This window comes from Nocardia sp. NPDC051911, from assembly GCF_040681035.1.
GTDB lineage: Bacteria > Actinomycetota > Actinomycetes > Mycobacteriales > Mycobacteriaceae > Nocardia > Nocardia sichangensis.
The window spans coordinates 1-54,420 of the sequence record NZ_JBFAXY010000006.1; the positions used below are offsets into that span (position 1 = coordinate 1).

Sequence of the window (54,420 nt, forward strand, 5' to 3'; positions counted from 1 at the left end):
CCCACGGCGCCTTGCGCACCACGACGTCGCGGTCCTTCTGCGCCAGGCAGCCGCCCACGGCGATCTGCATGCCCGGATGGCCCGCCTTGATCGGCGCGAGGTGGCCGAGCGTGCCGTAGAGCTTGTTGTCGGCGTTCTCGCGCACCGCGCAGGTGTTGAAGACGACGAGGTCGGCCGTCGCGCCGGGCGCGGCCTTCACGTAGCCCGCGTCCTCCAGCAAACCCGACAAGCGTTCGGAATCGTGCACGTTCATCTGGCAACCGAAGGTGCGGACCTCGTAACTGCGTGCTGTGCCCTCGGCGGGCGCGGGAGACAACACTGCCTGTCCGATCGAATCCACCCGTCCAGGGTACGGGGCGGCCTCCGGTGGCTTTCGCGGGCATCGACGCAGGCTCGGGGCGGTCCACCGCCGACGACGGAGGAACCGCGAAGTTACGCGCACATGTCGAATCGGCGTGGCGAGAGGGTGTGTCGCCGAAAGTCGGGCAAATTTCCGATTTTTGCCTAAGGTCATGACCATGACCGACGACGACGCCGCGCCCGCCACGACCGGGGACGCCTCTGCCGGGGCCGTCAACGCCGCCACCAGCGGCCCACCGATGATCTTGATGCGCAAAGTGGACAAACACTTCGGCGACCTGCACGTACTCAAGGACATCAACCTCGAGGTCCCCAAAGGGCAGGTCGTCATCGTGCTGGGCCCCTCGGGATCCGGCAAGTCGACGCTGTGTCGCACCATCAACCGGCTGGAGCCGATCGATTCCGGCGACATCGCCATCGACGGTGTCCCGCTGCCCGCCGAGGGCCGCGCGCTGGCCGCGCTCCGCGCCGACGTCGGCATGGTCTTCCAGTCCTTCAATCTCTTCGCGCACAAGACGATCCTCGAGAACGTCGTGCTCGCGCCGGTCAAGGTCCGCAAGATCAAGAAGGACGCCGCCCGGACCCGCGCCATGGAGCTGCTCGACCGGGTCGGCATCGCCGATCAGGCCGACAAGTACCCGGCGCAGCTGTCCGGCGGCCAGCAGCAGCGCGTCGCCATCGCCAGGGCGCTGGCGATGAACCCGAAGGTGATGCTGTTCGACGAGCCGACCTCCGCGCTGGACCCGGAGATGGTCAACGAGGTGCTCGAGGTCATGGTGTCGCTGGCCAAGGACGGGATGACGATGCTGGTCGTCACCCATGAGATGGGCTTCGCGCGCCGCGCGGGGAATCGGGTGCTGTTCATGGCCGACGGCCAGGTGGTGGAGGACGCGACGCCGGACACCTTCTTCACCGCCCCGAAGTCCGAGCGAGCGAAGGATTTCCTGGGCAAGATCTTGAGCCACTGACCTGCCGGACACAGCGGCCAGCACACCCACTGGATAGGGAGAAGGAACTCGATGAGGATCAATCGCGCTCTGCGCATCGGTGTCGGGGCGATCGCCCTGACACTCGCCGCCGCAACCGCCACCGCGTGTGGCGGCGGCGGCGACAAGTCCGCCCTGGATCACGCCAAGGACGGCAAGCTCACCATCGGCATCAAGTTCGACCAGCCGGGTCTGGGCCTGCGGAACAAGGACGGGTCCTACAGCGGCTTCGACGTCGAAGTGGCCAAGTACGTCGCCGGGAAACTGGGTGTGCAGCCGAACGACATCACGTTCAAGGAAGCGCCGTCGCCGCAGCGTGAGACCCTGATCGAGAACGGACAGGTCGACTACATCGTCGCCACCTACTCGATCAACGACAAGCGCAAGGAGAAGGTCGACTTCGCCGGTCCGTACTACGTCGCGGGACAGTCGCTGCTGGTGCGCGCCGACAACACCGACATCAACGGCCCGGACAACCTGAAGGGCAAGAAGGTCTGCTCGGTGAAGGGCTCCACCCCAGCCCAGAACATCGAGAAGAACTTCCCCGACACGCAGTTGCAGACCAACGACACCTACTCGCTCTGCCTCGAGGGCCTGCGCGCCGGATCCTGGGACGCGGTGACCACCGACGACATCATCCTGGCCGGTTACGCGGCGCAGAGCAGCGGCGCGTTCAAGGTGGTCGGCAAGCCGTTCACCACCGAGAACTACGGCATCGGGTCGAAGAAGGGCGACAAGGAACTGCGCGACAAGATCAACGACGCGATCGAGGCGATGATCGCCGACGGTTCCTGGAAGAAGGCGTTCGACTCGACCGTCGGCGCCTCGGGCTACCAGGCCCCGCAGCCGCCGACGGTGAATCGGTACTGAGCGTCCGCACCGTTCGCCTCAGCACGGGTGGCCCGTCCCCGACCGGGCCGGGCCACCCGCCGCACCTCCCCTGACCATCGCGACCCGATCGGAGGAACGCGTCCGCCGTGTTCGACCTGATCTCGAGGTACGACAGCCAAATCCTCGAAGCCTTCTGGGTGACCATCCAGCTGACCGTGCTGTCCGCGGTCGGCGCGCTGATCCTCGGCACCGTCGTCGCGGCGCTGCGCGTGTCCCCCGTGCCGGTCGCCCGCTGGGTCGGCACCGCCTACGTCACCATCTTCCGCAATACTCCGCTCACGCTGATCATCGTGTTCATGTCGCTGGGCCTCTACACGACAATGGGCTGGCGCCTCGCCGGCGAGGGCCCGAACTCGCTGGCCCAGAACAACTTCCGCTTCGCGGTCGTCGGCCTGAGCATCTACACCGCCTCCTTCGTCTGCGAGTCGTTGCGCGCGGGCATCAACACCGTGCCGATGGGCCAGTCCGAGGCGGGCCGCTCGCTCGGATTCGGCTTCCTGCAGAACCTGCGGCTGGTCGTGCTGCCGCAAGCCTTCCGCTCGGTGATCGCCCCGCTGGGCAGCGTGCTGATCGCGCTGACCAAGAACTCCACCATCGCCTCGGCGATCGGCGTCGCCGAAGCGGCGACCCTGATGGCGGAGATGACCGAAACCGAGGCCGCGGTGCTGGCGATCGGCGCGATCTTCGCGCTCGGCTTCGTGATCCTGACCCTGCCGACCGGCCTGTTCTTCGGCTGGCTGGCCAAGAAATACGAGGTGTCCCGATGAGCGCAGGCGCTTCGGTCCTGTTCGACGCGCCGGGCCCGAAGGCGAGGCTGCGCAACAACGTCTACTCGCTGCTGGTCGTGGTCGCCGTGGCCGCGACGAGCTGGGTGCTCTATCGCGGTTTCGCCGACAAGGGGCAATTCACCGCGGAGAAGTGGAAGCCGTTCCTGGAGGCGGAGGTCTGGTCGACCTACCTGCTGCCCGGTCTGCGCGGCACCGTCGTCGCCGCGCTGCTGTCCATCGTGTTCGCGCTGATCATCGGCATGATCTTCGGCGTCTTGCGGCTGTCGGACCATCGCGTGGTGCGCTGGGTCGCGGGCACCGTCGTCGAGGTGGCGCGCGCCATCCCAGTGCTGATCCTGATGATCTTCCTGTTCGCGGTGTACTCCCAGTACGACGTGTTCCAGTCCGAGGATCTCGCGCTCGCCGCGGTGGTCACGGCGCTGACCGTCTACAACGGCTCGGTCATCGCGGAGATCGTGCGCGCGGGCATCCGCTCGCTGCCGAAGGGGCAGACCGAGGCGGCCGTCGCGCTGGGCATGCGCAAGAACCAGCTGATGCGGTTGATCCTGCTGCCGCAGGCGATCACGGCCATGCTGCCCGCGCTGGTCTCACAGATGGTGGTCGCGCTCAAGGACTCGGCGCTGGGCTACCAGATCACCTACGTCGAAATCGTGCGCTCCGGCCAGCAACTCGGCGCGGCCGAACAGAACACGATTCCGGCGCTGATCGTCATCGCGATCGTCATGATCGCGCTCAACAGCGCGCTGACGCTGGTGGCGACCAGGCTGGAACGGCGGCTGCGGGCGCGCAAGCGCGGAAAGGGCGGCGGCGCGGTCCTCGCCGCGGACTCGGTCATCACCGATGCCGCGCCCGGCGTCGACCTCGGCCAGAAGCCCTGAGCCGGGCTGCGGAAACCTTGCCGCGCAAGCGAACTGGCTAGCGCGCGGCAATTCCGCACGGGTGCCGGAGTGTTGTGCTCGAGCTGAGCGCAACACTCGTGCCCTCGGCGGCGTCCCGTCAATCTCGTAGGCATACGCCGATCCCCGGTATTCGACCGGTGGGACGGTCATCAGCGCGTCATACCTGCGGGAGTTGATCGATGACCAGCCGTACCTCCGACCTTCTCTTCGACGAGTCCTTCTCCTTCCCCGGCGAACTGCGCCACCCCGGAAACGCGGGCCCCGCACGGGTCGCGGTGATCGGCGCGGGCGCGAGCGGTCTGGCCGCCGCCTACGAGCTGCAACGCCACGGTCTGGACGTGACCGTCTATGAGCGCACGGCACGTCCCGGTGGGCGGGTCCGCACCTGGCGGTTCTGGGACGGCACCCACGGTGAACTCGGTGCGATGCGGATCCCGGGCAACCATCACTGCACGCTGCACTACGTCGACGAGTTCGGCTTGGCCACCAGGCCTTTCGTCAACGCGAATCCGGATGCGTACTACCTGCTGCGGGGCCGTCGGGTGCGCAGGTCCCAGGTGGAACAGGTGCTGCCCGCCTACCAGCTGGAGGAGGCCGAGCGCACCGACCCGCTACTGGTGCTCGAGCGGCTGCTGCGCGCCGCCTGGCAGGGTCTCGGCGATCATCGGCGCAAGGCCCTGCTGGCCGGTGACGTGGCCGACCCGGAGCTGGACCGGCTCGCGGCGACCTCGCTGTGGCAGTTCACCCGGCAACGCCTCTCGCCGGACGCCTGGGATCTGATCGGGCATGCCAGCGGGCTGCTGCACTACGAGCACGCCTCGCTGCTGGAAGTGCTCGTGGATTACTTCGGGTTGTTCAATGTCGACCAACTGGAGCTGGTGGACGGCACCGATGCGCTCATCCGCGGTTTCACCGACGCGCTGCGCCCGGGCAGCCTGCGGCTGGCCACCCGCATCACCGAACTGCACGTCACCGGCGACGGCGTGCGGTTGCGCGGCGAGCGGCACGGCGCGGCGTTCACCGACGAAGTCGACTTCGTGATCTGCGCGGTACCCGCGCCCGGCCTGGATCAGATCGACATCTCCCCCGCGCTGCCCGCGCCCCAGCGGCAGGCGATCCGCGGCATCAGTTACGCCAGCAGCACGAAGACCCTCGTCCACGTCCGTGCGCGGCACTGGGAGCACGTCGACGGGATCTTCGGCGGCGGCAGCTTCACCGATCTGCCGATCCAGCAGGTGTGGTACCCGTCCGACAACGCCCGGCTCGCCCCCGAGTCGGCCCGCTGGAGTGCGGCGGATCCCGAGCGCTCGCACGCACCGGCCGTGCTCACCGCGGCCTACCTGTGGGAGAACAACGCCCGGCGGTTCGCGGCGCTGCCCGAGACCGACCGCACCAGAATCGTGCTCGCCTCGCTCGAACAGCTGCATCCCGGCCTGACCGCCGTCGTCGACGACGTCGTGCACTGGGCCTGGGACGAGCAGGTCGGCATCGGCGGCGGGGCGTTCGCCTACCTGGCGCCGGGACAGCACGCGCGCTACCTCGCGGAAATCGGCGCACCGCATCCGCATCCGGCGCCGCGGGTGTTCTTCGCAGGCGAGCATCTCTCGGTCGCGCACGCCTGGATCCAAGGCGCGCTGCAATCGGCGCTGGAGTCGGTGCGCCACGTGCTGGATCAGGTGAGCGTGCCGCGTGCGGCTTGATCGCGCGACCTGGGTGCTCGCCTCGGTGAGCACCGTATGGGGCGCCAGCTACACGGTCACCGGCTGGGGTCTGCGCGAACTGGACGTGGTGACCTTCAACGCGATCCGCTTCGCCGCGGCCGCGCCACTGCTGCTGGTCCTCGCGTGCGCCGTGGAGGGCAGGCCCGCCATCGCGAGCCGGTGGTGGCCGCGGCTGGCGCTGTCGGCCGCGATCGGCATCGTGGCGTATCAGCTGGCCTTCAGCGCCGCGGTGGCGCTCACCACGGTCACCGAGTCCGCCATCCTGATCGCTTTGTCGCCGTTCTGGACCGCGCTGCTCGCGCGGCTGAGCGGTGAGCCCGTCCGCGCCGCCGTGCTGATCGGCGCGTGCGTGGCGATGGCAGGCGTGGTCCTGGTCGTCCTCGGCCGCGAGGCGGGCCACGCGGCGCCGAACCGCGCGCTCGGGGATCTGGCCGCTTTGGTCGCGTCCGCGCTGTGGGGCGCCTACCCGGTCGTCACCCGCCCCCTGCTGGTCGATCACAGCCCCCTGCGGGTGACGGCGTGGGCCTCGGTGATCGGCGCCGCGGTACTGCTGCCCGCGGCATCCGCACTGGCACCGCCGCGCGATGCGCCGAGACTTTCCGGAACAACCCTGGTATCACTGGCCTTTTCCGTGCTGGCCGTGACCATTTACGGCCTCGTGGCGTGGTACTGGGGCGTGCGGCGGGTGGGGTCGGTGCAAACGATGGTCTTCATGTTCGCGGTGCCGGTGGCGGCGGTGGTGTTCGCCGTCGCGGCCGGCACAGAACGCGTCACCTGGCCGCAGGTCGCCGGTGCGGGGCTCGTGCTCGCGGCATTGACCTGTAGCCGACGCAATCCGAAAGTCCTCGACACAGGAGTAGGAAATGACGGTTACCACGACCTCGATCACGCTGGAACGCGCGACGCTCATCGTTAGCGAGGCGCTGGCCTACGGCGCCGCGCACGGGTTCGACCCGCTCACGGTGGCGGTTCTGGATCCCGGCGGCCATCTCGTCGCGTTACAACGCCAGGACGGCTCCGGCATCCTGCGACCACAGATCGCGATCGCCAAGGCCTGGGGCGTGCTCGGCCTCGGCGTCTCCAACCGCGAGATCGCCCGCCGCGCGGCGGCCGCGCCGACCTTCTTCACGTCGGTGGCCGTGCTCGCCGAAGGGCGCATCCTCGATGTCCCCGGCGGTGTCTTCATCCGGGACTCGGCGGGCGGGATTCTCGGCGCGGTCGGTTCGACTGGGGCCGCGACTTCCTTGGAGGACGAACGCGCCGCCGTGGCGGGTATCGAGGCCGCCGGTCTATCCGCCGATACAGGAGAGGTGTAGACCGACGATGCCGCACCCGAAACCCGCGCAGCGTTGCACCTCCGCCGCGGCGGTACGAAGGGTACAGACCTCGACCGCCGCGGGCCGGGCCCCGATCGGCTGTCCGAGCAGCGACAATCAGCAAACCGATCGAAAACGCCGTAGTCGCCCGCGTTTTCGCTAGCACGGCGGCTGCGCCGGGCCGTACCCCGAGCAGTAGCCGCACACCGACCATCCGTATCCCGCACAGCCGACCGGCGTGGAGCGCAGTTGTGAGCGGGATAGGGCTTCCACCCACCGGGCCGGATCCGGTCGGCGCCCACCGTGCGCGCTCCCCCGCACGACCACACATCGCTTCGGCAGCGGTGACCGTGCCGATTCCGGTGAGGTCGGTACCGCCGACGAACTTCCACCAACTCGCTTGGTTCGACTGCCTCAGGTATACGACAACGCCTCGACCTGGTGAAGCACGGCTCCGATCGCCGGGAGCCGCATGGGCGAGTTCAGTCGATGGTCTCGTCGAGATCGCCCTCGAACCCCTGATCGGCCAGTTCGGCCTTGACCACCCGATACGCCGTGGACTGACCGTAGCCACGGCGGGCGAGCATGCCGACGAGGCGGCGAATCATCTTGTCCCGGTCCAGATCTCGCGGCAGAGAGCGCAATTTGCGGCGGACCAGCTCGGCGGCGCGGGTTTCCTCGTCGTCGGTGGTGATGGCGTCGAGGGCGGCCACGGCATCCGATTGCGCGACGCCCTTGCGCCGAAGTTCTTGCGCGAGCGCCTGCTTGCCTTTACCGGAGAAGGTGTGCCGGGAGTGCACCCATTGCTCGGCGAAGGCGGCGTCGTCGACGAGACCCACTTCGCCGAGGCGATCGAGCGCCCGTTCGCTCACTTCGGCCGAGTACCCCTTGGCGGCCAGACGCTGAGCCAGCTCGGCACGGCTGCGGGCGCGAACGGCGAGCAATCGGAGACACGCCTCCTTCGCCTGTTCGACCGTTCCGGCTTCGGATCCGGCCGCTCCCGGATCGGCCGTTGGTCCTTCGGTGAGACCGGAGTCGGCCGAGGGCGAGCCGATACGCGCCCGCGCACCCCGGGGACCACGACGGGACCCAGCCGGGCGCGCCCGCTGCGGATCGGACGCGCCCGGCCGAGTTCCCATGGTGTCCGGCGCAACCGAACCACCTTCGGCCCTCCGGACGAGCTCGGCGTCCTGTCCGCGGGACCGGGCACCGTCTGGCGAACCGGAAGCGGACAAGAGTTCTTCCAGCCGACGCCGCATCTCCTGCACCGCGTCGGCCCGTGGCCGCCCGGAATCGGCCGGACCCGTTCCGGGCGAGCGACGGCTGTGCGTCGGCTCAGAAATCGGCGGGCACCTCCGCGGCCGCATCGGCCGTCACGTCGGCGCCGATGCCGAGCTTCTCCTTGATCTTCTTCTCGATCTCGTCGCGGACGTCGACGTTCTCCAGCAGGAACTTGCGGGCGTTCTCCTTGCCCTGGCCGAGCTGATCGCCCTCGTAGGTGTACCAGGAGCCGGACTTGCGGATGAAGCCCTGCTCGACACCCATGTCGATGAGCGAGCCCTCCTTGGAGATGCCGTGCCCGTAGAGGATGTCGAACTCGGCCTGCTTGAACGGCGGGGAGACCTTGTTCTTCACGACCTTCACGCGGGTGCGGTTGCCCACCGCGTCGCTGCCGTCCTTGAGCGTTTCGATGCGGCGCACGTCCAGGCGCACCGACGCGTAGAACTTCAGCGCCTTGCCGCCGGTGGTGGTCTCCGGCGAGCCGAACATCACGCCGATCTTCTCGCGCAGCTGGTTGATGAAGATCGCGGTGGTGCCGGAATTGTTCAGCGCGCTGGTCATCTTGCGCAGCGCCTGACTCATCAGGCGGGCCTGCAGACCGACGTGGCTGTCGCCCATCTCGCCCTCGATCTCGGCGCGCGGCACCAGCGCGGCCACCGAGTCGATGACGATGATGTCGATGGCGCCGGAGCGCACCAGCATGTCGGCGATCTCCAGCGCCTGCTCACCCGTGTCGGGCTGGGAGACCAGCAGCGCGTCGGTGTCGACGCCCAGCTTGCGGGCGTAGTCCGGATCGAGCGCGTGCTCGGCGTCGATGAACGCCGCCACGCCGCCCGCGGCCTGCGCGTTGGCCACCGCGTGCAGCGCCACGGTGGTCTTACCCGAGGATTCCGGGCCGTAGATCTCGACGATGCGGCCGCGCGGCAGGCCGCCGATGCCCAGCGCCACGTCGAGCGCGATCGAGCCGGTGGGGATCACCGAGATGGGCTGGCGCGCCTCCTCGCCGAGGCGCATGACGGCGCCCTTGCCGAAGCTCTTCTCCACCTGGGCCAGCGCGAGTTCGAGCGCCTTGTCCCGGTCGTACGCCTGTGGTGCCATGGTCCTGCTCCCCTTTTCGACGGGTAAGTCTCGTTCTGTGGTTGGCGCCTACAGTAGAGCGCGGCACCGACAAGTTCTGGCGACCAGCCTAGACGAACAGGTGTTCGAGTCAAGCGACGCGCCCGGCGCGCAGCACACCGCTCGCGCCCTCTCCGGCGAACGCCGCGCGATCAGCGCACCAGGGCGATCCGGTCGGTGTCCAGCAGCGTCTGCGCCTGTTTGAGCACGCGCAGGGAAGGCGTCACTTCCACGTCGGTGATCCCGTCCAGCGCGCCGAGGCGCTCGGTCACGTACCGGTAGAGATCCGCGGTGTCGCGGCAGATGATCGAAGCGAACACATTGGACGGCCCGGTGGTGGCGGCGACGAACACGATCTCCTGGTGCGTCGCCAGCGCGCGCCCCACCGCGTCCAGATCGGCGGGCCGCACGCGCAGCCAGAGCGCGCCGCGCACGCCGTAGCCCATCCGCTCGATCGCGAAATCGACGTCGAAGTACAGCACGCCCGCCGCGGTCAGCTCGGCCATGCGCCGCGCGACTCGCGGCGCTGTCCACCCGGTTTCGGCCGCGAGCTGGGCATACGGAGCGCGCCCGTCCCGGCCGAGCAGCGTGAGCATCGCCTCGTCGGCCGCCGAAAGGTGCACCGGTGCGTCCGGTCCCGCGTCCGCGGTCCGGGGCCGGGCGGGGCCGAGTGCGTCGAGCTGGGCGTCGGTGAGCAGGTGCCGATAGCGCGGCCACTCCTCGTCGAGCGGAAAACGATGGATGACCTCGTACGCGGTCAGCGCCAGCACTTGCGGGGCGCGCGGCAGGATCTGCAACAACAGCGCGTCGCGCCGCTCGATCGAGCGCGGCCTGCCCACGCAGGTCACCTCGGAGCCGGTGGACAGCAGGGTCACCCAGCTCAGATCCGGGAACCGGGACAGGGATTCGGCCAGCCGCAGCGCTTTGTCCGGTGTCGATTTCAAGCGCAGCACCCAGCGCGCGTGACCGAGCGGCGCCGCGTTCACCTGTCCGGCCACGTGCAGGATGCCGCATTGCCGCAACGCGCGGTAACGTCGCGCCACCGTCTGCTCGGAGACGCCGAGAGCGCCGCCCAGCCGGGCGAACGGCATCCGGGCGTCGTGAACCAGCGCGTGCACGATCTGTTTGTCCAGGACATCCAGATCAGAAGATTCCCTCGGGCCATCGTCGCGCACAGGAGGAATCTAACGCAATTGCCGCTGTGGCTAGGCGGATCCGTCCGATTGCCGCACGCTTGGCGTCGAAATCATTCGAATCCGCCGTGGAGGCTCCCGTGAGGAAATGGCTCCCCCTGTTCGCCGCGTGCCTCGGCACGCTGATGCTGCTCATCGACGTCACCATCGTGAACGTCGCCCTGCCGGATATCGCCGCCGATCTGGACACCGGATTGTCCGGCTTGCAGTGGGTGGTGGACGGCTACGCCTTGGCGCTGGCGGCGCTGCTGCTGGTGCTCGGCTCGCTCGCCGACCGGGTCGGCGCGAAGCACGCCTACCTGGCCGGACTGGTCGTCTTCGCGATCGCGTCGCTCGGGTGCGGCGTCGCCGAGAACGCGGCGGCCCTCGTCGCGGCGCGGGCGCTGCAAGGCGTCGGCGGCGCGGCCATGTTCGCCACCACGCTGTCGCTGCTGCACGCCACCTACACCGGCCGTGACCGCGGCGTCGCCTTCGGCGTCTGGGGCGCGGTGTCCGGTGCGGCGGCGGGCATCGGAGTGGTGCTCGGCGGCGTGCTCACCGAGGCGTTGTCGTGGCGCTGGATCTTCTTCGTCAACCTGCCCATCGCCGTGCTGGCGATCGGGCTGACCGCCACCGTGTTCCCGCCCGTCCAGCGGCGCGTGGGCCGAGCGGTGGACCTGCCGGGCATGCTGGCCTTCGCGACCGCGGCGACGGCGGTCACCTACGGCGTCATCCGCGGCGGCGAGCACGGCTGGACGGACGCGGCCGCGGTGACGGCGTTCGCGCTGGGCGCCGCCGCGACCGCGATCTTCGGCTGGGTCGAAGCGCGCGGCGCCGCACCGATGTTCCCCTTGGCACTGCTGCGCAACCGCGATTTCGGCGCGACCCTGTTCGGCGCGTCCGGACAGACGTTCGCCGCGTTCGCGAGCACTCCCCTGGTCTCGCTGTGGCTGCAACAGCAACTGCGCATGTCGCCCCTGCACGCGGGTCTGGCGATGCTCCCGATGGCCGCGACCGCGTTCGTGGTGGCGGGCGCCTTCGGTCGGCTGCTGCACGATGTCGCGCCGAAATGGACCATCGGCGCGGGGTTGGTGGTGGTCGGCCTGGGCAGTTGGCTGCTGATGATCGTCGGCGCCGAGTCCTCCTGGGTCGCGCTGATCCCGGGATTCGTGGTGATCGGCATCGGGATCGGCGTCAACGCGCCCGCGCTGGTCTCGGTCGGCATGGCGGCGGTCGCCCCGGAGCAAGCGGGCACCGCCGCGGGTGCGGTGAACACTGCCCGGCAACTGGGCCTAGCGCTCGGCGTCGCGGTGCTCGGCACCGTCTTCCGCGGGGTGGCCGACGCCGCGCAGCCGATGACGTCGCCGCACTTCGTCGCCGGGCTCGACGCGGCGTTCGGCATCGCGGCGGCGGTGGGCATGGGATTCGGACTGGTCGCGTTCGGACTGTTTCACCGGAAGCGCGCGGACGCCGGATCGCCCGAAGCCGAGCGGCAGGCCGTCGCCGCCTGATCGCGATCCGGCACGAAGAGACGGCGGCGTCCCGGACGGGCGCCGCCGTTTCCCGTGCCCCGGCGGCCCTAACGCTGCGGCAGCACCGACTCGTCACCAGGCTCGCGTGGCCCGAAGATGCGCCGCTCGGATTCCCCGATCGGGACATCGTTGATGCTGGCCTCACGCCGGGACATCAGCCCGTCCGGCGCGAACTCCCATTGCTCGTTGCCGTAGCTGCGGAACCACCGGCCGGACTCGTCGTGCCATTCGTACTGGAACCGCACGGCGATGCGGTTGCCGTGGAAGGCCCATAGATCCTTGCGCAGCGCGTAGCCGTTCTCGATGGACCACTTCCTGGTGAGGAACTCGACGATGGCGTCACGGCCGGTGAAGAACTCGTCGCGATTGCGCCACACCGAATCTTCGGTGTACGCGGCGGCGACCCGTTCGGGATCGCGCGTGTTCCAGGCGTTTTCCGCAGCCCGCACCTTGGCTTCGGCGGATTCCGCGTCGAACGGGGGTAGCGGAGGTCGCATGGGACAACTCCTTTTCTCGAAGTCTCAAGGATTCACGGGAGAAAGTTCGGCAGGGCCCCATCGCAGCGCTCCCCTGGATCGCTCGACCACCTCTTCGATGGTGAAATCGAGGGAGCACTGCGCGCCCGCCGTGAAGGTCTCGGCTGCCCAGACCAACTCGGCCGTGCCGGTGAGCTGCAACGTGGCGCCCGTGGACCAGTCCGGGATCAGGATCCCGCAGCGGGGGTTGACCGCGAGGTTACCGAGCGTCATGAACATCGAATTGCCCCGATAGTCCGGCCAGCGCAGCCGCGTGGGCGAGAGCACTTGCAGGAAGCCGGGATTCCCGCCGCGATGCGAGGCGTCGGCGTTGCCTTCCTCGTCCGCGGTCGCGACGAAGAACGTGTCGGCCGAGGCGATCGCGGACCGCTGCTCGGCATCCAATTCGACACCGCGACGCACCGCGGGCGTCGTAGCGCCGGGCGTGTAGCTCGCGACGTCCCGGCGGGAGATGTACTTGGGACAATTCGAGTACACCTGATCGGTGACTATGCGCACGCCCGCGTCCTCCGGCGCGGACCTCCCATTGACGCGCATCCGCCTGCGCCGCTGCGGTTGCAGGGCGATCATGCCGACGCGAGACCGGCGGGTCAGCGCTTCGTGCAGCGGGTCGGCGGCAGCGGGCATGGTGCCGATCGAAATGGTCCGGTCGTCCACCGCTCGGACGAATCCCGGCTGCCCGACCAGCTCGCTCGCCCACAGCCTGCCCGCCGCGTCGGCGGCGGCGAGCACCACCATCCGCTGTTCGGCCAGGAACTCGGCCGCGACCGCGGGGATATCGGCGCGGATCATGCGACCGACCCGTCCGGCGATGTCCGCCTGCCCCATCCGGCGCTGCACGGCGACCTCCCCGCGGTGGAACGCCTCCATCGCGATACTCCCTTCGCTACGCGGCCGAATCAGAAGAAGCCGCAGGTCGGTGCCGCACCGCTGGGCGCGGGAGCGGATTCCGCGCCACTGGGCGCGTACACCTCCAGCCGGATGCCGTCGGGATCGGTGAAGAAGATCCCACCGGAGGCGACGCCCTCGCCGTGCGCCACCACGCCGTCGTGGGCGAAGGTGACCGAGAGTTCACGCAGCACCCGTTCCACCGCGCGTACCTCGTCGATGCTGTCGACCTGGAACGAAAGATGATGCAGCCCAGGCGTTTCGGTGGAGAACGCGCCGCCGCTCTGCTGCCACAGCGTGACCACCAGCTTGCCGTCGCGACCGAGGAAGGCCCAACGGCGCTGCTCGTCGGCGCTCGCGGCGAGCTGTTCGAAACCAAGGGCCCGGCGGTAGAAGTCCACCGAACGATCCAGATCCGAGACGTTCAGGCCGATGTGCCCGGTGCTGAGCTGAGGCGCGGCAACCGTGGTCATGAGTTCCTCCTCGGAAGATTCAACCGCCTTATGCGGTTTCACTGGTTAGAACGTACCGACCCGGGAACAATGGTGTCAACCATCTAAATAATTTTCAACGGTTAGAAAGGAGGTGACGGCCGTGGACGACGGCGCCCACTCGGTACCCTCGGGCATGCCCGATCCACGCCCCCACCTCGGTGAACCCCTGGCGCTCGATCTGCTGAACACGAGATGGATCGAGCACGGACCACAGGACCTGCTCACCGATGTCACCGGCCTGCACACCTGGCTGGCGTCGGCGGGCCTCACCGATCGCGCGACCGCCGACGAAGCCACCTTGAACGCGGTGCTGACCGCCCGGACCGCCATCTACGACGTGGTGGTGCACGCTTCCCCCGCCGGACTCAACGACGTGCTGGAACACGGCCGCGTCCGCCGCGCGCTCACCGCGTCCGGGCCCGCCGACCTGGTGGACGTCCCGGAGCAAGCTTGGTTGCCCGGCTGGCTGGCTGCCGACAATCTGCTGGAGCTGCTGCGCACCGCACCCGATCGGATCCGCCAATGTGCGCATCCGGAGTGCGTGCTGTTCTTCTACGACACCTCGAAGAACGGAACCCGCCGCTGGCACTCCATGGCCACCTGCGGCAACCGCACCAAAGCGGCGCGGCACTACGCGCGAAAACCCTGAGGCTCAGAACAATTCGTCGAGCAGCCGGTAATACGTCAAGCGGCTCTCGTCCGGCTCGGCCAGTCCGTAGGCCGCGAAGAAGGCCGTCACCTCCGCTTCGCCGAAATCCGCGCGCAGGTCGCGGACGGCGAGCGCCAGGTCACGGTAACGGTCGGAAACACCGAGCCCGCCGACATCGAGGAGGACGCCGTTCGCCAGCACGTTCGGCGGGGTGAAATCACCGTGCGCCACCACCAGATCCTCACGCTCCGGCCGCTGTGCCAGCAGCCGCTCGAGGATCTCCGCGGGGGTGGACCCGGCGTTGTCGTCGTCGAAATCGTCCGCGTCGACGAGACCTTCGACCACGTTGCGGCGCGCCCGCGCCAGCACGACGTCCAGGCGTCCGTCGAACGGGCACTCGCCGACCGGAATGCTGTGCAGCCGGCGCAACAGCGCGCCGAGCACGGCGCCGATCGAGGCCGCGTGAGCGCCGCCGGAGCCCGCCGACAAGCTGGGCGCGCCCACGTCCGCGAGCACCAGCACGTCGTCCTCGAACGCCGTCACCTCCGGCACGGCGATCCCGCGCTCACGCAGCCAGGTGAGCCGCCGATACTCGGCGACGGCCTTCGGACCGCGTTTGAGCCAGTAGGCGCCGTCGACGCGCACCACACCACCGCTCATGCCCTCGTGCTCGTCCGACCAGCTCGGCACCTCGCCGAACAACGCCGCGACGGTGGGCGGCAACGGAATCGGCAGCTCGCCCAGCGTGTCCAGCGCGGTGCGGGTGGCTTCGATCTCCTCGGGATCGCCCTCGGCCACGCGCAGCCGCATCGCCTCGGCCAGCAGTTCGCGCGCCTCGGCCAGGTGGTTCCGTTCGGCGAGCGCCTTGCCCAGGTGCTGCACGGCGAACGAGAGCACCTCCGGCGCGGCTACCCGCGCGTGTTCCACGGCGCGGCGGTACAACGTCTCCGCGGTGCCCGCGTCGCCGCGATAGCGGTAGACGTCGCCCAAGTTGATCCACACGGTGATCCGGCGCCGCTCCGTGTCCACCAGTTCGAGCGCGCGATCGAGGTGGTCGAGCGCCTCGTCGTAGCGGCCGAGCAGCATCAATTCGATGCCGGTCTGCCGGTAGCTCGCGAAGTCGTCGGGGTGTGCCTGCGCTACCCGGACCGCCAAACGTTCCGGGTCGTGCGGGATCATCCGCTGCCGCTCGTCGAACCGGTACAGCGGCTCGTCGCGCTCCACCTGCCCGGGGGCGCTCACCAGCGCGTCCTCGGCACATCGAATTCGGCGCACAGGGCGCGCCAGACGTCGCGGGGATCGGTTCCGGCCTCGATGGCGGCGGCGCCGGTGCGCCCGCCCAACGCCGGGATCACGTGGTCGGTCAGCAGGGCGTCGCCGCGGGCCACACCGAACTCGGTGTGCAACAGTTCCTGAAACTCGGTCAACCGCACCGTCCCGAACTTACTCCCGTCCCCCGCGTTCGCTGGTCAGGGGCACGCCCGGCACCCGCTCCGGTCAGGGTTGGACGGCGTAACAGACCTGGTGGCACAGGGCGACCGGGTCCGGGAAATCGCGCGTGGCGGCGGCCTCCCTCGCCGCTCGGGTGTAGCGCGGGTCGGCGAGGATCGCACCGACCGCGGCACGGACGGCCTCGGGTGAAAGCGGCCGGACGACGATCGAACTACCTTGTCGCGCCGCGCGATTGGCCAGCTCCCACTGGTCGCCGCCGCCGGGAACGGTGACGATCGGGACGCCGGCGGACAGCGTTTTGGCGAGCAGGCCGTGACCGCCGCCGCCGACGACGACGGACGCGTGGGTCAGCAGTTCGTCCTGCCGCCCCAACCCCGCCGTGGCCCATGGCGGAAGATCGGCGGGCGGCGTGTCCAGCATCGAAATGGCCACGCGGACACCGGTTCCCTCCAACGCCCGCAGGACGGTCTCGGCCATGCCCGCCACACCGGTGTGCGCGGTCGAGGGCGCGACCATGACCAGCGGCGCGTCCCCGGGCGGCAGGTCCAGGATCGCGTCGGTCGGCTCCCACAGCAGCGGGCCGATCACGTGGGCGGATTCCGGCCAGTCGGGGCGCGGTACCTCGAGCGCGGGCAGGGTGGCGATCAGGCGCGCGGCGGGCCCGGGATCGACCGCAGGCAGGCCGACGCTCTCGCGCGCCCGCTCCCGCTGGCGACGCCCGCTCCGCAGCGCGCGTGCGGTCATGCCGCGCAGTACGCCGTCGCGCACCCGACCGCGCAGACCCGAACCGGGCGCGAGCCCGCTTCCGATGGGCGGCAACCCTTTCGACGGCAGGTACAGCGGATGCGGGGACAGCTCAACCCAGGGGACGCCGAGCCGTTCCGCGGCCATGCCGCCGCCCGCGGTCAGCACGTCGGAGATCACCAGTTCGGGCAGCATGGCGCTCAATTCGGGCAGGATCTCGGTAGAGATGTGCGCGGCCCGCTCGTGGATGCGCTGCCCGGCGTCGGCGTCGTCGTCCACCGGTCGCGGCGCTAGGCCTTTCAGTCTGCGCACCCCGATTCCGGCGGCGAGCGCGGCGTCGAACCACCGCGGACCGGTGAACAGGACGGGCTCGTCACCGGCCGCCAGGAATTTCGAGCACAACGCGATAGCGGGGAACGCGTGACCGGGATCGGGCCCTGCGACGACGGCTACTCGCATCCGCCTAGCCTGCCACAACCCCTTCGAGGTCGATCACACCCGCATCGCGGCACCGCTCGCTACAGCTTGCTCACCGTCGACTTGTCCGAGCCCGAGACCGCCTTGTACAGCAGGTACAGCCCGAACACGATGGCGCTGATCACCAGGATGGGGAACAGGCCTTTGATCAGCGCGCCGATGACGGCCAGCGCGATCCAGACGACCGCGACGATGCCGATGATCTTCCACAACATTTCGATGCCTCCAAGAAGTCGGTTTCCGCTTCGAGCATGGCACTTGGATCAGCGGAAATCACCAGGTGGGGAGGCATTTCGGGGTGTAAATCAGGGTTCCCCCTTAGGCCGGCGCCCCGCTTGTCGCGCGGCGATCGGGGTTTCGCCGCCGACCGAAGATCTCCCGTCCCGAACACGCCACGATGGTGTGCGCGTCGGAGGACGCGCACACCATCGTCGAGGACGAGCCGATCAGCGGGGCTCGGCGTCCGGCAACTCGCCGGCCAGAGGATCGTCGTGCGGCATGCCATCCGGTTCCCGCATACCGAGATCGGCAGTGTCGACCGCGTAGGGGTCGACCATCGGATCCAGGCCCATGCGCGACCGATCGCCGGACGCCGGCATCCGCAACGTCTCCTCGTCCGGACCCGTATTGTTCCGCATACGCGCGGTGGCGACGCCTCCCGGCTCCCCGGTCCGCCGCTCCGGCGGGCGGGTCATCGCGGGGCGGGTGCGCGGCGGCTGCGGCACCGGCTGCCTGCCGTAGACATCCCAGGCGGACTGATCCGGATCGATCTGATAATGGTCGAACAGTTCCTGCTCGGCCTGTGGGCTGATCTGCCCGTTGTGGTCCAGCTGCGGCGAGGCCTTGACCGCGTCCTTACCGACTCGCACCTGCAACACGGCCGCCTCGGGGCGATGCTCGGCGCCCGCAAGCGGGACCAACGCGTCGGCGCTGAACAGACCGGTGGATACCGCGATCCAGGTGGGCGATCCGGAATTGTTGTCGACGTAGACCCGTTTGACCTTGCCGATCTTCTCGCCTTCGGGGCCGTACACCGAGCTGCCGATGAGCGTTTCCAGCATTTCAGTCATGGGTTCCTCCGCAGTTCGTCCGTGCGATGCGCAGCTCGACAGAACGCGGCTGTCCACCGCGCGTGCTGGGAAAAGCAGTTCAATCGCTGGTGGGTCGATCCGTGACGTCGGGGCTCGCGACGACGCGCTGCGTTCTGCGCGACAGCCGCACCGGGTCCTCGGCGCTGTCACACGTCAGATACCGGCTGACGTCCAGCCGCTGCGTGTCCTGGTCGAGCAGCGATCGACGGTAGGAAACATCGAGCATGACGTGCTCCTGCCAGTAGTGCATGTGCCCGGCCCCAGACGAGACCGGAAATGATCAGCTACATGATGGCAACTACCCGTACATTCCTCGACCAAACCAGGCTCAGTACCCAATTCGCCGACACGCCGCGCCAGAAGCGACGACACAGCTATCTGATAGCTATTCGTTATGTATTTCGCTGCGAGTTCCCCGCGCGCCCACGCTTGATCAGCATCAGCGCCGACGGTCCGCTGGTGAATCGGAAGTCCTTGCCGCGATGGTCGACCTCGCCATCGGTGGCCAGCGACACCGCCTCCTCGGCGACCCGCACATCCACCCGGGAAACCCTGCGGTGCCGATAGGTGGGCGAATACTCCAGCGTGCCGGTGAACGTCGCGAAGACCAGCCGCAGCCGCGAGAACGGGACATCGGCGCGCAAGTAACGGACATCGAGGGTGCCGCCGCGCAACTCCGGACGCGACATGGGGATCTGGTCGGCCGGGTGGTAGGTGCCGTTGCCCACGAACAGCATCCAGAGCGCGGTGTGGGCGCCATCGACGGTGACGTGCAGCGGCTGGGCGCGGAACAGCACGCGCACCATGGCGATTCCCGCCGCGGGCCATTTGCCGATCCGCCGTTCCCAGCGCTCGCGAACACGGACGAAATCGGGATAACCGCCGAGACTGGCGGTGTTCACGAAGGTGCGCTGCTCGGCGCCGTCCAAACAGACACCCGCCACGTCGACCCGCACCGCTTCGCCCGCTTCCAGCCCGGCGACGGTCACGTCGGTCCGCTCCACTCCGGCGTCCCTGGCGAAGTGGTTCAGCGTGCCACCCGCGAATACCGCCAGCGGCAACCGGTGACGGACCGCGTACTCCGCGACGGCCGACACCGTTCCGTCCCCGCCGACGACGCCGAGAGCGCGGAGATCGTCGCGCCTCATTAGTTCGTCGACCCGCTCCTCGAAATCGTCGCCGCCCAGTTCCAGCACCTCGGCGGCGGGCAGTCGCTCACGCAGGTCGGCGAGCGCGTCGTCGCCATCGCCCGATCCCGCGTGCGGATTGCCGATCAGCAGCAATCCGGCGCCCTTCGGCAGCGGGTCGATGTGTTCGACCGGACCGAGCGCGGCGGGTTCGTCGTCGCGCACCGCCCACCACCGCCGAGTGACCAGTGCGACCGCGCTACCGAACAGCGCGCCCGCGACCACATCGGAGGGCCAGTGCACGCCGATGTGCACACGCGAATATCCCACCGCGGCGGCGACCGGGACCACCGCGACGGCCGCCGCGGGCGATTCCAGCGCCAAGCCCGTCACGAAGGCCGCGGCGGAGGCCGCGTGCCCGGAGGGGAACGATGACGAGACCGGCGGCGCGACCAGCCTGCGCACGAACGGAACGGATTCGTCCGGCGGACGACGGCGCGGGAACAGCGGCTTGGCCACACCGTTGGCCACGCCGCTGGCGATGCTCAGCGCGAGCAACCCGCGCACCGCGCCGCGCCGGGCCGAGCGATCTCCGGCGACGAACAGGACCGCCCCGAGCGCCATCCACAAGCGACTCTTGTCGGCGGCGGTGCTCAATGCCTTCAATGCCCGGTCCGCAGGAGTCGCACGCACGCGCGCACTGCGGCCGACCAGCCAGCGATCCAGGCTGCTCGTCATCCCGATCACCCCACCGTCGCGTTCGCGAGTCGAGAGAAACCGCATCGCCGCAGCCTACCGACCGCTCGAGCGCCGCGCCCACACGACCGCTCCATGCGGACGCGAGTGCTCAGGCGTGCGCCGGATCCCCGGCGCGGTCGAGACCGATGCGACTTCAGTGCACGGATGTACTCTGATCTTCAACGCCAAACGGCGCTGCGCGACAACAGGGAAGGGACGATCCAATGACGCAGACACCCCAATCAGCACACAGTCATGCACTGAATCTCCTCTGACGGCCGGGACCCCGATGGAACAGACGAACGAGCTGGCACAGGAACTCGCGGCCGCGGCCCGGCGGCACGGTTCGGCGATCGCGGGCATCGTCGGATCGGCCGCCCGCAAAGCGTCGTGGGAAGTGCTCGACCTCATGGCCGAGAGCCGCGAACTCGTCGGCGCGGCGTTTCGGGCCAGGGCCGAGGAACTTCGCCGCCGGGACCGGCCGAGCTGACCGGCCCGGATCAGATCGGTGGCCGCGGCGACGCGGGCACCGATTTGTCGGCCACCTCGATGAGGGCCTGCGCCCACCCGTCCAGCCGGTCGGAGGCGTGGCGCAGATCCGCCACGATGGTGTCGAAGTTGTGCCGCACCACGGTGGTCTCCGGCACCGCGAGAATCCGGCCCGCCGCGGCCACCACCTGCTCGTACTCCGTGACGCCCGCGTCGAGCCTGGCCAGGATCAGCCGCAGATTCTCGGTGAGCGCCACCGCCGCGGGCGAATTCGCGCTTCCGATGGCCCCGAGCCCCTGTTCCATCGCCGTGATATCGGCAGCCAGCGCATGGAGCGCCGCCGCGCCCGAGGCGGCGGTCTCGAGCATGTCGGCCAGTTCGTCCGGGGGCAGCCGATGCGAGCGGGCGATCTGAACGCCCAAGCCGTGCAAGGCCTTCTCCGCGCGCACCAGACGCGCGATCGACGGCCGGGCGTTCGACCATACCGGTGGCTGCTTACGCGGGAGGAACGCCGCATGCGGCAGCGGCGCTCCCCGCAGTCGCAGATAGCGACGAGTGCTCAGCGCCGCGCCGGTGACCAGTGCCACCGCGCCGCCGCCGACCACGACCACGGCCCACACCGGCGCCGAAAGGGCGACGAGGCCAACGGTTCCCACTGTGGTGAGGCCGGACACCGTGCCCAGCTGGAAGGTGCGACGGCGGGCCCTGCGGCGGCGGCGCAGCTCCCGCTCCCGTGGATCGGCCCAGCGCCGCACGGCGACGAGCGCGTTCTCACCGACTTCGCGAAGACTGTCCGGCAGGCTGCCCGGCTGTGGCGCGAGCGCGGCTTGGGCCCGGATCATCGCCGTCCCGCGCAGGCGCCGCGTTTCGGGCCGACGCTCGCGAAATGCACTGCCGCTCATACCTTCTCTCCACCGGTTGCACACATCGGACAGACCGGGACCCGACTCGGCCGACGGCCGGCCGGTCGGGTCCCCACGCCTTGTCCTCCAGTGAACCAGCCCCCACCGACACGTGTTCGCCGAACACCCGGAGGCGGCTACTGCTGCGCGGCCTGTCCCTTGTTCATCTGCGGCTGTGCCGAACCCGCCTGTGCCGGATTGATGGCGGGCTGGGCGCCACCGGCGGGCAACTGGTCCCCGCGCATGGACGCGCGGATCTGCTCCAGTTTGCTGTGCCCGGCCATCTGGATGCTGGCCTGCTGCACCTCGAGCATGCGGCCCTGCACCGAATTCTGCGCGAGTTCCGCTGCGCCCAGCGCGTTGGCGTAGCGGCGCTCGATCTTCTCGCGCACCGCGTCCAGGCTCGGCGTGCTGCCGGGCGCCGACAGCGTCGAATCCATCTGCTGCAGCGAGGCGGAGACCTGCTCCTGCATCTTGGCCTGCTCCAGCTGGCTGAGCAGCTTGGTGCGCTCGGCGACCTTCTGCTGCAACAGCATCGCGTTCTGCTCCACGGCCTTCTTCGCCTGGGCGGCCGCCTGCAGCGACTGGTCGTGCAGGACCTTCAGGTCCTCGACGGACTGCTCGGCGGTGACCAGTTGCGCGGCGAACGCCTCGGCGGCGTTGGTGTACTGGATCGCCTTCTCGGTGTCGCCCGCCGCGGTGGCCTGATCGGCCAGCAGGACGGCCTGACGTGCGTTGGCGTTGAGCTTCTCGACCTCGTCCAGCTGCCGGTTCAGCTTCATCTCCAGCTGACGCTGGTTGCCGATGACCGAGGCGGCCTGCTGCGAAAGGGCCTGATGCTGCCGCTGGGCTTCCTCGATAGCCTGCTGAATCTGGACCTTCGGATCCGCGTGCTCCTCGATCTTCGCGTCGAAGAGGGCCATCAGGTATTTCCAGGCCTTGACGAACGGATTAGCCATCGATTGATCCCGCCTCCATCTGACATGCCGCGCTCCGGCGCGACTCCAGTGCGCGACCGTCACGCACCCGATATGTGCCTATCCTCCACCATGTGGCACCAGGGCCGGGCGAACCCGGCCCAACCGACGCCTACGGAGAATCTATCCGCTTTCCGCACCGGCCCGCAGCGTTGCCGCCGTGGCCGCAACTCGTCGCCGGTCACGCACCTTTCACCAGGACCAACATGTCCGATCGCGGAGCCGGGATGACGATCCGGGTGTCCTCCGCCAGCGGCAGCGGCCGCGCCGCGGCGTCGGCCGACATGGTTGCCGCCGCGGATGCGGACTCGGCCTGCGCGGCGGACTCGGCCGCCGTCCGCTCCGGCTCGGCCGCGGCGGCCGCGGCCTCGTCCGCGGGCGCGCCGGCCGTCGCCGCGTCGACACCGGCCATGATCGTGCTCACATCCCACAGCACCCGCGACAGCGGGACGTCCAGCGCTTCGCAGATGGCGGCAAGCAGTTCGCTGGAGGCCTCCTTGCGACCCCGCTCGACTTCGGAGAGATAGCCGAGACTCACTCGCGCCGATGTCGACACCTCGCGCAAGGTCCGGCTCTGGGCGAGACGCGCACGCCGCAGACTGTCCCCGATCGCCTCTCGCAGCAGCGTCATCTCGTTCTCCTTCGCTCCCGGTCGCGGGGCTGACGCGATCGCCGACCCCACGCATGCCGTTCTTTCTGGCACAACGTCGGAACCGGGGTGGATGGTTCCCGCCGGAAGCACCTCAGCCGCTCCGCCCGACGCGGTCGGCCGGGTCCGTGCCCGCCTCCCGCACACACCGCAGCAATTCCGCCACCGCCGTGCGCGTCGCACCGATTCTGATCGTCCACCGGTCGCCGGGGAGTTTCAACCGCATCACTTCGGTGTGCCCGGGACCGGCCAGTCCGAGGAAGACCGTGCCGACCGGGTGCCCGTCCTGGGAATCGGGGCCCGCCACGCCGGTCAGCCCCACACCCCAGTCCGCGCCGCAGCGCGTGCGCGCGCCGACGGCCAGCTGTTCGGCGGTGCTCGCAGCCACCGGGCCTTCGGCCGCGAGGACCTCCGCGTCGACACCCGCGAGGCTGTGCTTGAGGTCAGTGGCGTAGACCACCAACCCGCCGCGCAGCACGGCACTGGCGCCCGGTACCCCGGCGATGGTCGCGGCGAGCAGACCCGCGGTCAGCGATTCCGCGGTGGCTACCGTTTGCCGCACAGTCACCAGCGCACGAACGAGATCGATGGCGGGCACGTCGGCGACCAGCGGATCGCTCATGCGCCGCGGTTCCGCCCCGGGCCGCCCGCGAACCACACCCGGGCCGCCTGACCGACGTAGTCGAGGCCGGTGGCCACGGTCAGCGCGACCGCCACATACATCAGCAGCATGCCGATACCGGCGACCCAGCCCGACAGCGGCAGCAGGAGCATGGCGATGGCCACCGACTGGACCAGTGTTTTGAGCTTTCCCCCGCGCCCTGCGGGAATGACTCCGCGCCGCACGACGATCAGACGCAGCAGTGTGACGCCGATCTCCCGGCCGCAGATCACCAACGTGATCCACCAGGCCAGGTCGCCGAGCACGGACAAGCCGATCACCGCGGACCCGATCAGCGCCTTGTCCGCGATGGGATCGGCCAGTTTGCCGAAATCGGTCACCAACCCGTATTTGCGAGCCAATTGCCCGTCGAACCGGTCGGTGATCGCGGCGAGGCCGAACAGCGCCGCGGCGGCGATCCGCCAACCGGTCTGGTGACCATCTCCGGCGAACAGCGCGACGACGAACAGCGGCACGATCGCGATGCGCAACATGGTGAGCACGTTCGCGATGTTCAGCAGCGGAGGGCCGCTCTCGGCCTGCGCGGGCGCGAAGCCGGGACGGATCGGGGCGGGCGCGCTCCAGGGGCGGTCCGTCTCGTCGGGTTGCACGCTCATGCCATCGCCTCACCGGCGATCGGCTCGCTCACGGCCGCCTCGTCGGACCGCCGCGCCGCCCGGCGCGATGCGGTGAGTTGGACGAGTGGATCTGCGGCACACGTTCAGACTATCGGTAGCCGAGCCGACTACTGTGCACCCCATGACCTCTCGGGGACCACTAGGTGGTTCGACCAGCGACGCGTATCCGGGCGCGGCTTCGGCCGCGCAGAGCTCCCTCCCGGTCGTCCGACGCGCGCGAACCTCCGACGTGCCCGAGATCAAACGCCTCGTCGACGTCTACGCCGGCCGCATCCTGCTGGAGAAGAACCTGGTCACCCTCTACGAGGCGGTGCAGGAATTCTGGGTCGCCGAACTCGACGGCCGCGTGGTCGGCTGCGGCGCGCTGCACGTGCTGTGGGCCGATCTCGGGGAGGTGCGCACGGTCGCGGTGCATCCCGACGTCAAGGGCAGCGGTGTGGGCAAGCTCATCGTGCAACGTCTCGTCGCGGTGGCGCGCGAACTCGAGCTGGAACGGCTGTTCGTGCTGACCTTCGAGGTGGAGTTCTTCGGCAGGCACGGCTTCGTCGAGATCGACGGCACGCCGGTCACCGCCGAGGTGTACGCCGAGATGTGTCGCTCCTACGACACCGGCGTGGCCGAGTTCCTCGACTTGAGCTATGTGAAGCCGAACACTCTCGGCAATACTCGGATGCTGCTGACGCTCTGAGCCCAACCCACAGGAAGCGATACCCGTGCCGATCTTCGCCGTCCACTACGCCTATTCCGAGGCCACCGCCGCAGACCGCGACGTCCACCGACCCGAGCACCGAGCCTGGCTGGCCGGGCTGCTCGAGTCGGGCACCCTGCTGAGCAGCGGTCCGTACCCGGACGGGTCCGGAGCGCTGCTGCTCTTCCGCTCGCCGGACGCGGGACAGCTGAAGGACCTGCTCGCCCAGGACCCGTTCGCCCGCGCGAACCTCATCGACGAGGTCCGCGCCGTGGAATGGGCTCCCGTCTTCGGCGCCTTCGCGCCCTGAGCGGCTACCGGTCCGCTCGGACCCGCGTGCGGAGCAGGCTGGCGACCGTCGCGACCACCAGGATGACCAGGATCACACCCAGCGAGACCGACGTGGAGATCTCCGGGACCGCGACGTGCTCGCCGCCGTTGACGAACGGCAACGTGTTCTCGTGCAGGGCGTGCAGCACCAGCTTCATGCCGATGAACGCCAGGATCGCCGCCAGTCCGTAGGACAGGTACACCAGCCGGTCGAGCAATCCGCCGATCAGGAAGTACAGCTGCCGCAGGCCCATGAGCGCGAACGCGTTCGCGGTGAAGACCAGGTACGGCTGCTCGGTCAGTCCGTAGATGGCTGGGATGGAGTCCAGCGCGAAGAGCAGGTCGGCGAACCCGATGGCCAGTAGCGCCAGCAACAACGGCGTGACCACCCGGCGTCCGTCCACTCTGGTCACCAGCTTGTCGCCGTCGTATTCATCGGTGGTCGGCAGGACCCGCTTGGCCAGTGCGACGATCCGGCTGTCTCGTTTCTCCTCGACCTCGACCTCGTGGCCGCTCTCGCGCAGCAGCTTGACCGCGGTGTAGACGAGGAACATGCCGAACAGGTAGAACACCCAGCTGAATGCGCCGATCGCGGCCGCGCCGACGGCGATGAACGCGCCGCGCATGGCCAGGGCGAGCACGATGCCGATCAGCAGCACCTTCTGCTGGTAGATCCGCGGCACCGCGAAGGTGGACATGATGATCAGGAAGACGAACAGATTGTCGACCGAGAGCGCTTTCTCGGTGACGAAACCCGCGTAGTACTCCCCGGCGTAGGTCGAACCCCACTGCCAGGCGACCACGCCGCCGAACAGCAGCGCCAGCCCGATGTAGACCCCGGACCAGAAGCCGGATTCCCGGAACGTCGGCTCGTGCGGAGTGCGCACGTGGGCGTAGAAGTCGAAGACGAACAGGCCGAGGATCACCACGACGGTGATCCCCCATTCGAGTGCGGTTACGTGCATGCGGCGTGCCGATCGAGGAACATGATGTCCATAATGCCCGATTTGTCCGTTACTGCGCGATAGCGAGGTGATTGCCGACCATAATTCCACATGCGTTCACTCGGCCGTTCGTGCCACCGTCGACGTTCGTGGCCGACGACTACCGCACCGCCTACTTCGAGACCGACGCCTGGTTCAGCCGGACCACCACGCACGAACGGAACCTCTCGGCGAGGTCGTGACCGCGCTGCCGCGGCGGACCTCACGCTGACCGGCCTGGTCGAACATCGCAGTGTTCCGTGGAACGCGCTGCCCGGCCTGATGACAACGGGCCGGGACGGTGAATGGCGGCTGACCCGGCACCCGGAAAGGCTACCGTTGAGCTATACCCTTCAGGCACGGAAGAACTGACCGGGTAGGGTCGTCGGCTAGGGAAAAGCGGTTCCCAACACCGACATCCGGTGTTACCTTCTGAGCCGGCGAAGATCAGACCACAGGAAGGCGAGACGATGACCGGGACGGCGGAGCGACAGGTGTCGCCGAGCGATGTCTCGCGCACCGGCGCCGCGCTATCGGCCTGGTCCGTCTCCTGGCGAGCCGCGCGGAGCCGCCCCTGAACGTGTCTTTCGCAGACCGTATCGAAAGGGGTCACTCCGCGGCGAATCGCCAGGAGCGACCCCTTTTTCGTGCGAACGGACGTAGCTCAGCCGGTAGAGCAGCGGTCTCCAAAACCGCGGGCCGGGGGTTCGAATCCCTCCGTCCGTGCCCAATCCTTCAGGTCGGAACCCCGACCGATCCCTCGTAGCCCAATCGGTAGAGGCGCCGGACCTAGATTCCGGTAGATGCGAGTTCGAATCTCGCCGAGGGAACCAGCCGGATCACTCCGACTCGTCGGAGTCGCCGCCGTCCCCGCCGCCGCGGATCGACCACAGCAACCCTTCCAGTTCATCGGGTTTCACCAGCACGTCGCGCGCCTTGGACCCCTCGCTCGGGCCGACCACGCCCCGGGTCTCCATGAGGTCCATCAGCCGTCCCGCCTTGGCGAAGCCGACGCGCAGCTTGCGCTGGAGCATGGAGGTGGACCCGAATTGCGAGGTGACCACGAGTTCCACCGCCTGCAAGAAGACGTCGAGATCGTCGCCGATATCGGGGTCGACGTCCTTCTTCTCGCCCGCCTTCGCGGCGGTGACGCCTTCTTGGTATTCCGGCTCCGCCTGGTTCTTGGTGAAGTCGACGACGCCGTGGATCTCCTCGTCGCTGATGAACGCACCCTGCAACCGGGTCGGCTTGCCCGCCCCCATCGGCAGGAACAAGCCGTCGCCCATGCCGATCAGCTTCTCCGCGCCGGGCTGGTCGAGGATGACGCGCGAGTCGGTCAGCGAGGAGGTCGCGAAGGCGAGCCGGGAGGGCACGTTGGTCTTGATCAGACCGGTTACCACGTCCACCGATGGCCGCTGCGTGGCCAGCACGAGGTGGATGCCGGCCGCACGAGCCTTCTGCGTGATGCGGACGATGGCGTCCTCCACGTCGCGCGGAGCGGTCATCATGAGATCGGCCAGCTCGTCGACGATGGCGAGGATGTACGGGTAGGGCCGGTACACCCGTTCGCTGCCCAGCGGCGCGGTGATCGCCCCCGACTTCACCTTCTTGTTGAAGTCGTCGATGTGGCGCACCTTGTTGGCCTGCATGTCCTGGTAGCGCTGCTCCATTTCCTCCACCAGCCAGGCCAGGGCGGCCGCGGCCTTCTTCGGCTGGGTGATGATCGGCGTGATCAGGTGCGGAATGCCCTCGTACGGCGTCAGTTCCACCATCTTCGGATCGATCAGGATCATCCGTACCTCGTCCGGCGTCGCCCGCTGCAGCAGCGACACCAGCATCGAGTTCACGAAGCTGGACTTACCCGAACCGGTGGAACCGGCGACCAGCAGGTGCGGCATCTTGGCCAGATTCGCCGAGACGAACTCACCCTCGATGTTCTTGCCCAGACCGATCACCAGTGGATGGTGGTCGGTACGCGTGGAGGGCGCCTTGAGCACGTCGGCCAGCCGGACCAGCTCGCGGTCGGCGTTGGGCACCTCGATGCCGACGGCGGACTTGCCGGGGATCGGCGCGAGCAGCCGGACGTTCTCCGTCGCGACGGCGTAGGCGATGTTACGCGCGAGCGCGGTGATCTTCTCCACCTTCACGCCGGGCCCGAGTTCGACCTCGTAGCGTGTCACCGTCGGGCCGCGCACGAACCCGGTCACCGCGGCGTCGATCTTGAACTGCACCAGCACCTCGGTGATCGCCTCGATCATCGATTCGTTGGCGGCGCTGCGTTTCTTCGGTGGATCCCCGTCGGTCAGCAGCGACAACGGCGGCAACGTGTAGTCGCCTTCGACCTCACGGTCGGTGACGAACTCCAGCTGCTTCGGCGGCGGTGGCGTCTGATCCTCCACCACCGCGGCGGGACGCTGCTTCTTCGGCTTCGGTTTCGGCGCGGGTTCCTCGGCCCCGATCTGCTTGGCGTCGCGCAGCGGGGGCTCGCCCAGCGACTCGGTGACCGCGTCGGGATCGCCGAACTCGTCGGGCGGGTAGTTCTCCGCGGGCGTGCGACCGCGCCGCTTGGCGGTGGCGCGATGCACCGGGAATCCGTCGGCGTCGTAGTCGGCCGGGTCGTAGTCCCTGCGCTCACCGTCGAATTCGCCGTATTCGTCGCCACCTGTCTCGGTGCCGAGGTAGCGCCGCAGCTTGGCGGGGACCTCGCGCACCGTCGTCCCGGTCACCAGCAACGCGCCGAAGACGATGGCCAGCAAAAGGATCGGGACCGAGAGCCAGGCGGTGAGGCCGTCGGTCAGCGGCCCGCCGGTCACGAAGCCGACGAAACCGGCTGCGCGGGAACGCCCGTGCGCGTCGGTGGGGGCACCCGCGGCGATGTGCCACAGCCCGAGGACGGGCAGGCCGATCAGCAGGCCGCCGAGCACAAGCCGCGGCCGGATCTCGGGGCGCGGTTCGGTGCGCATCAGGACGACGGCGATTCCGGAGGCGACGAACGGCAGGCATGCGGAGGCCGATCCGGAGATCGCGCGGATCACGTCCTCGACCAGGTGGCCGATGGGACCGCCTGCCGACAACCAGACCGCCGCCGCTATCACGGCGCTCACCGCGATCAGCGCCAGCGCTACGCCGTCGCGCCGATGTCCGTGTTCGATCTCGCCCGCACGGCTCAGGGCGCGTGTGGTGGCGCCGAGCCCGCGGGCCAGCATGGTCCAGCCGCTGCCGATACCCCGGGTGATCACCGTCAGCGGAGCCGTGTCGGACGGACGGCGCGCCGGGCGCCGGGCGGCGGTGGCGCGTCGGCGGGGCGTGGCGGTCGCCCTGGGCGTGGCTGTGCGGGGCGTGGCCGTGCGGGGCGTGGCCGCGCGAGACCGCGCCGCAGTGGTCCTCCCCCGCGCCGATCCCGCCCGCGCCCGACTGGTCGTGGTGCTGCGGGACTTACCTGCCATGGCCCCAGGCTAGCCGCAATCGCCCCATCCGGACCATCCGCAACACTGGCGCCGTTGCGCCTCTGGCGGCTTTTCGCCGATCCCCCGGTCCCGCGCGACGGGATGGCGGCGCGGAAATCAGAACGACCGGTCGGACTCGAGTACCGCCCGAACGGCCTCGGGAGATCCGGCGGTCTCCAGCCGCACTTCGTCCCGGCCGAAGGCATGCAACACCAGTTCCGACGGCTTGCCGGTCAGCGTGACGACGTCCTCGGCGGCGGACCGCACCACCGTGCGCCTGCCGTCCGGCGTCGCCAGCTCCACCGTGACCGGCGCCTTGCGGTAGGCCATCCTGGCCATCTTGCGCAGCACCGACCACAGCTGTTCCTCGTCGGCCGCGGGCAGTTCACGTGGCTGCCAACCGGGCTCGGCGCGGCGCACGTCCTCGTGATGGACGAACATCTCCGACAGATTGACCACGGCGTCGACCGGTCGCAGCGGCGACCACCACGGTGGGCCGGTACGCACCAGCTCCAGCAGTTCGGGGAACGGCTTGCCCGCCGCCTTCGCTTGCACGCGCTCGAGATACCCCGCAAGCGGCTTCAGCAGGATGCCCGGCGCGGCGTCGGGCCGCCGTTCGCGAACCACCAAGTGCGCGGCCAAGTCCCGCACCGTCCACGCACCGCAGAGCGTCCGCGCGTCCGGTCCCGCGGCCTCCATCGCCTCGACGACTCCCCGGCGTTCCCGCTGTGCCATAGTCACACCCTGAACATACCGACCGCTCGGCCATGCCGCCGCGCGGCGCGACGCACCGCGATCACCGCAACCGCCGCGCCACCAGCCGATCCCCCACCGGGATCTGACCGCAGCGCGCGGCCGACCGCGGAAACCGAACACTGCCGCACCTCGGCCTCATCCGGAACCGGATCGTTACGACCTTGCGGTTCAGCGGTTTTCACCGCACAAAAAGGCAGCGTGAGTTCCGCCTCCGGGTTGCGAGGCAGCCGACCGTGGGCCACACTTGGCGCCACGCCGATCGACGTGCATCCATAGCATGGCATTCGCGGCTCTCCCTGCCGGGAAATCTCCGGCTAGCGTAATGAGAATCGGCTCTGTACCTTGTCACTCGGTCCATCGGGTCGTGGGCCAATGACAAGAAGGGGCAAATCCTCGTGAAGAAGTTTGCTACCGGTGTGGCCGCGCTCGCGGCGGTAGGTGCCGCGCTGGCTGTCAGCGCGCCCGCCGCGAATGCCTACACCAACAACTACGGCGCGATCGCGCTGTCCACCTCCACCGGTCTGATCGGGTACTCCTACGACTACCCGAACTCGGCTGCCGCGGAGCAACGCGCGATCAGCTCCTGTGGCGCAGGGGATTGCCAGTCGGTGGTCTGGTTCCGCAACGGCTGCGGCGCCGTGGCGTACTCCAGCGGCACCGGCACCTGGAGCTGGGGGTACGCGTCGTCGCGGCGCAGCGCGCAGGGGCAAGCCTTGGCGCACAACGATTCCGATGCCTACATCGTGCACTGGAACTGCACGTCCAACCACGGCTGACGCCCGGAATTCGAGAAGGAAACAACGTGAAGCACCGCACTTTCCGGACCACCGTGGCCGTCGTCCTCACCGCACTGGCCTGCTCGCTGACCGCCTGCGCCTCCAATGACGACTCCTCGTCTCCGAGCACCAGCGCCGCTCCCGGGCACCCCGCAGGTGAATTGGAGGGCGGCTCGGGCAAGGGCGACAAGGAGGCAGGCTCCGCGCCGACCACGCCGTCCTCGCCCGTATTGCCGAAGCCCACCACGCAGCAGCTCAACGAGCGGCTGCAGAAGGCGTTCGACCCGAACGTGCCGAACACCGAGAAGATCAGCTGGATCCAGGCCGCCGAGCAGGATCCCTATCTGGTCGCCAACCTCGTCGACGCCGCGAAGAAGCAGAAGGTCACCGTCGAGGTCACCAACGTGGGCGACCCGAAGGACGGCAAGCTCAAGGCCGACGCCAAGGTCACCATCGACGGCACCCCGGTGGACAGCGCGTTCATCCAATTCGTGTCCGAGGGCGGCCAGTGGAAGGTCGACCACACCTTCGCCTGCAACATCGTCAAGAGCGCGAAGATCGAGTCCGCGGCCTGCCAGGAGTAAGCCGCTACCGCGTGAGAAGCGCCGGGCAGCTGAGCTGCCCGGCGCTTTTCGCTGTGCGGAAGGTCAGACGCCGATCACGGTCGGCACGATCATCGGACGACGACGGTAGGTATCGGCCACCCAACGGCCCACTACGCGGCGCACGCCCTGCGCGATGCGGTGGGTGTCGGTGACGCCCTCGCCCGCCAGCCGCAGCAGTTCGGCTTCCACCAGTTCGGCCGCATCGACCAGTGCGGTGGGATCGTCGGAGAAGCCGCGTCCGCTCAGCTCCGGCGTGCTCACCGCCTTGCCGGTGGTCTCGTCGATGGCGACGGTGATGGCGATGAAACCGCCCTCGCCGAGCACCAGCCGGTCCGACAGCGTCGATTCCCCGACGTCGCCTACCGAAAGCCCGTCGACGTAGACGTGTCCCACCGGCACCCGTCCGACGACCGAGGCTATGCCGTCGACCAGGTCGACCACCACGCCGTCCTCGGCGAGCACCACCCGCTCCTGCGGCACCCCGGTCGCCACCGCCAGCGCCGCGTTCGCACGCAGGTGGCGCCACTCGCCGTGCACCGGCATCGCGTTGGTCGGACGCACCGCGTTGTACAGGTACAGCAGCTCGCCCGCCGAGGCGTGCCCGGAGACGTGCACCTTGGCGTTCTGCTGGGTGATCACCGTGGCTCCGAGCCGAGCCAGGCCGTTGACCACCGCGAACACCGAGTTCTCGTTCCCCGGGATGAGCGAGGAGGCCAGCACCACCAGGTCGTCGGGGCGGATGTTGATCTGCCGGTGGTCGCCGCGCGCCATCCGCGACAGCGCCGACAGCGGCTCGCCCTGCGAACCCGTCGAGATCAGCACCAAGCGATGGCCGGGCAAGGTGGCGGCGACGTCGAGGTCGACGACCACGCCCTCCGGCACGGTGAGATAGCCCAGATCCTGGGCGATCTGCATATTGCGGACCATCGAGCGGCCGACGAAGCACACCCGCCGCCCGTACTTCTGGGCCACGTCGACGACCTGCTGGATGCGGTGCACGTGACTGGCGAAGGACGCGACGATGACCCGGCCGCGTGCCTTGCCGATCACCGAGTCCAGCACGCCGCCGATCTCGCGCTCCGGCGTGACGAAGCCGGGGACCTCGGCGTTGGTGGAGTCCACCAGGAACAAATCGACGCCCTCGTCACCGAGCCGGGAGAATCCGGCCAGGTCGGTGAGCCGCCCGTCCAGCGGAAGCTGGTCGAGCTTGATGTCACCGGTGTGCAGGGCGACGCCGGCCGGCGTGCGGATGGCGACGGCGAGCGCGTCGGGAATGGAGTGGTTGACGGCGAAGTACTCGCAGCCGAACGGGCCGTGCGCGGTGTGCTGCCCCTCGGTCACTTCGATGAGCTTCGGGTGCAGGCGGTGTTCCCGGCACTTCGCGGCGACCAGCGCCAGGGTGAACTTCGAGCCGACGACCGGGATGTCGGGCCGCAGCCGCAGCAGGAACGGCACCGCCCCGATGTGGTCCTCGTGCCCGTGCGTGAGCACGACGGCCACGACGCCGGCGATCCGGTCCTCGATGGGGCGGAAGTCCGGCAGGATCAGGTCGACACCGGGCTGCTGGTCCTCCGGGAACAGCACGCCGCAGTCGACGATCAGCAGTTGGCCGCCGTACTCGAAAACCGTCATGTTGCGGCCGATTTCGCCGATGCCGCCGAGGGCGACCACGCGCAGGCCGTTCTCGGGGAGGGCGGGCGGAGCGCCGAGCCGGTCGTGCGCGGCGATCGGATCCGCCTGCGCCGGAGGCTCTTCGACCCGCCGCGCACCGGACTGTCCCCGTCCACGGCCCGCTCGCCGGGATCCCGCATCCTGCGTCCTGGTCTCTCGACGCGCCTGCACGGGCGCGGGCCGCTCGACTGAAACGGCGGGCACCGTCGTCTCGTCGAGTGCCGGTTCGGGCAGCGCGACGGTTTCCGGCGGCGTGTGCTCGGCGGGGGCGGGCGCTCCGGCGGGACGGGACGCGCCGCGACGGCGGCGACGGGGTAGGGACTCGCTCACGAAAGCACTCCGACCGCTCGCAGGTCCGCGGCGAGCGCTTCCAGCTGCTCACCGGTCGGCATCAGCTGCGGCAGGCGCGGTTCGCCGACCTCCACGCCGAGCAGCCGCAAACCACCCTTGCTCATCGCGACGCCGCCCAGCCTGGCCATCGCGGCGTGCAGCGGCAGCAGCGTGGTGTTGATCTCGCGGGCGCGCACGACCTCGCCCGCCGTGTACGCCTCCAGCAGCGCGCGCAGCCGTTCGGGCGCGAGATGTCCGATGACGCTGATGAATCCGGCCGCGCCGACCGACAGCCAGGGCAGGTTGAGCGCGTCGTCACCGGAGTAGAACGCCAGACCGGTGCTCGCGATGAGTTCGGCGCCCATGTTCAGGTCGCCCTTGGCGTCCTTGACCGCGACGATGCGCGGATGCTCGGCGAGCTTGCGGATGGTGTCGCTGGCGATCGGCACCACCGACCGTCCGGGGATGTCGTACAGCGTGACCGGCAGATCGGTGGCATCCGCGACGGCGGTGAAATGAGCGATCAGTCCCTCCTGCGAGGGCCGGGAGTAGTACGGCGTCACCACGAGCAAACCGTGCGCACCCGCCCGCTGCGCGTTGCGCGCGAGCTCGATCGAATGGGCGGTGTCGTAGGTGCCCGCCCCCGCGATCACGGTCGCCCGCTTGCCGACGGCGTCGACGACGGCGCGCAGCAGATCGGCCTTCTCCGATTCGGTGGTGGTCGGCGATTCACCGGTGGTTCCCGAGATCGCGAGCAGGTCGACGCCGCGGTCGACCAGGCGGGCCGCGAGCGCGACCCCGGCATCGACGTCGAGCTTGCCGTCGGCGCTGAAGGGGGTCACCATAGCGACACCTACCGTGCCGGACGCACGCAGCTCCGTTGGCGTCGATTCACCGTTCTTCATGGTCAGAAAGGCTACCCGGTCGGGGACACGCCCTCGACACCGTCGTCGGCGATCAGGCCGCAACAAGGACGCGAATCCATATCGACGACGGTGAGATGATGTCATTTCGCCGCTTGCCTGATGTCATTCATGACGTCACACTGACATCATGGATTTGAACAAGTACACCGGCCAACTGCGCGAGAGCCTGATCGCCGCCGCGGCGCTCGGTGACGAGAAGACGCAGGCCACGGCGGCCGCACTGGCCGCGGCGACGGAAGGCCCGGCCCGCTTGGTGCTGCTCGCCGCGCTGTCGGACCTCGCCGCCGAGGTCAGCGCCGCGCTCGGCGACCGCACGGTGCACGTCTCGGTCGACGGCACCGACGCCTCCATCGATGTGCGCAAGAGCACGGTGGGCGAGCAGAGCCCCTCCTTCGAGGAGATGACCGGGGACATCAGCAGGGTCACGCTGCGGCTGGTGGAACAGATGAAGGCGCGTGCGGAAGAGGCTGCCGCACAGAGTGGCCAGTCCCTGAACTCGTGGCTGTCGAGCGCCGTCCACGGAGCATTGCGCGATCAGATGCGCGGGTACGGGCCCAAACGAGACATCTGACCCGAACGCGCTACAGCAATGCGGCGAGATTGCCGCGATCGCCTGTCGCGACCTCGTCCAGTTCGAGCCAGTCCGCCAGCTCGCGCAGCGCGCCGCCGAGGGCCTGCGCGGTGGCCGGAGTGTCGTAGCCGGGCTCGGCGAACGCGGCCGGCACCCACAACCGGCCGTTCGCGCGTTCCGCCCGCAGATCGACGCGGCCCACGAGTTCGCCGTCGAGCAGGAACGGGAAGACGTAATATCCGTGCACCCGTTTGTGTTCCGGGGTGTAGATCTCGATGCGGTAGTGGAAGTCGAAGATCCGCTCCGTGCGGGCGCGGAAGAAGATGAGCGGGTCGAACGGGCACAGCAGCGCCGCGCCTTCGATGCGACGCGGCGTGGAAGTGCCCGCCCGCAGATAAGCCGGTTTCCCCCAGCCCGCCACCTCCACCGGGATCAGCTCGCCCGCGTCCACCAGATCGGCGATGGCGGGTTCGGTCTGGGTGCGTTGGAGGCGGTAGTAGTCCCGCAGGTCCGCTTCGGTGCCGATGCCGTGCGCGGTGGCGGCACGCAGCACGAGCTCACGAACGGCGTCCTGCTCGGTGACGTCGCGTGCCAGCACCTCGGCGGGCAGCACCCGCTCGGTCAGGTCGTAGTGCCTGGTGAACCCCACACGCGTGGCCACAGACAGCGCGCCCGCCGCGAAGAGCTGCTCGCAGATCATCTTCGTATCGCTGAGATTCCACCAGGAGCCCTTCGGCCGCGGCTTGTCCAGCTCCAGGTGACGCTCCACCTCACCCGCGGTGGCCGGGCCCACCGCGGTGATCACGTCCAGGATGTCCTTGCCCAAGGTCGGATTGCGCTCGACCACCTTGCGCATGCCGGACCAGCGCCCGTGCTCGTAGCGCCGCATCCGCCAGCGCAGCAGCGGCCAGTCCTCGACCGGGATGAGCGCGGCCTCGTGCGCCCAATACTCGACGAGCGACCGTGGCCGCCGCGAGCCGTTGCTCCACGCGGCCTGATCCAGGAGCGTGCGGTCGTAGGGCCCGATCCGGCTGAACACCGGCGCGTAATGCGCCCGCACCACCGCCGACACCGAATCCAGCTGCAGCAGTTGCGTCCGGTCCAGCACGCCGAGCACCGTCCGCCGCGTGATCCGACCGGGCTTGCGCGCCCCGAAGCCCTGCGCCGCCAACGCCGTTCGCCGCGCCGCCGCCGCACCCATCTTCCGCATAACCGACAACGATGCCATGGGGTACCGACAGGTCAGGTGGATACCGTGACCGCGCCCGTGGCGTCGATCTCCGTGCGGCGGTCGCGGTCCGACGCGGTAGCCAGGACGGTAGCCAGGATGCGGCGGCCGGTCGGGAGGATGCGGACGGTGACCGAACCGTCATTGGCGGCGTCCAGTTCTTTGGTGGCGGCGTCGATCACCTGCTGGCGCACCCGATGCGGGACGCCGGTGAAACCGCCGTCGTCGAGCAGGATCACCTCGACACCGCGGGAGCGCGCTCCGCGGGCGGCGCTGTTGAGTTGATCGGTGGCCAGCTGCGGGGCCCGAAGCCCGTCGCGGAGTTCGGCTTCCAGGAGCCTGCACTGTTCCCGCTCGGCGGCGGTGAGTTCGTCGCCGTCGGCGATGCGTTCCAGGATCGGGCGCGCCACCGCGTCCAACCGAGCCAGCTGACGGGTGCGTTCGGAGTTCTCCGCGGCCATGGCGGCTTCGGCGGCGGCGCGCATGGCCGCTTCGTCGCGCAGCAGCCGCAGCGATCGCTGGGTGGGCCGCATGATCGCCGCGAACAGGGAAACCCCGGCGACCGTGGCGACCGGCACGATCGAACCGACGACGACGCCCTCCCGCAGGCCCGCCACCACACCGACCACGGCGATCACCACGCCGATGCCGGCGACACCGAGCCAGGCCGCGGCCGATCGTCCGCGCAGCACCAGCACGGCCAGCACGTAGGACGCGGCGAACGCCGTCCACACCTGCTTCGACCAACCGTGCTCGACATCGAACGAGGTCAGGGTGGTGGCCAGCGGTCCGGAGGCGGCGACGAACACGGTCGCGGGCCAAGGCAGCGGGTCGGTCGGCGCCGCCATCACCACGACACCGGCCAGCGCCAGCACGACCAGTGCCGCGACCGCCGCGGCCACCGGCGATTCCGAGAAGTTCCGGACCATGTACAGCACGATGGTCGCTTCGAGCACGACCAGGAACAACCAGGCCGCGCGGTCGCGGAGCCCGAGCAGATCGCGCAACCCGAATTCGGTTTCCGTCTCAGCCATTTCCGCCCCACACCAGCGTCACGGTCGTTCCCTCGCCCGGCTCGGATTCCACGAACCCGGCGCCGCCGGACAGCTGACGCATGCGGCCCAGGATGCTCACCGAGATGCCGAGCCGATCGACGGGCACCGCGCTCAGGTCGAAGCCCGCTCCGTCGTCGCGGAACACCACGCGAATCCCGCCGGCGCTGATCGTCACAGTGACGGTCCGGCGCACCTCTCGCCCGACGACGGTGGCGTGCCGCAGGCTGTTGCGCACGGCCTCGGCCAGCGCGGCCGCGATCGTGCTCGCGGCGTCCACCGGCAGGTGCAGATCGTCGAATCCGGCCCAGCGCCGCGTGGTGAACCGGATACCGGGGTTCACCTCGTGCACGGCCGAGCGCAGGAACCCGATCGCGGATTGCGCGTCCAGCCGGTCGGGTTCGATCTCGGCGCCCCGGCACTCGTCGAGTTGTTCCAGGGTCCGTTCAGCTTGGCGGCGCAGCACCGGAGATTCGGTCCCGGTGCGAGAGGCATCCAGCAGAGTGGACAGCACGGCGTCGTGGATCAGCGCGGCGAATCGCGCTCGTTCCCGTTCCCGGGCCGCCGTGCCCGCAACCGCCGCCGCGCGGCTGCTCTCGATCGCCGACTCACGATCCACTCGGGCCGCCGCCGCCCTGGCATAGATCACGCACCACAGGAACAGCGCGCTCAGTCCCGCCGCCCTGGCGAAATCGCCCAGCAGCGCGAGTGCGGTGGTCTCCCGCAGCACGACCAGATTGGCCAGCGCGCTGAACGCCGCACCCACCACCAGGTAGGCCACGGCCAGCGGTGGGCGCCAGGCGAGCACGGCCGCGAGCACGCCGAGTGCCAACACCCGATACAGCCACACCGAAGCCGCTTCGGCATTCGGCGCCGCGTACGCCACCGGAACCACCGCCATCGCCCCGAGGAAACTCACCGCCGCCGCACCGGCCACCCGCTGGATCACGCGCGGGCCCATTCCGACCGAAACGACCGCGAGCACCGGGAACAGTCCGAACGCCAGCACCACCTCGACGATCGTCCACTGAACGGGCACGAAACGGCCTTGATCGGCGATCTCGGGCAGTTCCACGATCGCGGCGATCACGCCGGCGATGCCGATGGCGAAACCGAACCGGCGCAGGATGCGATCGGCGGCGCCCTCGGAGACCTTCTCCCTGGACAGCGCGACGACTCCGCGACGCCAACGGCTCGCACGCGGCCGGTCGAGCGGGCGGGAACGGGGGTGCGACGGAGTGTCCAGCATGCTGGACGCGGTCATCCGCGCGGCTGCCGCTCGGGAACCGGCAGCCACCCGTCCTCCACCGCCCGCTTGTAGAGGTCGGTCTTGGTGGGCGCCGGACGACCGGCGTCGGCGTACTTCTGCCGGATCCGGCCGAGGTAGTCGTTGACCGTCTGCTCGGACAGGCCGGTCAACCGCGCGACCCGGGATGCCTTCTCGCCGGACGCGTACAGCGTGAGCACTTCCTCCTGGCGCGGGCTCAGGCCCACGTCGGACAACTGCGGATCGCCGTCGATGGCGGCCGCCCAGTCGGTGGTGACCACCTGTTCGCCGCTGGCCGCACGGCGCACGGCGGCGACGACCGTCGGCGCGTCCTCGGACTTGCGCACCACACCGAGCACCCCGGCGCGCGCGGCGGACCGCACCAGGAAGGCGTTGTCCGCGCCGGTGAATACCAGCACCTCGATGCCGCGGTCACGCAGGGCGCGCACGTTGTCCTCGGGCGAGGACCCGTCGGCCAGCCGCAGGTCCAGCACCACCAGATCCAGCTTCGGCGCGCCGTCGGCGGCGGACAGCAGTTCCGGCACGGTGCCCGCGGTCAGCACCAGATCGAGATCCGTTTCCCGCGCGAGCATCGCGGCGAGACCGATCGCGACCGATTCGTGGTCCTCGACCAATCCGATTCGGCGCGGGGCGTTCTCGCTCCCTTCGGCCCAGGTCACCTGGCTCTCCCATCCCGAGGTACTCGTCCACATCCCCACCGCGACAACATCGCAGACAGTATGCCGGGCAATGGTGCGCCATGGTCAGACACCAGAATTCGGGGGATCAGGGCATCAGCCCGGCCGCGAGCGTGGCGCCCAGCTCCCAGCACCGCTGCAAATCCTCCTTGGCGGGCGGACCGGAGACCACGACCGCGGCGGAGGCCTGCTCCCAGCCCAGTCCGGTGGTGATGCTCGCCACCCCGCGCTCGGCGCCCTCGGTGCCTTCGTTGCCGTGCAGATACATGCCGTACGGACGCCCGCGCGTGGAGTCCAGGCACGGATAGTAGAACGTGTCGAACGCGTGCTTGAGCGCACCACTCATGTATCCCAGGTTCGCCGGACTGCCCAGCAGATATCCGTCGGCGGCCAGCACGTCGGACGCGGTGACGGCCAGCGCGGCTCGGCGCACCACCTCCACGTTTTCGATCTCGGGGTCCGTGGCCCCGGAGACGACGGCCTCGAACATCGCCTGCATGTGCGGGGACGGCGTGTGATGGATGATCAGCAACCGGGCCACCCTGCGATGGTATCGGCCCGCGCGCTCGTCAGTCGGTGCCGCGCTCGTGCCGTTCCAGGGCGACCGCGCGGCGCATGGTCTCGCGGGCCCTGGTGCGGTCACCGGCGTAGTCGTAGGCGCGCGCGAGGCGGTAGGAGACGCGCCAGTTGTCCGGGTCGGCCTCCCACTCCGCCTTGACCGTCGCGAAGAGCTCGTCGGCGGCCGCACGTTCGATGCGGCCGGACGGCAGGCGCGGCAACGCGGAGGTGTCGAGTTCCAGGCCCTCGTCGTGGATGCGCCGCGCCAGTTGCTGATGCGCCAGGGCCGCACGCACCGTGGCCACGACGATCCAGACGCCCAGCAGCGGCAGGATCAGCACGCCGACGCCGATCACGATCGCCGCCACCTCGCCCGAACCGATCAGGCTGAACGCGATCCGGCCGAGCAGCAGGAAATAGAACACGAGCACCAAGATGAGCGCCGCGATCGGCGCGACCACCTTGACGATTTCCCCGCTGCCCTTGCGCTCGGCAGGCTCCGAGCCGCTCACGGTCGCGCTCCAGCCCGCCGCGGCGCTCGCCGCCGGCTCACAGGTCCAGGAACGGGTCGAGCCCGACGGTGAGGCCGGGGCGGTTCGCGATCTCACGCACGCCGAGCAGCACACCGGGGGCGAACGACGAGCGGTCGATCGAGTCGTGCCGGATCGTGAGCGTCTCACCCTGCGTGCCGAACAGCACCTCTTGGTGGGCGACCAGACCGGCGAGCCGCACCGAGTGCACCCGCACCCCGTCCACCTCGGCGCCGCGCGCACCCTCCAGCTCGGTTGTCGTCGCGTCGGGACTGCGGTTCAGGCCCGCTTTGTCCCGGGCGGCGGCGATCAAGCCCGCGGTGCGGTAGGCGGTCCCGGACGGCGCGTCCGCTTTGTTGGGGTGGTGCAACTCGATGACTTCCACCGATTCGAAGAACCGGGCGGCCTGCTCGGCGAAACGCATGGTCAGCACCGCGCCGATGGCGAAGTTCGGCGCGATCAGCACGCCGACTTCTGGGCGACCCGACAACCAGCTCCGCACCTCCGCCAAGCGAGCCTCATCGAAACCGGTGGTGCCGACCACCGCGTGAATGCCGTGCTCCACCAGGAACTTCAGATTCCCCATCACCACGTCGGGGTGGGTGAAGTCGACGACCACCTGGGTATCCGCCGCGACGAACCCGTCGAGCGAATCGTCCTTGTCGACGGCGGCGACCAGTTCCAGATCGTCCGCCGCCGTCACCGCCGCGCAGATCGCCTGTCCGACTTTGCCTCGCGCTCCGAGCACTCCGACCCGAATGGCCACCGCACCTCCTCGTTCCGTTTCCGGTCGGGATCAGCCTAATGGGCCGGGCCGACCGCGAACCCGCCGCCCGACAGTGCCCCGCGAAAGGGCGGCAACCGCCTATCGCGCCCGCTGCGGTTCCCCGATCTCCGAGTTCGGCACGCCGCCGAGATTCTCGACCATCCGCTGGAGGGTCCGCACGGTCGCGGCGAACTGTTCGTCACTGATTCCCTCCGCGAATTGCCTTCTACGCTCGGCGATCCGAACGAATGCCTGGTCGTGGGTGATGCGGCCCTCAGCGGTCAGCGACAGCACGCCACCGTTGTCGGAGACCAGCCCGTCGGCGACGAGTCCGGCCAGTTCGGTCGGCCATTCGGAGTCGTCGGTCCAGAACGTGTCGAGCGCGTGGCGGATGTCATCGGCGCGCTGCGGTCCGTCGGCCAGCGAGTGCGTCACCTGCCAGCGCCTGCGAGTGAGTCGACCCGAGGCGAGGTCTTCGTCGAAGCGCTGGTTGATCAGTCGATCGAGCTCCACCAGCCAGTACCCGATGGGGCGATGAACGGCCATGACCACTTCCAATCTATGCATGTCAACAACTACATGTACTATTACATATAAATTCCGGGCATGACAAAGTGAGCGAATGGACGAGGACGATGCGATCACCGTCGCCGTCGAAGCGGCGATGGTTCGGATCCGGCGCAGGCAGACACGCGGTGCGCTGAGCGACGGCGCGATTCCGGTCGCGGTGTTCCGCGCGCTGGACGCCGTGGCCGACGGCGCGGCCGACACGGTCGGCGCGCTCGCTCCCGCGCTCGGCGTGGATCAGCCGAGGGCCAGCCGCCTCGCAGCCCAGGCGGTGTCCTCCGGCCTGCTGGAACGCGTCGCCGATCAGCGCGACGGACGGCGTTCGGTCCTGCGGCTGACCGCCGCCGGGAACCACGCGGTGGCCGAGGCCAGAGCGGGCAGGCGCGCCGCCATGGCCGCCGCCATGGCCGACTGGACCCCCGCCGAGCGCGCCGAGTTCGCCCGCCTGCTGGAGCGATTCGTCGACCGGATGGACCGGCCCGCCGGTTGAGCGACGCGCGCCGCACGCCGCGGTCGAGCGGGCTCCTGCGGCGCGCCAGGTCAGTCGAAGACGATGACCTGCCGCAAGGCGTGGCCCGCGGCGAGTTCGTCCATGGCGCGGTTGATTTCGTCGAGCCCGACGTGCGCCGAGACGAGCCGCTCCACCGGCAGACTTCCCGCCCGCCACATGCGGACATACTCGGGGATGTCCCGCGACGGCACCGCGGAACCGAGGTAGCTGCCGACGATGGAGCGCCCCTGGGCGACCAGCGCCAACGGCGAGATGCTGGCACGGGCGTCGGGAGCGGGCAGTCCGACCGTCACGGTCGTGCCGCCCGGAGCGGTCGCGGCGACGGCGGTCTCGAAGGCACGGACGTTGCCCGCCGCCTCGACCACCACCTCGGCCTGCACACCGAACTCGGCGACCTCGGCCGGGGTGTACGCCGCGTGCACGCCCAATTCCCGGGCGAGCGCCAGCTTCTCCGGCACGGTGTCGACCGCGATCACCTCGTGTCCCTCGGCGGCGAGCGACACCGCGACCAGCACCGCCGCCATCCCGACGCCGCCCAGGCCGACGACCATCACCCGGTCACCGGCGCCGGGTCGCGCCGAGTTCAGCAGAGCGCCACCGCCGGTCAGCACGGCGCAACCGAGGACGGCGGCGACCTCGGCGGGCACGTCGTCCTCGACCGGCACGACCGACCTGCGATCCACCACCGCGTGGGTGGCGAAAGCGGACACACCCAGATGGTGGTGCACCTCGGCGCCGTCACGGGACAACCGCCTGCCGCCGTTGAGCAATTCGCCCGCGTTGTTGGCGACGCTGCCGGGCACGCAAGGCGTGCGACCGTCGGTCGCGCACCCCGCGCACTCACCGCACCGCGGCAGGAACGTCATGACCACGCGCTGCCCGACCGCGATATCGCCGTCACCGGGACCGACCGCTTCCACCCGGCCCGCGGCCTCGTGGCCAAGCAGCATGGGCACCGGCCGGACCCGGTTACCGTCCACCACGGACAGGTCCGAATGGCAGATCCCCGCCGCCTCGATCCGGACCAGCAGTTCTCCCGGCCCCGGCTCGCGCAGCTCCAGATCGCACACGGTGATGGGCGCCGACTCGGCGAAGGGCGCCTGCGCCGCGATCTGCTCCAGGACCGCTCCACGAATCTTCATGCCGCCGACGCTACCGCGCCCTGCGGTCCGGGCACATGGGACGGTCGCCGCTCCTCGCCACGTCGGTCGCCGCCTGCGTACGATGCCGCGCATGGGTGTGGATCTGGTGGATGCGGTCGAGCGGTTGCACGCCGACCTCGCCACGTGGCTCGGGTCGCAAGCGCAGGCGGAGGTGTTCGAGCGATTCGCCGCGGCGCAGCACGAGCGGTTCAGCATGGTGACGACCGGTGGCGAAGTACTCGGGCGCGGCGCGTTGCTCGCGGGTGTCCGCGGCGCGCGAAACGCTCTGCCCGGATTGGCGATCGAAGTGTCCGAAGTCGAGGAACTCCTGCGCTCCGGCGACATCGCGGTGGTGCGATTCCTGGAGACACATCGGACGGCCGGAAGCGTCACCAGCCGCCGGGTGACCGCCGTGCTGACCACCGATGACCCCGGCGCGGTTCGCTGGCTGACGGTGCACGAGACCGAGTCCGCACCGACCTGACCCTTCCCAGCATCGGGATGCGCGCGATGCGTTCGCGTCCCGCCTGCCGGACAATTTCGACCTCGTTCCCGGACGCGGTTCGACGGTCGGGAACAAGGTGGACTCGAGGAGGTCGGTGCCGGTGGACCGGTGGGAACGCGACGGGCTGCGCTCCGCCAACAGCGGAATCCGCAACCAGGTGGACCACATCCTCGATGCGCTAGCCGAGCAGCGCACCCACCTGTCGGAGGTGCGCGACAAGCTGGCCGCCGTGCGGTGCACGGCCGCGTCGGCGGACAAGTCGGTGGAGGTGACCGTGGACGCGGCGGGCATCCTCGTCGACGTACGGTTCGCGCCGACCGCGCTGCGCGGCACACCGGAACAGCTGGGCCGTTCGGTCGCCGAAGCGGGCAGACAAGCGGCTCGGCTGGCCCGTGAACAGCACGCGGCGATCATCGCTCCGATCGTCGCCGAGGCAGGCTCGATCCCCGACCTGCCCGATCTGGTCCCCGGCGCCCCCAGCTTGCGCGCGGTGTGGGAACCCGCGCACGACGAACCGACGGGCTGATGCGCTCGGTATCTCCGGAGCGGTGATTCCTCGCCGGACGGGACGACCCGGGCGCTCCGGGCCGACTCGACCGGCGAGGAACCACGGCCACCCCGAGTCCCGTTGCGGTGTGAGGTGGCTCGATAGTGCGGTTGTCGAATGTCGGCACATGGCATCTACCTCCGTTCTGGCGGGCAGCGCACGGGCTGCCGGTGGATGGGCGCGAGAATCAGGCGTACAGCTTCGCCAGGAACGTGTTCAGGTTGTCGCGCACCCGCTCGATCTTCTCTTCTGGCGTGAGGTCCTCGCGGTATCGGCTCCCGAGTGCGGGGCGCTTCTTGTTGCGCGCGTAGAGCGAGCAAGCGAGATCGGTACACATGTAGGTGCCGACCGAGTTGCCCCTACGGCCGGATTCGCCCGCCTTGTGCGCGGTCATCAGCGAGACCCCGCCGCCGGTATGGGTGGTCAGGCAGATCGTGCACATCTGCGCCCGGCCGGTGCCGCCGGTCGCATAGCGCAGCGCCACGCCCACCAAGCGGTCGTCCCGCGGGACGACCAGGTAGCCGCGCCCGGGCAGAGACAGATCGCTCCAGCCGAGGAAGTCCAGATCCGCCCAGGGCCGTTCGTCCAGGTCCTTGGGTACCGGCAGCCGTTTGGCGTCGCCTTTCGAACAGTTGACGAACGACGACCTGATGTCGCGTTCGGTGACGGGTTCCACGATGGGTCTCCTTCGGTCGATCGGTGGACAAACTCGAGCGACGTTACGGTTCCGTGCTACGGGGAACAACGGATTTTCCGCCCTCCGCGCACCGCGCCCAGCACCCATCGAGTGCGCCGAAATCATCGAACATCACTGCCTCCGAATCTGTTTCGGAGCCCACCTGCCGGGTATCCGTCGCGAGCGGAGGTGAGGCGGGTGGCGCAGGGATTGCAGAAGAGGTTTGCGGTGCGACGCCGGCTGCGCGGGCCCGCGGATCTGCCGTGGCGGTCGTGGTCGGGCGTGGTCGAGCGGTCGGTCGGCGAGTTCCAAAGGGACAATCTCACCGACTGGGCCGCGGCGCTGACGTACTACAGCGTGCTGTCGCTGTTTCCGGGGTTGATCGTGTTGACCGCAGGACTGGGCATGCTGGGACGCGACGACACCAAGGCGCTGATCGACACCATGCGCGAGATCGCGCCGGGCAGCGGTACCGATCTGCTTGTCGACGCGGTGAACAACATAGAGCAAGCGCAAGCACCCGCCGGACCGCTGGCATTGCTCGGATTGGCGTCGGCGCTGTGGACCGCGTCCGCCTACATCGGCGCGTTCATGCGCGCGACCAACGCCATCTACGACATCGCGGAGGGGCGGCCCGTCTGGAAGACCGTGCCGGTGCGGGTCGCCCTGACCGCCGCGGTGGTGGTCCTGCTGGGCGCCTGCACCGTCGGCGTCGTCGTCAGCGGTTCGCTGGCCGAGCAGATCGGCCGGTGGCTCGGCCTCGGGCACGCCACGATCACAGTGTGGGGCATCGTCAAGTGGCCGGTGATGATGGCACTGATCGGTCTGGTCTTCGCCCTGCTGTACTGGGCGGCGCCGAACGTGCGGCAGCCGGGATTCCGCTGGCTGACGCCCGGTAGCGCCATAGCCGTTCTCCTCTGGGCGGGCGCGTCCTGGGGGTTCGCTTTCTATGTCGGCCACTTCGGCTCCTACAACCGGGTCTACGGCTCTCTTGGTGGCGTGGTCGTCTTCCTCGTCTGGCTGTGGATCTCGAACATCGCGATCCTGCTGGGCGCGGAACTCGATGCCGAACTCGCGCGTGCGCGCAGCATCGCAGGCGGCCACCCCGAGGATGCCGAGCCCTACTTGCCGCCGCGCGACGAGCCGGACGAATGAGCGACAACCGCAAGGGTTTCGCGGGGAAGCGCCGGCGCATCGGTGACACAGCCACGCCGCACACGGCGTTTGAACCCGTCCGGTCAGGTAAATCGAAGCCCGTCTGGATCGGGCATTTTCGAGAGGATTCGCATGGCTCAGCGCACTGAAAACTCCGTCGCCGGAAAGCCCGCCACCATGCCGTCGGACATCAAGGGGAAACTGTCGGTGTTCGACCGCTTCGCGACAGCGGCCAGCGCACTGGCCTCCAAAGCGGGATTCTTCGTCTTCTGTGTGATCCTGGTCTTGGTGTGGGCGCCGACGATCTTCCTGCTGCCGAGCGTCGACACCTGGCAACTGGTCATCAACACCGCGACGACGATCATCACGTTCCTGCTCGTCGCGTTGCTGCAGAACACTCAGAGCCGCTCCGACGCCGCCATCCAGCAGAAGCTCAACGCCATCGCCGACGGGCTGGGCGATCTGATGCGCGAGCTGAGTTCCGAGCACCCCGAACTCCTGCGTCACCGCCGCGAACTCACCGACGCCGTCGGCCTCGAGAATCGGGAGAGCGCGGGATGATCGGCGCGCAGGCCGGCAGCAGCCGGCCTGCGCGTCCGCCGATCCGTCACCGCTGCTCGGTCTCGCCGCTCTTGTCGGCTTCCCGGATCGCTTCGGCGAGCTCACGGCGCAGGCGCTCGGCATTCGCCTCGTCACCCGCGTCCGAGGCGGTGGTGATGTCCTGGCGCAATTGCGCGATCGTGTCCTGCGAAACCATAGGACCTCCTCGTCTCTCGGGACGGCGTTGTCGAAGGACGCCACCGCGCCCTTCGTGGTCAGGGTGGCCGCTGAGGTGCGGACGAAACACGTCGATGCCCGCGCCACCCGCCCGTGCTCCTCCCAGGTGCCCGATGCGATCGCCGCGCGGCGGGTAGAGTAGAGGTCTCCCGACGGTTGAAACGCAGCCGGAGCGGGTATTCACCTCATCTCGGTGCGTGCGGGATCGGAGCCTCGTCGCAGTTGGTGGTACCAACCGCGCGCCTCGCCTGAATCGACCACGGTTGTGACCAGGCCGCACGTCGAAGCAGAGTCGCTCGACAAACCTTTTACGACGTGCTGGGCGGGATGCCTTATCGAAACAGCAGGAGTGTCGCAGCAATGGAGTCATTGGCCTTCCACAGCGACAGTTTGGGCGACACAGAGGAATTCCTCAATTCCAACTACACCAGGATGCGGATCGGCACCAGCACCGGTGTGGCGGTGCGCACGGACATCACCCGGAAGATGCTCGGTCCGGTCAGCCTGGATGATCTCGACCTGAGCTTCGACATGAAGTACGACGCTCATCCGCTGGGCAAGATCTGCCTGTGTGAGGTGGGCTCGGGGTCGATCGAAGAGAACTATGCCGACGGCACCACCGACTTCTTCCAGTCCGGTGAACTCGGGCTGCTCACGCCACCGGACCTGCCGTACTCCGGGGTGGTCCACCATGCCCGCTACCGCATCACGATGTTCGATCCCGCGCTGCTGACCCGGGTGGCGGCCGCGAGCCCCGAGCACGACCTGGAGCCGGTTCGCCTGACGGGTCATCGCCCGGTCTCCGCGGTCGCGGCGAGGCATCTGTCCGACGTGCTGGGGCATATGCGCGGTCTCGCCGCGGATCCTGTGGCCAGTGAGGCGCGGCTGATCGCATCCACCGCCGTGCAGTACCTGGCCGCCACCGTGCTGCACACCCTGCCGAGCACCGCACACCTGGATCCGACGGCGAGCGACCGCAACGACGCCCATCCCGACACCGTGCGGCGCGCAGTGGCGTACATCGAGGCACATGTGTGCGAGGACATCAGCGTGGCCGACATCGCCGCGGCCTCCTATGTCAGCGCCCGTGCGCTGCAACTGGCGTTCCGCCGCCATCTGGACACCACGCCCATGGCGTATCTGCGGCGGCTTCGCCTGCGCGGGGCGCACGAACAACTGCGCGACTTCTCGCCCGACGACGGGCACACAGTGACCTCCATCGCCGCGGCTTGGGGCTTCGCTCACCCGGGACGATTCGCGACCGCCTATCGCGGCGCGTACGGCCGACCCCCGCACACGACGCTCAGCGCGTGACGCGGCGGGGCCTTCGGCCCGCGGCGAGTCCGGGCGACCGCGGTCAGTCCCGCATGGCGCGCTCGCGCAGCTCGGCGAGCGTCCGTGCCAGCACCCGGGAGATGTGCATCTGCGAGACGCCGAGCACCGCGGCGATCTGTGCTTGCGTGCGCGATTCGAAAAAGCGCATGTGCAGCACGCGCCGCTCTCGCTCGGGCAGTTCGGCGAGCAGCGGAGTGATCGCCAGGGCCTCGTCGGTCAACTCGTAGGACGGGTCCTCCTCGCCGAAGGTCTCCGCGATCCGGACCGAGGTGCTGCCGGTGTCGTCGTCCTCGACGACGGCGTCGATCGAGTTCGTGGAATAGGCGTTGCCTGCCAGCAGCGCTTGCGTGACTTCCGTCAGGTCGAGGTTCAACTCCACGGCGATCTCCAGCGCGGTCGGCATCCGTTCCAGGCGCTGGGAGAGCCGCTCCACGGCCGGGCCGATGGTCAACTGGATCTCCTTGATCCGGCGCGGCACCCGCACCGCCCAGCTGTGGTCGCGGAAGTGGCGACGCACCTCGCCCATGATCGTGGGGACCGCGAACGACAGGAACGACGGTCCCCGCGCCGGGTCGAACCGATCGACCGCGAGCACCAGCCCCACAGCCGCGATCTGGTACAGATCGTCGTAGTTTTCCCCGCGACCGACGAAGCGACGGGCGATGTGCTCGGCGAGCGGTAGACACCGCCGCAGAATCGCTTCCCGCAATCGCGAGCGTTCGGGATCGTTCTCGTCCATCGCGGACAGTTTCTCCAGCCACGGTTCGATGCCGTCGTAGCTGTCGGTTCCGCGCCGCGTCCGGCGGGGTGTGGCGGTCCTGTGGTTCGCGGTCGCCAATGACATGAGCTTCCTCGATTCCCGTTGTCCAGCGATCGACGCGCTCACCGGTGGTGAACGAGGCGATGATCGCGGGGTACCGCCCGGCGGCTGCCTCAAGCGCTCGTGGGCGGTCTTGTTCGTAAATCGGACGGCCGACAGCGTGGATCTGCGTTCTCGGGACCGCGGGTCAGCGCCGGACGCCGCCGGAGCGGAACTCCGGACGTACGGCACTCGCGCGGGTCGTGGGCACCGCCGTGTACCGCAGGCGCCGGGCACGCGACGACCGGCACGCTCCGTCCCACTCCGAGGACCTCCACGATGCGCCGCACGGGGCCGTCGTCGGGCACGGTCACGCCGACCGAGATGCCCGCTCGCGCAGCCCATCCCGCCAGCCGCAGCACCATACTGACGCCCGCGCAGGAAAGGAAACGCAGCTCGCAGAGGTCGATCACGACCGAAGTAAGATTCGCAGTTGTGTCGCAGTAGTTTTCGACGACATCGATGATCGCGGTGAAGCACTCGTCGGCGCTCGCGGCGTCCAGTTCACCGTGCGTCACCACGAGCAGACCATCCGCGGTCCGGATGCCTTTCACGCCGTACTGACAGGTCATGCGCACCTCCCGCGGCCGGTGTCGGCACGAGACCGCATGCTCGAGCCTGACAGCCATCGACGTGCATGTCAGCGCGTTAGACGAAGTCCCACGGAACATCGGTCCGAAAAACGAAATGCCCGCATCGCCGGGGGGCCGCCTCTCGCACGATCAGTCGGGCGGTATCCGGTGATGGACGGTGAGCAGGATGTGGTCGAACGCGGCGACCAGGTCCGCAGGTGGCGGCGGGACGAGCGGAAGTTCGGCGATCAGTTGCTGGGCGAGCGCTCGCAATTTGGTGTTGGTCTCCTGAGAACGCCAGCGCAGCACTTGGAACGCCTGATCTGCGCTGATCTGATAGATGCGCATGAGCACCCCTTTGGCCTGCTCGATCACCGCGCGATTCTCGTAGAGTCCGGGCAGGGTCGCGGCGAGCATGGCTTGGTGCGCTTCGGCGATGGTGCCGGAGAGGTCGACGTAGAAACCGGAGGTGCCGACGGCGGTGCCGGCGTCGTCCAGGATCCGGTCGGCGACGACGAGCACGGTGTGTTCCTGACCGGACAGGTCGATGAACCGGTGCCTGCTCGAGAAGGTCTCCCCTCGGTCGATGGCGCGCTCGATGATCTCGGCGACGTGCGTGCGGTCGTCCGGGTGCTTGTGCGCCAGCAACAACTCCGTGGTGGGCTCGATCTCACCGGGCCGGTAGCCGTGCATGCGATACACCTCGGCCGACCATTCCCAGCGACGGGTGGCGAACCAGAACCGGAAGCTTCCCACCGCGGGCTGGTCCGACGGCATGGAGCTATCTGCGAGCACGTCGGACATGTGGGGTTGCACGTGTTGAGTCATGAATGCAATGCCTCTCCGAGGTACAGGGGCTTGCGGCCGCGACACCACGGCACCGCCGCCATCCCTTCGACGGGATCGCGCGGACACGGGCGCGTTCGGCCGAGAATCCGCTGTTGACTCAACGGCCGGCGCGCGCACATCGTGATGGCAGCCGGTGACCTGCGAACCCAGTATGTCATCTGCGGCGGGCTCGGGCACGAGGAGGTTCGGTTACCGCCGGAAAAGCGAGGCAGGACGCGGTTTCCGAACTTCGGGGTGATCGCTTGGTACACAAGGTTTTCGAGGCAGGCGGATCAGGTCCACAGCCGGTCCCAGGCGGCGGACGCTCCGGAAACCGTCGCCGCTTCCGTCTCCGAGAACGCGGCGGCGGCGCCCGACCCGACGAACTCGGCTGCCGCGAGCACCGCGCGGCGCACCGCGCTCTCCGGTCCACGCCCCTCGGCCAAGCGGGCTGCCGCGGCAACGGCGAAGCTGTCCCCCGCACCGCAGGTGTCGGCGCCATCCGGCGCCTTTGCCACGGACGGAAGCGGGATGCGCAGGCGTTTGCCCGACGCGCGCAGGCAGACCAGGGCCCCTTCCGTTCCGAGGGTCACCGCGATCGCCCCGACAGCCCACCCTTTGGCGAGCCTCCACAGGTCAGGTCCGTCGTCGAGCCGCCCGGACAGCAGGGTGAGCGCTTCCGCGTGATTCGGGGTGACCAGGGCCGCGCCCGGGATCGGTACGGGTCCGCGGGGATGGGGGTCCCAGACGATCGGAACGTGGTCGGCGTGGGCGCGCAGCAGCCCACGGATCTGCGGGTGGGCCGCGGCGCCGCCACCATAGTCCGAGACCAGGACCGCGCGCGCCGCCGCAAGCACGGCGACCGCCTCGTCGGGAAGCAGGTCGGCGCCGACCTGCCCGGCGCCGGAGTCGATTCTGGTGATCAGGATGGGCCGCCGGGACTGCCGGGCACGGGCGTGGCCGTTCGGGGCGCAGGGGCCGATCGCCCGCACTCGCTGCTTGCAGACCGTCGAACCGCGCTGGGGAAGGGCGATGACCCGCACGTGCGAGTCCAGCAGCCCGCGCAGCCGGGCAGCCGCCTCGTCTTCCGCGAAGCCCGCGATCAGCACCACTTCGCGCTCCTGCGCCGCGGCGAGCCGGGCCGCCAATCCCGCGCCACCGGGGCGGAACGTCCGGTGCGCGACGTCGACGACGGGAGCGGTCGTATCCGGGCTGCATCGGTCGGCGCGGCCCTCGACATCGATGTCGAGCAGCGCGTCGCCGATCACGACGAGCGGGTCGCCCGCTGCCATCACGGCCGCTCCAGCTGGGAAGACCCGAAGTCGGCCGACAGGTGCCGGGCTTCGGCGGCGCTCCCGCCACGGCCGTCGCCACCGGATCCGGCCGTCGGGCCCGCGTGCTCGGACACCGTGACGATCTGCACTGCTGTCTCCGTTCGCCGAGGACGATTGGATGGAACGCGCAGTTACCGATCCGGGCCTCACGGCGAAGCCCGCACGTGCGGACATGCCCGGACCGAACGCGCCGAAACATTCCGTCTCGGATGCGGCGCGGTTTGTGCCGTCGGACCCCGGGTAGAACGACGACATTCGTTCCGGGCCGTCGGATCGTCTCCACAGGAGGTCGCATGGGACAGACGAGCGCGATCGATGCGGAACTCGTCTCCTCTCGTCCGGTGCTCGGCCCGCTCGGCGAGACCTTCCCCGATGTGCGGCGCATCGCGGTACTGCGCGGCGGCGGTCTCGGCGATCTGCTGTTCGCCCTACCCGCGATCCATGCGCTGGCGGCGAGGTATCCCGGCGCCCGCATCATCTTGCTCGGTTCCGCCGAGCACGCCGCGCTGCTGGCCGACCGGCCAGGCCCCGTCGACGAGGTGGTGGTCGTCGACGGGGAGGGCAGCGACGGAGGCACGGGCGGGCACCGGTTGGGCCCGATCGATCTGGGTGTGCAGCTGCACGGCGGAGGCGCGTGGTCGAATCCCTTCCTGACCAGCTTGCGGCCACGGTGGACGGTGGGTTCCCGCGCCGAAGGGGCCGCTCCCCTGTCCCGCATGCTGCCGTTCCGCTACTACCAGCACGAGACCTTGCGAGCGCTCGAGGTGGTCGGCCTGGCCGGCGCGGCGCCCGTGCTGCTCGAACCCCACCTCGAGCCGACGCCGGCGGATCGCTCCGCCGCCGCCGAGATCCTGCGCGGCCTGCACGGGCCGGTCGCGGCCGTTCATCCCGGAGCCAGAGATCCCCGCCGCCGATGGCCTCCGGAACGCTTCGCCGAGGTCGCCGGCCACTGCCTCGACCGGGACATGGCGGTCGTCCTCTTGGGCTCGGAGCCCGATCGCGACCTCGTCGAGGACCTCCGCTGGCGTATCGGCGCGCGATCGTCCGACGGCGTGCGGACCCGGCAGGTCCGCACGCTGATCGGCGCGCCGCTGCCCACGCTGTGCGGCGTCCTGGCCCGCAGTGCGATCTTCGTGGGCAACGACAGCGGACCCCGTCATCTGGCCAGGGCGTTCGGTACCCCGACCGTGGGCATCTTCTGGATCGGCAACGTGATCAACGCCGGGCCGCTCGGCCGCGCCCGTGACCGGGTGCTGATGTCGTGGACCACGGCCTGCCCGGTCTGCCACCGCGACTGCACCGACGAAGAACTCCCCCGCTGCCCGCACGACGTGTCGTTCGTCGCGGGCGTACGGGCCCGAGACGTCGTCCGCGACATCGATGATCTGCTCGATCACCGCTGACCACAGACCGGTGCACACCCGCGCGAGTCGGGGGAACCGCTCACCAGGCGACTGATACACCTTCTACGCTGGTTGGCCGGTACCGCACAGCAGGTCCACCGGGGGATGGCGAGTGACCATCGACTGGATGTGATCGCGTGAACCCGGCGGAGCGGCCGGGTGATTTCGTGGAGCGGATGACGGGATTCGAACCCGCGACCCTCACCTTGGCAAGGTGATGCGCTACCAGCTGCGCTACATCCGCATTCGCATCGCGGTGACCGTGATGCGACACAGAACATTAGCGGACACTCGTGACAAAAAGCCAATCGCCGCTATGCCCGTACGACCCCAGACCGGTCGCGGCGCAGGCCGAGACCGGCCGCGATCAGGCAGGCGACGGCGACGACACCGACGAACCACGGGAACACGGCGCTCAGGCCCCAGGTGGTGGCCGCCCAACCGGCCGCGATAG

The 54,420-nt window shown here is 69.3% G+C and carries 62 protein-coding genes, 3 tRNA genes and 1 pseudogene (1 of these 66 only partly in view); 24 read left to right on the forward strand and 42 right to left on the reverse strand.

Annotated features, from left to right (window positions below; all coding sequences use genetic code 11):
* A pseudogene (locus AB0L97_RS09010) lies at window positions 1-253 on the reverse strand (tRNA (N6-isopentenyl adenosine(37)-C2)-methylthiotransferase MiaB); the annotation flags it as partial.
* 346 nt (window positions 254-599) lie between these two features.
* On the opposite strand from AB0L97_RS09010, the gene AB0L97_RS09015 reads away from it, so the two are divergent.
* The 7 genes from AB0L97_RS09015 to AB0L97_RS09045 all read left to right on the forward strand — a co-directional run bounded on the left by AB0L97_RS09015 (window position 600) and on the right by AB0L97_RS09045 (window position 6,961).
* Window positions 600-1,328 carry an amino acid ABC transporter ATP-binding protein gene (locus tag AB0L97_RS09015; protein WP_355071010.1) on the forward strand — a complete coding sequence of 243 codons (729 nt, stop codon included), beginning with the start codon at window positions 600-602 and terminating at the stop codon, window positions 1,326-1,328.
* Window positions 1,329-1,379: 51 nt separating this feature from the next.
* A complete protein-coding gene (locus tag AB0L97_RS09020) occupies window positions 1,380-2,216 on the forward strand; it encodes a glutamate ABC transporter substrate-binding protein (RefSeq protein WP_355070239.1) in 837 nt (278 codons plus the stop codon).
* Window positions 2,217-2,323: 107 nt separating this feature from the next.
* Window positions 2,324-3,004 (forward strand): amino acid ABC transporter permease, encoded by a 681-nt coding sequence (locus tag AB0L97_RS09025; RefSeq protein WP_355070237.1) that lies wholly within the window; start codon window positions 2,324-2,326, stop codon window positions 3,002-3,004.
* Entirely contained in the window at window positions 3,001-3,903 is a 903-nt protein-coding gene (locus AB0L97_RS09030; protein ID WP_364426824.1) for an amino acid ABC transporter permease, read from the forward strand. The genes AB0L97_RS09025 and AB0L97_RS09030 overlap by 4 nt, the downstream gene beginning before the upstream one ends.
* Before the next feature lie 200 nt (window positions 3,904-4,103).
* A complete protein-coding gene (locus tag AB0L97_RS09035) occupies window positions 4,104-5,624 on the forward strand; it encodes an NAD(P)/FAD-dependent oxidoreductase (RefSeq protein WP_364426827.1) in 1,521 nt (506 codons plus the stop codon).
* Complete coding sequence (locus tag AB0L97_RS09040; protein WP_364426830.1) at window positions 5,614-6,561, forward strand: DMT family transporter; 948 nt, start codon at window positions 5,614-5,616, stop codon at window positions 6,559-6,561. The genes AB0L97_RS09035 and AB0L97_RS09040 overlap by 11 nt, the downstream gene beginning before the upstream one ends.
* The gene (locus tag AB0L97_RS09045) at window positions 6,509-6,961 is read left to right on the forward strand and encodes a heme-binding protein (RefSeq protein ID WP_364426833.1); all 453 of its coding nucleotides are present in this window, start codon (window positions 6,509-6,511) and stop codon (window positions 6,959-6,961) included. The genes AB0L97_RS09040 and AB0L97_RS09045 overlap by 53 nt, the downstream gene beginning before the upstream one ends.
* A 482-nt stretch (window positions 6,962-7,443) precedes the next feature.
* On the opposite strand, the gene recX is transcribed toward AB0L97_RS09045, so the two are convergent.
* From recX to AB0L97_RS09060, 3 genes are all read right to left on the reverse strand, one after another.
* On the reverse strand, window positions 7,444-8,016 hold the full coding sequence (recX, locus tag AB0L97_RS09050; protein ID WP_356962442.1) for a recombination regulator RecX: 573 nt from the start codon (window positions 8,014-8,016) through the stop codon (window positions 7,444-7,446).
* A 280-nt stretch (window positions 8,017-8,296) separates the two neighbouring features.
* A complete protein-coding gene (gene recA, locus AB0L97_RS09055; RefSeq protein WP_039799269.1) occupies window positions 8,297-9,340 on the reverse strand; it encodes a recombinase RecA in 1,044 nt (347 codons plus the stop codon).
* Between the two features lie 170 nt (window positions 9,341-9,510).
* Window positions 9,511-10,533, reverse strand: coding sequence for an Lrp/AsnC family transcriptional regulator (locus AB0L97_RS09060; RefSeq protein WP_364426837.1), 1,023 nt, complete (start codon window positions 10,531-10,533; stop codon window positions 9,511-9,513).
* Between the two features lie 98 nt (window positions 10,534-10,631).
* On the opposite strand from AB0L97_RS09060, the gene AB0L97_RS09065 reads away from it, so the two are divergent.
* Window positions 10,632-12,041 (forward strand): MFS transporter, encoded by a 1,410-nt coding sequence (locus AB0L97_RS09065; protein WP_364426840.1) that lies wholly within the window; start codon window positions 10,632-10,634, stop codon window positions 12,039-12,041.
* A gap of 68 nt (window positions 12,042-12,109) precedes the next feature.
* Here the strand turns inward: AB0L97_RS09065 and AB0L97_RS09070 are convergent, their stop codons facing one another.
* Genes AB0L97_RS09070 through AB0L97_RS09080 form a run of 3 tightly spaced genes read right to left on the reverse strand, consistent with a single transcriptional unit; the run spans window position 12,110 to window position 13,959 of the window.
* Window positions 12,110-12,559 (reverse strand): nuclear transport factor 2 family protein, encoded by a 450-nt coding sequence (locus tag AB0L97_RS09070; RefSeq protein WP_355070223.1) that lies wholly within the window; start codon window positions 12,557-12,559, stop codon window positions 12,110-12,112.
* Window positions 12,560-12,583: 24 nt separating this feature from the next.
* A complete protein-coding gene (locus AB0L97_RS09075; protein WP_364426845.1) occupies window positions 12,584-13,468 on the reverse strand; it encodes a pyridoxamine 5'-phosphate oxidase family protein in 885 nt (294 codons plus the stop codon).
* Window positions 13,469-13,497: 29 nt separating this feature from the next.
* Window positions 13,498-13,959: a VOC family protein gene (locus AB0L97_RS09080; protein ID WP_355070219.1), complete on the reverse strand. Its 462-nt coding sequence runs from the start codon at window positions 13,957-13,959 to the stop codon at window positions 13,498-13,500.
* A 154-nt stretch (window positions 13,960-14,113) separates the two neighbouring features.
* Between AB0L97_RS09080 and AB0L97_RS09085 the strand changes: the two genes are divergently transcribed.
* Window positions 14,114-14,629, forward strand: coding sequence for a CGNR zinc finger domain-containing protein (locus AB0L97_RS09085; RefSeq protein ID WP_356962441.1), 516 nt, complete (start codon window positions 14,114-14,116; stop codon window positions 14,627-14,629).
* 3 nt (window positions 14,630-14,632) lie between these two features.
* Here the strand turns inward: AB0L97_RS09085 and AB0L97_RS09090 are convergent, their stop codons facing one another.
* From AB0L97_RS09090 to AB0L97_RS09120, 7 genes are all read right to left on the reverse strand, one after another.
* A complete protein-coding gene (locus AB0L97_RS09090) occupies window positions 14,633-15,871 on the reverse strand; it encodes a phosphotransferase (protein ID WP_355070216.1) in 1,239 nt (412 codons plus the stop codon).
* Complete coding sequence (locus tag AB0L97_RS09095) at window positions 15,868-16,062, reverse strand: DUF3046 domain-containing protein (RefSeq protein ID WP_355070215.1); 195 nt, start codon at window positions 16,060-16,062, stop codon at window positions 15,868-15,870. Before AB0L97_RS09095 ends, AB0L97_RS09090 begins: the two co-directional genes overlap by 4 nt.
* A 64-nt stretch (window positions 16,063-16,126) precedes the next feature.
* Window positions 16,127-17,284, reverse strand: a complete 1,158-nt coding sequence (locus tag AB0L97_RS09100) for a nucleotide disphospho-sugar-binding domain-containing protein (RefSeq protein WP_364426851.1) — start codon at window positions 17,282-17,284, stop codon at window positions 16,127-16,129.
* Window positions 17,285-17,343: 59 nt separating this feature from the next.
* On the reverse strand, window positions 17,344-17,517 hold the full coding sequence (locus AB0L97_RS09105) for a hypothetical protein (RefSeq protein WP_355070211.1): 174 nt from the start codon (window positions 17,515-17,517) through the stop codon (window positions 17,344-17,346).
* A gap of 231 nt (window positions 17,518-17,748) precedes the next feature.
* Window positions 17,749-18,372 carry a PRC-barrel domain-containing protein gene (locus AB0L97_RS09110; protein ID WP_355070209.1) on the reverse strand — a complete coding sequence of 208 codons (624 nt, stop codon included), beginning with the start codon at window positions 18,370-18,372 and terminating at the stop codon, window positions 17,749-17,751.
* A 79-nt stretch (window positions 18,373-18,451) separates the two neighbouring features.
* The gene (locus tag AB0L97_RS09115) at window positions 18,452-18,619 is read right to left on the reverse strand and encodes a hypothetical protein (RefSeq protein WP_355070207.1); all 168 of its coding nucleotides are present in this window, start codon (window positions 18,617-18,619) and stop codon (window positions 18,452-18,454) included.
* Window positions 18,620-18,785: 166 nt separating this feature from the next.
* Window positions 18,786-20,303, reverse strand: coding sequence for a phosphatase PAP2 family protein (locus AB0L97_RS09120; RefSeq protein ID WP_364426857.1), 1,518 nt, complete (start codon window positions 20,301-20,303; stop codon window positions 18,786-18,788).
* Window positions 20,304-20,547: 244 nt separating this feature from the next.
* On the opposite strand from AB0L97_RS09120, the gene AB0L97_RS09125 reads away from it, so the two are divergent.
* Entirely contained in the window at window positions 20,548-20,748 is a 201-nt protein-coding gene (locus tag AB0L97_RS09125; RefSeq protein ID WP_067809022.1) for a hypothetical protein, read from the forward strand.
* Window positions 20,749-20,758: 10 nt separating this feature from the next.
* Here AB0L97_RS09125 and AB0L97_RS09130 read toward each other — a convergent pair whose 3' ends face one another.
* The 5 genes from AB0L97_RS09130 to pgsA form a co-directional block, all read right to left on the reverse strand.
* A complete protein-coding gene (locus AB0L97_RS09130; protein ID WP_355070204.1) occupies window positions 20,759-21,649 on the reverse strand; it encodes a hypothetical protein in 891 nt (296 codons plus the stop codon).
* Window positions 21,650-21,786: 137 nt separating this feature from the next.
* The gene (locus AB0L97_RS09135) at window positions 21,787-22,608 is read right to left on the reverse strand and encodes a PspA/IM30 family protein (protein ID WP_355070202.1); all 822 of its coding nucleotides are present in this window, start codon (window positions 22,606-22,608) and stop codon (window positions 21,787-21,789) included.
* Between the two features lie 199 nt (window positions 22,609-22,807).
* Window positions 22,808-23,257, reverse strand: coding sequence for a helix-turn-helix transcriptional regulator (locus AB0L97_RS09140; protein WP_364426860.1), 450 nt, complete (start codon window positions 23,255-23,257; stop codon window positions 22,808-22,810).
* Window positions 23,258-23,369: 112 nt separating this feature from the next.
* Window positions 23,370-23,897: a nicotinamide-nucleotide amidohydrolase family protein gene (locus AB0L97_RS09145; RefSeq protein ID WP_356961469.1), complete on the reverse strand. Its 528-nt coding sequence runs from the start codon at window positions 23,895-23,897 to the stop codon at window positions 23,370-23,372.
* The gene (pgsA, locus tag AB0L97_RS09150; RefSeq protein ID WP_364426864.1) at window positions 23,894-24,553 is read right to left on the reverse strand and encodes a CDP-diacylglycerol--glycerol-3-phosphate 3-phosphatidyltransferase; all 660 of its coding nucleotides are present in this window, start codon (window positions 24,551-24,553) and stop codon (window positions 23,894-23,896) included. Before pgsA ends, AB0L97_RS09145 begins: the two co-directional genes overlap by 4 nt.
* Before the next feature lie 142 nt (window positions 24,554-24,695).
* On the opposite strand from pgsA, the gene AB0L97_RS09155 reads away from it, so the two are divergent.
* Together AB0L97_RS09155 and AB0L97_RS09160 are read left to right on the forward strand one after the other, a co-directional pair.
* A complete protein-coding gene (locus AB0L97_RS09155) occupies window positions 24,696-25,262 on the forward strand; it encodes an amino-acid N-acetyltransferase (protein WP_355070195.1) in 567 nt (188 codons plus the stop codon).
* Between the two features lie 25 nt (window positions 25,263-25,287).
* Window positions 25,288-25,572 carry a YciI family protein gene (locus tag AB0L97_RS09160; protein WP_355070193.1) on the forward strand — a complete coding sequence of 95 codons (285 nt, stop codon included), beginning with the start codon at window positions 25,288-25,290 and terminating at the stop codon, window positions 25,570-25,572.
* Between the two features lie 4 nt (window positions 25,573-25,576).
* Here AB0L97_RS09160 and AB0L97_RS09165 read toward each other — a convergent pair whose 3' ends face one another.
* Window positions 25,577-26,557 carry a TerC family protein gene (locus AB0L97_RS09165; RefSeq protein ID WP_355070191.1) on the reverse strand — a complete coding sequence of 327 codons (981 nt, stop codon included), beginning with the start codon at window positions 26,555-26,557 and terminating at the stop codon, window positions 25,577-25,579.
* A gap of 671 nt (window positions 26,558-27,228) precedes the next feature.
* On the opposite strand from AB0L97_RS09165, the gene AB0L97_RS09170 reads away from it, so the two are divergent.
* Window positions 27,229-27,301: transfer RNA gene (locus AB0L97_RS09170), tRNA-Trp, on the forward strand.
* 30 nt (window positions 27,302-27,331) lie between these two features.
* Window positions 27,332-27,408: transfer RNA gene (locus tag AB0L97_RS09175), tRNA-Leu, on the forward strand.
* Window positions 27,409-27,414: 6 nt separating this feature from the next.
* Here AB0L97_RS09175 and AB0L97_RS09180 read toward each other — a convergent pair.
* Complete coding sequence (locus AB0L97_RS09180) at window positions 27,415-30,021, reverse strand: DNA translocase FtsK (RefSeq protein WP_364426870.1); 2,607 nt, start codon at window positions 30,019-30,021, stop codon at window positions 27,415-27,417.
* A gap of 117 nt (window positions 30,022-30,138) precedes the next feature.
* A complete protein-coding gene (locus AB0L97_RS09185; protein WP_364426873.1) occupies window positions 30,139-30,762 on the reverse strand; it encodes a TIGR03085 family metal-binding protein in 624 nt (207 codons plus the stop codon).
* Between the two features lie 410 nt (window positions 30,763-31,172).
* Between AB0L97_RS09185 and AB0L97_RS09190 the strand changes: the two genes are divergently transcribed.
* Complete coding sequence (locus tag AB0L97_RS09190; RefSeq protein WP_356961462.1) at window positions 31,173-31,553, forward strand: DUF4189 domain-containing protein; 381 nt, start codon at window positions 31,173-31,175, stop codon at window positions 31,551-31,553.
* A 26-nt stretch (window positions 31,554-31,579) separates the two neighbouring features.
* A complete protein-coding gene (locus AB0L97_RS09195) occupies window positions 31,580-32,137 on the forward strand; it encodes a hypothetical protein (RefSeq protein WP_355070182.1) in 558 nt (185 codons plus the stop codon).
* A 63-nt stretch (window positions 32,138-32,200) separates the two neighbouring features.
* Here AB0L97_RS09195 and AB0L97_RS09200 read toward each other — a convergent pair whose 3' ends face one another.
* Together AB0L97_RS09200 and dapA are read right to left on the reverse strand one after the other, a co-directional pair.
* Window positions 32,201-34,159 carry a ribonuclease J gene (locus tag AB0L97_RS09200; RefSeq protein ID WP_364426878.1) on the reverse strand — a complete coding sequence of 653 codons (1,959 nt, stop codon included), beginning with the start codon at window positions 34,157-34,159 and terminating at the stop codon, window positions 32,201-32,203.
* Window positions 34,156-35,064: a 4-hydroxy-tetrahydrodipicolinate synthase gene (gene dapA / locus AB0L97_RS09205; protein WP_364426881.1), complete on the reverse strand. Its 909-nt coding sequence runs from the start codon at window positions 35,062-35,064 to the stop codon at window positions 34,156-34,158. Before dapA ends, AB0L97_RS09200 begins: the two co-directional genes overlap by 4 nt.
* Before the next feature lie 148 nt (window positions 35,065-35,212).
* On the opposite strand from dapA, the gene AB0L97_RS09210 reads away from it, so the two are divergent.
* A complete protein-coding gene (locus AB0L97_RS09210; protein ID WP_356961457.1) occupies window positions 35,213-35,656 on the forward strand; it encodes a hypothetical protein in 444 nt (147 codons plus the stop codon).
* A 10-nt stretch (window positions 35,657-35,666) separates the two neighbouring features.
* Here the strand turns inward: AB0L97_RS09210 and AB0L97_RS09215 are convergent, their stop codons facing one another.
* The 8 genes from AB0L97_RS09215 to AB0L97_RS09250 all read right to left on the reverse strand — a co-directional run bounded on the left by AB0L97_RS09215 (window position 35,667) and on the right by AB0L97_RS09250 (window position 42,301).
* Window positions 35,667-36,866 (reverse strand): crosslink repair DNA glycosylase YcaQ family protein, encoded by a 1,200-nt coding sequence (locus AB0L97_RS09215; RefSeq protein WP_364426885.1) that lies wholly within the window; start codon window positions 36,864-36,866, stop codon window positions 35,667-35,669.
* 32 nt (window positions 36,867-36,898) lie between these two features.
* A complete protein-coding gene (locus tag AB0L97_RS09220; protein WP_355070174.1) occupies window positions 36,899-37,918 on the reverse strand; it encodes a hypothetical protein in 1,020 nt (339 codons plus the stop codon).
* Window positions 37,911-39,233 carry an ATP-binding protein gene (locus tag AB0L97_RS09225; RefSeq protein ID WP_355070173.1) on the reverse strand — a complete coding sequence of 441 codons (1,323 nt, stop codon included), beginning with the start codon at window positions 39,231-39,233 and terminating at the stop codon, window positions 37,911-37,913. Before AB0L97_RS09225 ends, AB0L97_RS09220 begins: the two co-directional genes overlap by 8 nt.
* Complete coding sequence (locus AB0L97_RS09230; RefSeq protein WP_364427344.1) at window positions 39,197-39,916, reverse strand: response regulator transcription factor; 720 nt, start codon at window positions 39,914-39,916, stop codon at window positions 39,197-39,199. Before AB0L97_RS09230 ends, AB0L97_RS09225 begins: the two co-directional genes overlap by 37 nt.
* 73 nt (window positions 39,917-39,989) lie before the next feature.
* Entirely contained in the window at window positions 39,990-40,442 is a 453-nt protein-coding gene (locus AB0L97_RS09235) for a flavodoxin family protein (protein WP_355070171.1), read from the reverse strand.
* A gap of 28 nt (window positions 40,443-40,470) precedes the next feature.
* Window positions 40,471-40,971: a hypothetical protein gene (locus tag AB0L97_RS09240; RefSeq protein ID WP_364426890.1), complete on the reverse strand. Its 501-nt coding sequence runs from the start codon at window positions 40,969-40,971 to the stop codon at window positions 40,471-40,473.
* 37 nt (window positions 40,972-41,008) lie between these two features.
* Window positions 41,009-41,755 (reverse strand): 4-hydroxy-tetrahydrodipicolinate reductase, encoded by a 747-nt coding sequence (dapB, locus tag AB0L97_RS09245; RefSeq protein WP_364426893.1) that lies wholly within the window; start codon window positions 41,753-41,755, stop codon window positions 41,009-41,011.
* A 99-nt stretch (window positions 41,756-41,854) separates the two neighbouring features.
* Entirely contained in the window at window positions 41,855-42,301 is a 447-nt protein-coding gene (locus AB0L97_RS09250; protein WP_364426896.1) for a hypothetical protein, read from the reverse strand.
* 76 nt (window positions 42,302-42,377) lie between these two features.
* On the opposite strand from AB0L97_RS09250, the gene AB0L97_RS09255 reads away from it, so the two are divergent.
* Window positions 42,378-42,812, forward strand: a complete 435-nt coding sequence (locus tag AB0L97_RS09255; RefSeq protein WP_356961451.1) for a MarR family winged helix-turn-helix transcriptional regulator — start codon at window positions 42,378-42,380, stop codon at window positions 42,810-42,812.
* Window positions 42,813-42,862: 50 nt separating this feature from the next.
* Here the strand turns inward: AB0L97_RS09255 and AB0L97_RS09260 are convergent, their stop codons facing one another.
* Complete coding sequence (locus tag AB0L97_RS09260; RefSeq protein WP_364426900.1) at window positions 42,863-43,975, reverse strand: alcohol dehydrogenase catalytic domain-containing protein; 1,113 nt, start codon at window positions 43,973-43,975, stop codon at window positions 42,863-42,865.
* Between the two features lie 91 nt (window positions 43,976-44,066).
* Between AB0L97_RS09260 and AB0L97_RS09265 the strand changes: the two genes are divergently transcribed.
* Entirely contained in the window at window positions 44,067-44,459 is a 393-nt protein-coding gene (locus AB0L97_RS09265; RefSeq protein WP_355070160.1) for a DUF4440 domain-containing protein, read from the forward strand.
* Between the two features lie 115 nt (window positions 44,460-44,574).
* Window positions 44,575-45,006 carry a YbaB/EbfC family nucleoid-associated protein gene (locus tag AB0L97_RS09270; protein WP_364426904.1) on the forward strand — a complete coding sequence of 144 codons (432 nt, stop codon included), beginning with the start codon at window positions 44,575-44,577 and terminating at the stop codon, window positions 45,004-45,006.
* Between the two features lie 208 nt (window positions 45,007-45,214).
* Here the strand turns inward: AB0L97_RS09270 and AB0L97_RS09275 are convergent, their stop codons facing one another.
* Window positions 45,215-45,703 carry an FBP domain-containing protein gene (locus AB0L97_RS09275; RefSeq protein WP_364426907.1) on the reverse strand — a complete coding sequence of 163 codons (489 nt, stop codon included), beginning with the start codon at window positions 45,701-45,703 and terminating at the stop codon, window positions 45,215-45,217.
* A 198-nt stretch (window positions 45,704-45,901) separates the two neighbouring features.
* Between AB0L97_RS09275 and AB0L97_RS09280 the strand changes: the two genes are divergently transcribed.
* Both AB0L97_RS09280 and AB0L97_RS09285 read left to right on the forward strand, forming a co-directional pair.
* Window positions 45,902-46,858, forward strand: coding sequence for a YihY/virulence factor BrkB family protein (locus tag AB0L97_RS09280; RefSeq protein WP_364426910.1), 957 nt, complete (start codon window positions 45,902-45,904; stop codon window positions 46,856-46,858).
* Window positions 46,859-46,990: 132 nt separating this feature from the next.
* Entirely contained in the window at window positions 46,991-47,419 is a 429-nt protein-coding gene (locus AB0L97_RS09285) for a low affinity iron permease family protein (protein ID WP_364426913.1), read from the forward strand.
* Between the two features lie 46 nt (window positions 47,420-47,465).
* Here AB0L97_RS09285 and AB0L97_RS09290 read toward each other — a convergent pair whose 3' ends face one another.
* The gene (locus AB0L97_RS09290) at window positions 47,466-47,615 is read right to left on the reverse strand and encodes a hypothetical protein (protein WP_355070152.1); all 150 of its coding nucleotides are present in this window, start codon (window positions 47,613-47,615) and stop codon (window positions 47,466-47,468) included.
* A gap of 380 nt (window positions 47,616-47,995) precedes the next feature.
* Here AB0L97_RS09290 and AB0L97_RS09295 point away from each other — a divergent pair, with 380 nt between their 5' ends.
* Window positions 47,996-48,949, forward strand: coding sequence for a helix-turn-helix domain-containing protein (locus tag AB0L97_RS09295; protein WP_364426917.1), 954 nt, complete (start codon window positions 47,996-47,998; stop codon window positions 48,947-48,949).
* A 43-nt stretch (window positions 48,950-48,992) separates the two neighbouring features.
* Here the strand turns inward: AB0L97_RS09295 and AB0L97_RS09300 are convergent, their stop codons facing one another.
* The 5 genes from AB0L97_RS09300 to AB0L97_RS09320 form a co-directional block, all read right to left on the reverse strand.
* Window positions 48,993-49,814 carry an RNA polymerase sigma factor SigF gene (locus AB0L97_RS09300; protein ID WP_364426920.1) on the reverse strand — a complete coding sequence of 274 codons (822 nt, stop codon included), beginning with the start codon at window positions 49,812-49,814 and terminating at the stop codon, window positions 48,993-48,995.
* Between the two features lie 89 nt (window positions 49,815-49,903).
* Entirely contained in the window at window positions 49,904-50,401 is a 498-nt protein-coding gene (locus AB0L97_RS09305) for an STAS domain-containing protein (RefSeq protein WP_364426923.1), read from the reverse strand.
* A gap of 150 nt (window positions 50,402-50,551) precedes the next feature.
* Window positions 50,552-51,229, reverse strand: coding sequence for a PAS and ANTAR domain-containing protein (locus AB0L97_RS09310; protein WP_355070142.1), 678 nt, complete (start codon window positions 51,227-51,229; stop codon window positions 50,552-50,554).
* Between the two features lie 293 nt (window positions 51,230-51,522).
* Window positions 51,523-52,521 (reverse strand): PfkB family carbohydrate kinase, encoded by a 999-nt coding sequence (locus AB0L97_RS09315; protein ID WP_356961441.1) that lies wholly within the window; start codon window positions 52,519-52,521, stop codon window positions 51,523-51,525.
* The gene (locus AB0L97_RS09320) at window positions 52,521-52,652 is read right to left on the reverse strand and encodes a hypothetical protein (RefSeq protein ID WP_364426928.1); all 132 of its coding nucleotides are present in this window, start codon (window positions 52,650-52,652) and stop codon (window positions 52,521-52,523) included. The genes AB0L97_RS09315 and AB0L97_RS09320 overlap by 1 nt, the downstream gene beginning before the upstream one ends.
* Before the next feature lie 204 nt (window positions 52,653-52,856).
* Between AB0L97_RS09320 and AB0L97_RS09325 the strand changes: the two genes are divergently transcribed.
* A complete protein-coding gene (locus AB0L97_RS09325) occupies window positions 52,857-53,966 on the forward strand; it encodes a glycosyltransferase family 9 protein (RefSeq protein WP_364426931.1) in 1,110 nt (369 codons plus the stop codon).
* A gap of 168 nt (window positions 53,967-54,134) precedes the next feature.
* Here AB0L97_RS09325 and AB0L97_RS09330 read toward each other — a convergent pair.
* A tRNA-Gly gene (locus AB0L97_RS09330) sits at window positions 54,135-54,210 on the reverse strand.
* A 70-nt stretch (window positions 54,211-54,280) separates the two neighbouring features.
* Window positions 54,281-54,420: the 3' portion of an MFS transporter gene (locus tag AB0L97_RS09335; RefSeq protein WP_355070136.1), read on the reverse strand. Its footprint extends 1,075 nt past the window's final position; the window shows 140 of its 1,215 coding nt (coding positions 1,076-1,215); its start codon lies off the right edge, out of view — the gene reads right to left on this strand; its stop codon occupies window positions 54,281-54,283.

Bases quoted from the DNA above. Each gene is read 5' to 3' on its own strand.
- AB0L97_RS09015 (WP_355071010.1), top strand. From the start codon at position 600: ATGATCTTGATGCGCAAAGTGGACAAACACTTCGGCGACCTGCACGTA.
- AB0L97_RS09020 (WP_355070239.1), top strand. From the start codon at position 1,380: ATGAGGATCAATCGCGCTCTGCGCATCGGTGTCGGGGCGATCGCCCTG.
- AB0L97_RS09030 (WP_364426824.1), top strand. From the start codon at position 3,001: ATGAGCGCAGGCGCTTCGGTCCTGTTCGACGCGCCGGGCCCGAAGGCG.
- AB0L97_RS09035 (WP_364426827.1), top strand. From the start codon at position 4,104: ATGACCAGCCGTACCTCCGACCTTCTCTTCGACGAGTCCTTCTCCTTC.
- AB0L97_RS09045 (WP_364426833.1), top strand. From the start codon at position 6,509: ATGACGGTTACCACGACCTCGATCACGCTGGAACGCGCGACGCTCATC.
- recA (WP_039799269.1), bottom strand. From the start codon at position 9,340: ATGGCACCACAGGCGTACGACCGGGACAAGGCGCTCGAACTCGCGCTG.
- AB0L97_RS09070 (WP_355070223.1), bottom strand. From the start codon at position 12,559: ATGCGACCTCCGCTACCCCCGTTCGACGCGGAATCCGCCGAAGCCAAG.
- AB0L97_RS09075 (WP_364426845.1), bottom strand. From the start codon at position 13,468: ATGGAGGCGTTCCACCGCGGGGAGGTCGCCGTGCAGCGCCGGATGGGG.
- AB0L97_RS09080 (WP_355070219.1), bottom strand. From the start codon at position 13,959: ATGACCACGGTTGCCGCGCCTCAGCTCAGCACCGGGCACATCGGCCTG.
- AB0L97_RS09085 (WP_356962441.1), top strand. From the start codon at position 14,114: ATGCCCGATCCACGCCCCCACCTCGGTGAACCCCTGGCGCTCGATCTG.
- AB0L97_RS09100 (WP_364426851.1), bottom strand. From the start codon at position 17,284: ATGCGAGTAGCCGTCGTCGCAGGGCCCGATCCCGGTCACGCGTTCCCC.
- AB0L97_RS09105 (WP_355070211.1), bottom strand. From the start codon at position 17,517: ATGTTGTGGAAGATCATCGGCATCGTCGCGGTCGTCTGGATCGCGCTG.
- AB0L97_RS09110 (WP_355070209.1), bottom strand. From the start codon at position 18,372: ATGACTGAAATGCTGGAAACGCTCATCGGCAGCTCGGTGTACGGCCCC.
- AB0L97_RS09115 (WP_355070207.1), bottom strand. From the start codon at position 18,619: ATGCTCGATGTTTCCTACCGTCGATCGCTGCTCGACCAGGACACGCAG.
- AB0L97_RS09120 (WP_364426857.1), bottom strand. From the start codon at position 20,303: ATGCGGTTTCTCTCGACTCGCGAACGCGACGGTGGGGTGATCGGGATG.
- AB0L97_RS09125 (WP_067809022.1), top strand. From the start codon at position 20,548: ATGGAACAGACGAACGAGCTGGCACAGGAACTCGCGGCCGCGGCCCGG.
- AB0L97_RS09130 (WP_355070204.1), bottom strand. From the start codon at position 21,649: ATGAGCGGCAGTGCATTTCGCGAGCGTCGGCCCGAAACGCGGCGCCTG.
- AB0L97_RS09135 (WP_355070202.1), bottom strand. From the start codon at position 22,608: ATGGCTAATCCGTTCGTCAAGGCCTGGAAATACCTGATGGCCCTCTTC.
- AB0L97_RS09140 (WP_364426860.1), bottom strand. From the start codon at position 23,257: ATGACGCTGCTGCGAGAGGCGATCGGGGACAGTCTGCGGCGTGCGCGT.
- AB0L97_RS09145 (WP_356961469.1), bottom strand. From the start codon at position 23,897: ATGAGCGATCCGCTGGTCGCCGACGTGCCCGCCATCGATCTCGTTCGT.
- pgsA (WP_364426864.1), bottom strand. From the start codon at position 24,553: ATGAGCGTGCAACCCGACGAGACGGACCGCCCCTGGAGCGCGCCCGCC.
- AB0L97_RS09155 (WP_355070195.1), top strand. From the start codon at position 24,696: ATGACCTCTCGGGGACCACTAGGTGGTTCGACCAGCGACGCGTATCCG.
- AB0L97_RS09165 (WP_355070191.1), bottom strand. From the start codon at position 26,557: ATGCACGTAACCGCACTCGAATGGGGGATCACCGTCGTGGTGATCCTC.
- AB0L97_RS09180 (WP_364426870.1), bottom strand. From the start codon at position 30,021: ATGGCAGGTAAGTCCCGCAGCACCACGACCAGTCGGGCGCGGGCGGGA.
- dapA (WP_364426881.1), bottom strand. From the start codon at position 35,064: ATGAAGAACGGTGAATCGACGCCAACGGAGCTGCGTGCGTCCGGCACG.
- AB0L97_RS09210 (WP_356961457.1), top strand. From the start codon at position 35,213: ATGGATTTGAACAAGTACACCGGCCAACTGCGCGAGAGCCTGATCGCC.
- AB0L97_RS09215 (WP_364426885.1), bottom strand. From the start codon at position 36,866: ATGCGGAAGATGGGTGCGGCGGCGGCGCGGCGAACGGCGTTGGCGGCG.
- AB0L97_RS09220 (WP_355070174.1), bottom strand. From the start codon at position 37,918: ATGGCTGAGACGGAAACCGAATTCGGGTTGCGCGATCTGCTCGGGCTC.
- AB0L97_RS09230 (WP_364427344.1), bottom strand. From the start codon at position 39,916: ATGTGGACGAGTACCTCGGGATGGGAGAGCCAGGTGACCTGGGCCGAA.
- AB0L97_RS09250 (WP_364426896.1), bottom strand. From the start codon at position 42,301: ATGGCCGTTCATCGCCCCATCGGGTACTGGCTGGTGGAGCTCGATCGA.
- AB0L97_RS09255 (WP_356961451.1), top strand. From the start codon at position 42,378: ATGGACGAGGACGATGCGATCACCGTCGCCGTCGAAGCGGCGATGGTT.
- AB0L97_RS09260 (WP_364426900.1), bottom strand. From the start codon at position 43,975: ATGAAGATTCGTGGAGCGGTCCTGGAGCAGATCGCGGCGCAGGCGCCC.
- AB0L97_RS09265 (WP_355070160.1), top strand. From the start codon at position 44,067: ATGGGTGTGGATCTGGTGGATGCGGTCGAGCGGTTGCACGCCGACCTC.
- AB0L97_RS09285 (WP_364426913.1), top strand. From the start codon at position 46,991: ATGGCTCAGCGCACTGAAAACTCCGTCGCCGGAAAGCCCGCCACCATG.
- AB0L97_RS09290 (WP_355070152.1), bottom strand. From the start codon at position 47,615: ATGGTTTCGCAGGACACGATCGCGCAATTGCGCCAGGACATCACCACC.
- AB0L97_RS09295 (WP_364426917.1), top strand. From the start codon at position 47,996: ATGGAGTCATTGGCCTTCCACAGCGACAGTTTGGGCGACACAGAGGAA.
- AB0L97_RS09300 (WP_364426920.1), bottom strand. From the start codon at position 49,814: ATGTCATTGGCGACCGCGAACCACAGGACCGCCACACCCCGCCGGACG.
- AB0L97_RS09305 (WP_364426923.1), bottom strand. From the start codon at position 50,401: ATGACCTGTCAGTACGGCGTGAAAGGCATCCGGACCGCGGATGGTCTG.
- AB0L97_RS09310 (WP_355070142.1), bottom strand. From the start codon at position 51,229: ATGACTCAACACGTGCAACCCCACATGTCCGACGTGCTCGCAGATAGC.
- AB0L97_RS09315 (WP_356961441.1), bottom strand. From the start codon at position 52,521: ATGGCAGCGGGCGACCCGCTCGTCGTGATCGGCGACGCGCTGCTCGAC.
- AB0L97_RS09325 (WP_364426931.1), top strand. From the start codon at position 52,857: ATGGGACAGACGAGCGCGATCGATGCGGAACTCGTCTCCTCTCGTCCG.